This window comes from Rhizorhabdus phycosphaerae, assembly GCF_011044255.1.
In the GTDB taxonomy this organism is placed as follows: Bacteria; Pseudomonadota; Alphaproteobacteria; order Sphingomonadales; family Sphingomonadaceae; genus Rhizorhabdus; species Rhizorhabdus phycosphaerae.
This window is the reverse complement of record NZ_CP049107.1, coordinates 3,035,001-3,090,949: the sequence shown is the minus strand read 5'-3', so window position 1 is coordinate 3,090,949 and position 55,949 is coordinate 3,035,001. Positions and strand designations below refer to the sequence as shown.

Below are 55,949 nucleotides of genomic sequence, written 5' to 3'. Positions count from 1 at the left end.
AGCCGTCGGCGTTCATAACATAGAGCTGCTGGGTGCCCGAACGATCGCTTTCGAACACGATCTTCGATCCGTCGGGCGAGTAGCTGGCGCCGGTATCGATACCGGGCGAGGTCGTCAGCCGCTGGGGCGTGCCGCCTGTGCTGGGCACGCGATAGATGTCGGTGTTGCCGCCGACCGCCATCGAGAAGACGATATAGCGCCCATCGGGCGAGAAGCGCGGCGAAAAGGTCATGTTGGGCTGATCGACCACCAGACGCTGCGAGCCGGAGCCGATGTCGTACACATACACCCGCGCCCGGTTGTTGGTGTAGGACATGTAGGTGATCGTCTGCTGGTTAGGCGCGAAGCGCGGGGTCAGCACGATCGACTGGCCATTGGTCAGGAAGCGATGGTTCGCGCCGTCCTGGTCCATGATCCCAAGCCGCTTGATACGGTTCGTCTTCGGCCCGGTTTCCGAGACATAGACGACGCGGCTGTCGAAATAGGGGCCTTCGCCCGTCAGCCGGGTATAGACCTGATCGGCGCATTTATGCGCGGCCCGGCGCCACTGGCCGGGCTGGACGACGAAGCCCTGCCGGGTCAGCTCGCTGCGCGCCAGCACGTCGTAGAGATAGCAGCCCACCGTGAGCGTGCCGTCGCCATTGGCCTGGACGAAGCCCTGCACCAGCGCCTGCGCGCCGCTCTGGGTCCAGAACATATAGTCGGGCGCGGTCACCTGCGGATGGGTGACTGTCTGCATCGCGCTCTTGGGCAGCGGGCTGAACAGGCCGCTGTTCTTGAGGTCGGCGGTGACCACCTCGGCGACGCGCTGTCCGAGGGCGGCGGTGTCGCCGGCGGGTGTGTTGGCAACGGCCGGAGTGGGCATGCCGGGCACCGCGATCGGCATGGGCTGCGCGATGCCGCCGGTAATGTCGACCTCGAGCTGCGCGGTGGCCGGCGACGCCGCCAGCGTGAAGCTCAACAGGGACAGGGCAAGGCCAAAGCGCATTCTCGTCTCCTTCGCCCCGCTCGGGCCATGCTGCCCAAAGCGGGGGCAATAGTCAAAAATCTGGCTCATCAGTTCATCTGCGCCGGACGGAAGGTGAAGGCCACATCCTCCCAGCCACCCTCGTACAGATCGGGCGGAAGCTTGTACGGGGCGCAACGTTGCAACGCCCGGGTGGCGGCTTCGTTCATCTGCCGCACATAGGGCTGGTTGGTTGGCGTCACGCCCAGATTGCCGATCACCTCGGGCGCGACCGCGATCGAACCGTCGGGCTTGAAGCGCAGCCGTACCCGCGTGATGATGCTTGCCGTGTCGGCGCCGCCGGCAGGTATGGTGTAGCAGGGCTTCACCTGGCTCGCGATCAACGCGACAAGGCCGTTCATTGCGATCGGGCTGATCGATGCGGCGCGGGGTGCGGCGCCCTTGCCGGCGGACTTATCGACCGGAATGCCCTTGAGGAAGTCGGTGCCAAGCGAGGTCGCCTTGGGCTTCGGCTTCGCGGGTGCCGGCGTAACCTTCGCCGCAGGCGCCGGGGCAGCCTTAGCCGGGGTCGGAGGCGTCTTTTCAGCGGGCTTGGGCGTCGGCGCGGGCGCAGGCTTGGGCGGAGCCGGCTTCAGAGCGGGCTTCGGGGTCGGCGCCGGTTTGGGCGGCGTCGGCGGAGCCGGCTCGGGCTTGGCGGGCGCGGGGGTCGGCTCGGGCGGGGTTTCCTCGACCGGACCGAGTTCGGGCGCCTGCGCGGCCTGCGGCGGCTCCTTCGAGATTTCGGGCGCGGCCGAAACGAGCCCGGCCTTATCGACGAGCATCACGTCCATCGGCTCGCTGAGCTTGGGCATCTGCCGGACGCTCATCAGGTTCAGCGACAGCAGGGCGAGCAGGCCGACATGGCCCGCGATCGACAGCCCCAGCCCTGCACCCTCGGACCGCTCCATCCTAGGGCACCGCCGGCTCGGGAACTTCGTCCCCGTCGACGCGGCCGCCAGTCTGCGGGCCCGCCGCCTCGCCCTCGCCCAGCGTGACGAGCGCAACGCGGTTGAGCCCGGCATGGTTGAGCGCGCCCATCACCGCCATGACGCGGCCATAGTCGAGCGCGCGATCGGCGCGCAGGAAGATTTGCGGGCTGTCCTTACCCTTGCCCGATTTGGCCGCGATCTCGGCGAACTGCGCCTCCATCGCGGCGATCTGGATCTCGCGGTCGTCGAGATAGACGCGGCCGTCCTTGTCGATCGACAGCTGGATCGGCTTCTTGTCCTGATCGAGCGCACCGGCCGAGCTTTCGGGCAGGTCGACGGGCACGCCCGCGAGCAGCAGCGGCGCGGTGACCATGAAGATGATCAGCAGCACCAGCATCACGTCGACGAGCGGCGTGACGTTGATCTCCGCCATCGGCGCGCGCCGGCCGCCGCGCCCGGATACGGGGCCGCCCATGCCCATCAGAGGCGCTCCAGTTCCCGGCTGAGGGTCATGTGGATCGCATCGCCGAAGCGGTGGAGCTGGCCCTCGATCTTCGAGACGGTGTGGAGCAGCCGGTTATAGGCGATGACCGCCGGGATCGCGGCGAACAGACCCAGTGCCGTCGCGAACAGCGCCTCGGCGATGCCAGGGGCCACGACGCCGAGCGAGGTGTTCTGCGAGGCGGCGATATCGGTGAAGCTGCGCATGATGCCCCAGACGGTGCCGAACAGGCCGACGAAAGGCGCGACCGAGCCGACCGTGGCGAGGATGTTAAGGCGATCCGACAGCCGGTCGATCTCGCTCCCCGCCGCCGCGCCGAGCGCATTGGCGAGCCGCGCGCGGGTACCATCGCGGTCGATCGCTTGGCCCGAACGCACCGAGCGGCGCCATTCGGCGACGCCGGCCGAGAAGACCTTGGCGGCCGGGATGTCCTGCCGGCCCGGGCCTTCGTAGAATTTGTCGATATCCTCGGACTTCCAGAAATCCGCCTCGAATCCCTTGCTCTCCTTGAGCGCGCGGCCGAGCGACAGGGTTCCGGACAGGATGATCGTCCAGGTCCAGATGCTGGCCGCGAGCAGGCCGATCATCACCGCCTTCACGACGATGTCTGCCTGGAGGAAGAGGGCGATGGGCGAGAGCGCCGAGGTCGATGCGGAGACCGCCATTTCCTGCATCATCAATTCAATCCGTCCCTTTTCAAACTCTCAAACGTCTCGATCCAGTGGCGGGGCTGACGCTTCGGACGGCCGTCCGATCCGATCAGGGCGACCGAGACATCGGCTTCCACCAATGTTTCGGACCCGCGCATGACTCTCTGATGAACGACGCATGAGGCGCCCCGGATATTCCCCATCCGGCTGACCACCAGAAGATTGTCGTCGAGCCGGCCCGGCGCGCGATAGCGCAGACCCATTTCGACGACCACATAATTGCCTTCGCCGCGCTCCATCGCGCCGCGCTGATCGATGCCGGCCAGCAACATCATGTCGCTGCGCGCCCGTTCCATGAACCGCAGATAGCTCGCGTGATAAACGACACCGCCCGCATCGGTATCCTCGAAATAGACGCGCAGCGCGAAAAGATGCGCGCCCGCTTCGAAGCGTCCGGAATAGGGTGTGTCGTGCATTGTCGCCTGTTTAAGCGATCGCGGCCCGAAATGAACGGATATTCGCGGAAAGCGGCTCGGTTCGCCCTATGGGAACGTCGATCCGGCGATGTCGTGACGGCAGCGGATGTCAGACGCCGTCGAACAGGCCGTCCTGTCCCGCCTCGGGCGGCGGTGCGATGCCGAGATGCTTCCAGCCTCTTCCGTTCAGGCAGCGCCCGCGCGCGGTGCGGGCGATCAGGCCGAGCTGGATCAGATAGGGTTCGATCACGTCCTCGATCGTGTCGCGCGGCTCGGACAGGCCGGCGGCGAGTGTCTCCACCCCGACGGGTCCGCCGCGATAGATGTCGGCGATCATGTGGAGATAGCGCCGGTCCATCGCATCGAGGCCAAGGCTGTCGACCTCGAGCCGGTTGAGCGCCTGGTCGGCGACCTTGGCGTCGACGATCTCCGATCCCAGCACATGCGCGAAGTCGCGGACGCGTCGCAGCAGGCGGCCGGCGATGCGCGGCGTTCCCCGCGCCCGGCGCGCGATCTCGACCGCGCCATCGGACGAGATCGGCAGGTCGAGAAGCCGCGAGGCACGCGCCACCACCTTCTCCAGTTCCTCGACCGTGTAGAATTGCAGACGGATCGGAATACCGAAACGATCGCGCAGGGGCGTGGTGATCAGCCCCTGTCGCGTCGTCGCACCAACCAGGGTGAAGCGGGGGAGATCGATCCGCACGCTGCGTGCCGACGGCCCCTCGCCGATCATCAGGTCGAGCGCGCGATCCTCCATCGCCGGATAGAGCACCTCCTCGACCTGCGGCTGGAGGCGGTGGATCTCGTCGATGAAGAGGACGTCGCCATCCTCGAGATTGGTCAGAAGCGCCGCCAGGTCCCCCGACTTGGCGATGACCGGGCCGGAGGTCGCGCGAAACCCCGCGCCCATTTCCTTGGCGATGATCTGCGCCAGCGTGGTCTTGCCCAGACCCGGCGGGCCGAAGAACAGGACGTGGTCCAGCGCATCGCCGCGTTTGCGGGCCGCCTCGATGAACACGCGCAGATTGTCGCGCGCCGCCTTCTGGCCGACGAACTCGTCGAGCGACTTGGGGCGCAGCGCGGCATCGACGTCCTCGGGACGTCGGCCGGCGGAAAGGAGGCGGTCGGGTTCGCTCATGGCTGGTCGTCGTTCCCTAACCGTTCTTGCCCCCCGCTGTCGACCTCGCTCGTCGGAGAGACTGTTCAGCGTCGTGGACAGCTGTTGGCCGCGATGGCACGAGGCAGGCGACACGCTTTCCGCCGGAGCCCGCCTTGACCACAGCCCCCACAAAGCCGCTCGTCCTGCTGCGTCCACACCTGCCGCTGCCGGCGCTTCGCCCGGCGCTGGAGGCGCGGTTCGAGCTGCGATCGGAACCGGCGCCGGGAATCACCGCCATGGTCGCATCGGGGGTGGTCGATGCGGCGCTGATGGACAGCCTGCCCGACCTCGAGCTGATCGCGCTGGGCACGGTCGGCTATGACGGCGTCGACCTCGATCATGCGCGACGGCGCGGGATAAGCGTCACCAACACGCCCGACGTCCTGACCGACGACGTCGCCGACCTGGCCGTGGCGCTGATCCTCGCAGTCCATCGCAAACTGCCGCGCGACGATGCCCATGTCCGCGCGGGACGCTGGCCGGCCGAGGGACAACCATCGCTCACTCGCCGGTTTAGCGGACGCCGGACCGGGATCGTGGGGCTGGGCCGTATCGGCCTCGCGATCGCGAAGCGGCTGGAAGGCTTTGAGGGCGAAATCGCCTATCATGCGCGGCATCCGCGCGAGGACGCCGCCTATCGCTATGCGGAGAGCGCGGAGGCTCTTGCCGCTTCGGTCGACGTACTCGTGGTGGCGACGCCCGGCGGCGCGGAGACGGAGAAGCTCATCGACCGGCGGGTGATCGACGCGCTGGGGCCCGACGGGGTGATCGTCAACATCGCCCGCGGGTCGGTGATCGACGAGGAGGCGCTGGTCTCCGCGCTGGTCGAGGGCCGGCTGGGCGGCGCCGGCCTCGACGTGTTCGCGCAGGAGCCACATGTGCCCGAAGCGCTACGGGCGCTGGAGACTGTCGTACTGCTGCCGCACCAGGGCAGCGGCACCATCGAGACGCGCGCAGCGATGGCCGCGCTCGTCGTCGCGAATCTCGATGCATTCTTCGCGGGCAAGCCGCTGCCGACACCGATTCGCTAAGCGCTATTTTGCAGCCTTGCGCAGCGCCAGCCGGACGACCGCGTCGAGCGTTGCCGTGGGCCCGAGTTCCTCGACCGCCGCGCCGACGGCGTTGCTCGCCTCGGCCGGCTTGAAACCGAGATTGCCGAGCGCCGAGACGGCATCCTCTGCGACGCCGCCCTTGGGCAGAGCTGCCGGCGAAAGCCCTGCTGCCAGCCCGACGACGCCCATCTTGTCCTTGAGCTCATTGACGATCCGCATGGCGAGCTTGGGACCGACGCCATTGGCACGGGCGACCATCGCCTTGTCCCCGGTCGCCACCGCGCGCGACAATTCGCCCGCATCGAGGACCGACAGGATCGACAGCGCGACGCGCCCGCCCACGCCCTGGACACTGGTCAGCAGACGGAATGCATCGCGCTCGCCTGCGGAGCCGAAGCCGTAGAGGGTGATCGCATCCTCGCGCACCTGCATCTCGGTGAACAGCAGCACGTCCCCGCCCACCTCGCCGATCGCCGACAGGGTGCGCGACGAACACCAGACGAGGTAGCCGACACCGCCGACATCAAGCACCGCGTGATCGGCGGTGCTTTCGGCGAGGACCCCGCGCAACCGGGCGATCATGCGATGATCCGGCGCATGGCGCGCGCGCTGGCAAGATGATGGGCGTGGGTGATCGCCACCGCCAGCGCATCAGCCGCATCGGGACCGGCAAGCTTCGCCCCCGGCAGCAAAACCTTGACCATCGCCTGCACCTGCCTCTTCTCCGCCCCGCCGGTTCCCACGACCGCCTTCTTCACGATCGAGGGGTGATACTCACCGACACTGACCTCCGCCAGCGCCGCAGCCAGCAGCACCACGCCCCGCGCCTGGCCGAGCTTGAGCGTCGACTGCGCATTGGAATTGCCGAGCACCTCCTCGACCGCCGCCCCCTCGGGCCGGTAGCTGCGAATAATCTCCGACAGCGCGCCGTGCAGGAGATAAAGCCGGCGCGACAATTCCATCGACGGCTCGGTCTTGATCTGCCCATTGGCGACGTGGCTCAGCCGATTGCCGTCTGCGGCGATGACGCCCCAGCCGGTCGTGCCCAGGCCTGGATCGAAACCGATGAGGATCATGAGGATTCCTACTCCAGATCAGCAAGCCCCTCCCCTTTAGGGGAGGGGTTGGGGTGGGGCCACCGATCCGGGAGCGCGGCCAGGGTTTCTGCGATGAGTCCCAGCACTCCGCCGATGTTGCTCATCACGTCGCTGTTTGTGAACCGGATCGTCCGATAGCCCAGCTTTTCGAGATGAGCATCCCGCAGCGTATCCGCCTCGGCATCATGCGTATCGCCATCAATCTCGATCACGAGCGCCTTGGCGGGGCAAAGGAAGTCGACGATGAACCCGCCGATCACCGACTGTCGCCTGATCTTATAACCTAGCTGGGAGTTGGACAGGCTTCGCCAGAGCCGCTTTTCGGGCTCGGTGGGATTGTTGCGCATTTTTCGCGCCCTATCGCCCAGGCTCTCGATCTGCCCCACCCCTCCCCCTCCCCTAAAGGGGAGGGGTTTCTGTTATCGCCTCACCCCAGCTTCGCCATCACCTCTTCGGGAACGTCGTAATTGCCCCAGACGGTCTGGACGTCGTCATCGTCGTCGAGCGCGTCGATCAGCTTGAGCAGCTTGGCGGCATCTTCCTCGCCGACGCTGACCTGCGTCTGTGGGCGCCAGGCGAGCTTCGCGCCGTCTGCCTCGCCCAGCACCGGCTCAAGCGCCTTGGCGACCTCGTGCAGCGAGTCGATCGCGGTCCAGATCTCATGGCCTTCCTCGGACGAGGTGACGTCCTCGGCGCCGGCTTCGAGCGCGGCCTCGAAAACCTTGTCGGGATCGCCGGCCGAGGCCGGATAGTTGATCAGGCCGAGCCGGTCGAAACCATGACTGACCGAGCCGCCCGCACCGAGATTGCCGCCATTCTTCGACACCGCCGTGCGGACGTTGGTCGCGGTGCGGTTGCGGTTGTCGGTCAGCGCCTCGATGATCAGCGCAACGCCGCCGGGACCGAAGCCCTCGTAGCGGACCTCCTCATAATTGGTGTCGTCGCCGCCGGCTGCCTTGTTGATCGACCGCTCGATATTGTCCTTGGGCAGGCCTTCCTTGCGCGCGGTGATCACGGCCTGGCGCAGGCGCGCATTCATCGCCGGGTCGGGCAGGCCCATGCGCGCTGCCACGGTGATTTCGCGGCTCAGCTTGGAAAAGAGCGCCGAGCGCTTCTTATCCTGCGCACCCTTGCGGTGCATGATGTTCTTGAATTTGCTATGACCGGCCATTGCCGTCCCGTCCTGCTCTGTCCTTGGATGGCCGGCTCTCTAGCCTTGCGGACAGGCGGGTGGCAAGCCGAGTCCGAACTCGCCGTCCCGCCCGATATGCCCTCAGTCCACGAACAGTAGTGCGGGTGTCTCCAGAAGACGCTTGAGGGCCTGGACGAAGCTGGCGGCGTCCCAGCCATCGACGACGCGGTGGTCGCAACTGATCGACAGGTTCATCAGCTTCGCCGCCACCACCTGCCCATCGCGGAACACCGGCCGCTCGACCACCTTGTTCGGGCCGATGATCGCCACTTCGGGCCGGTTGATCACCGGCGTCGTCGCGATGCCGCCGAGCGGCCCCAGCGAGGTGATCGTCAGCGTCGAGCCCGACAGCTCGTCCGACTTCGCCTTGCCGCTGCGCGCGGCATCGGCCAGCCGCACGATCTCCGAAGCCAGCTGCCAGACGTTGCGCGCCTCGGCATTGCGGATCACCGGCACCATCAGCCCGGCATCGGTCTGCGTCGCCATGCCCAGATGCACCGCGCCCGAGCGGGTCACGATCCCCGCCTCGTCGTCATAGCGGGCGTTGATCATCGGGAAGTCGGGCAGCGTCTTGCAGATCGCCGTGATCAGCAGCGGCAGCATCGTCAGCTTGGGCTTGGCGCCCCGCGTCGCGTTGAGGTCGGCGCGCAGTGCCTCCAGCTTAGTGACGTCGATCTCCTCGACATAGGTGAAGTGCGGGATGGCGCGCTTTGCCGCCGCCATATTCTCGGCGATGCGGCGGCGCAGGCCGATCACCTTGACCTGCTCGTCGCCGCGCGCGGCACCCGGTGCGCGATAGCCGCCGCCGGCATTATAGGTCAGGAAGGCATCGAGATCGGCATGGCGCACGCGCCCGTCGGCCGCCGCCTTCACCTGCGCGAGATCGATGCCGAGATCCTTCGCCCGCTGCCGCACCGCCGGCGAGGCGAGCACGCGATGGCGTTCGGTCGGCGCCGGTTCGGGCTCCGCGGCCGCAGCGACGACAGGCGCCGCTCCCGGCTTCGCCTCGACCGGCGTCGGGACCGGGTCGGGCTTCACCACCTGCGCGGCTTCGACCGGAGCGACCTCGACCACTGGCGCGGGAGCTTCCTCCAGGGCCGCCTCGCCCTCGACCTCGAACACCGCCAGGATCGAACCGATCGCCACCTGCTCGCCCACCTCGCCGGTCAGCCGCACCACCCGGCCCGCCACCGGCGCGGTCATCTCGACCGTCGCCTTGTCGGTCATCAGGTCGGCCAGCGGCGCGTCCTCCTCGACCACATCGCCAACCGCCACATGCCAGGCGACGATCTCCGCCTCGGCTATGCCCTCGCCGATGTCCGGCAGCTTGAATTCATAGGTCGCCATGTCGGATCAATCCTGCATCACGCGCTTGAGCGCCTGGGTGAGACGGACGGGGCCAGGAAAATAGGCCCATTCGAGGCTGTGCGGATAAGGCGTGTCCCAGCCGGTCACGCGCTGCACGGGCGCCTCGAGCCAATGGAAGCAATGTTCCTGCACCAACGCCGACAGTTCTGCGCCATAGCCGGCGGTCTTGGTCGCCTCATGCACCACGACGCAGCGGCCGGTCTTCTTCACCGAGGCTGCCACCGTCTCGATGTCGAGCGGGACGAGGGTTCTCAGGTCGACGATCTCGGCGTCGACGCCGCTCTCCTCGACAACGCCCTTCGCCACATGAACCATGGTGCCGTAGCAGAGGATGGTGACGTCGGCCCCTTCACGCACGACCTTCGCCTTGCCGAGTTCGATCCGGTAATGGCCGGTCGGCACCGCGCTTTCGGGGAAGCGGCTCCACGGCGCCACCGGGCGGTCATAATGGCCATCGAAGGGGCCGTTGTAGATCCGCTTCGGCTCGAAGAAGATGACCGGGTCATTATCCTCGATCGCCGCGATCAGCAGGCCCTTGGCGTCATAGGGGTTGGACGGGATCACCGTCTTGAGCCCCGCGACATGGGTGAAGATGCCCTCGGGGCTCTGGCTGTGCGTTTGCCCGCCGAAGATGCCGCCGCCGAAGGGGGTCCGCACCGTGATCGGCGCGGTATATTCGCCCGCCGAGCGGTAGCGCAGCCGTGCTGCCTCCGACACCAGCTGGTCGAGCGCGGGGTAGATATAATCGGCGAACTGGATCTCGGGCACCGGGCGCAAGCCATAGGTCGCCATGCCGACGGCCACGCCGATGATGCCGCATTCGCTGATCGGCGTGTCGAACACGCGGGTCTTGCCATAGCGCTTCTGCAACCCTTCGGTCGCCTTGAAGACGCCGCCGAAATAGCCGACGTCCTCGCCCAGCACGACGATGCCCTCGTCGCGCTCCATCGACACGTCGAGCGCCGAGTTGATCGCCTGGATCATGTTCATGGTGCGGGTCTCGCCCACCGCCTGCTCCGCGCTCATATGCCCGCCGCCTTGCGTTCCTCGAGCATCTGCTCGCGCTGCTCCTCCAGATGCCAGGGCATCGTTTCGAACACGTCCTCGAACATCGGGTCGAAGGACTGCTTGAGCCCGTCGTGCAGCACCCCGTTCTTCTCGGCCTCGCGCTGCGCCGCCTTCACCTGCTCGGCGACCTCGCGGTCCATCGCGGCGTGGCGATCCTCGTCCCAGATGCCGAGCCCGATGACATGCTTCTTCAGCCGCGCGATCGGATCGCCGAGCGGCCATTTCGTACCCTCGTCGGCGGAGCGATATTTGGTCGGGTCGTCCGACGTCGAATGGCCCTCGGCGCGATAGGTGAAATGCTCGATCAGCGTCGGCCCATGGTTGCTGCGCGCCCGGTCGGCCGCCCACTGGGTCGCGGCATAGACCGCCAGCGCGTCATTGCCGTCCACGCGCAGGCCGGCGATGCCATAGCCGATGGCGCGCGCCGCGAAGGTCGTCGCCTCGGCCCCCGCGAAGCCCGAGAAGGACGAGATAGCCCACTGGTTGTTGATCACGTTCAGGATGACCGGTGCACGGTAAACAGCAGCGAAGGTCATCGCCGAATGGAAGTCGCCCTCGGCGGTCGAGCCCTCGCCGCACCAGGCCGCCGCGATGCGCGTGTCGCCGCGCGCCGCGCTGGCCATCGCCCAGCCCACGGCCTGCGGATATTGGGTCGTCAGATTGCCCGAGATCGAGAAGAAATTGGCGTCGCGCACCGAATACATGATCGGCATCTGGCGGCCCTTCAGGCGGTCGGCGCGGTTCGAATAGATCTGGTTGATCATGTCGACGATCGGCCAGTCGCGCGCGATCAGCAGGCCCTGCTGCCGGTAGCTGGGAAAGCACATATCGTCATAGTCGAGCGCATGGGCCGCCGCGATCGAGGTCGCCTCCTCGCCGGTGCACTTCATATAGAAGCTGGTCTTTCCCTGGCGCTGCGCGCGATAGAGGCGCTCGTCGAAGGCCCGCGTCAGCGCCATGCTGCGCAGCATTTTCAACAGCGTCTCGGACGAAAGGCGCGGATCCCACGGGCCCTGGGCTACGCCCTCCGGGTCGAGTACGCGCACCATGTCATAAGCGAGGTCACGCATCTCGGCAGGCGCGGCACCGATTTCCGGCCGGCGAACGGCACCGGCAACGGGCATCGGAAAGCTGCTATAATCGGCCTCGTCCCCCGGTCGGAACGACGGCTCGGGAACGTGCAGCGACAAAGGCGGCAGATTGCGGCCAGTCATGCGCTAACCATCCTCTCATCCATTTCCGTCAGCAATACTGACTGAAATCATCTAATATTATTGTGGAATAAAATTACAAGCCCTCTTTGGAGCTTTCCGTCCTCTTCCTAGCGCAGTTCAAACCTCAGCGCAGCCGATCGTTCCGGCCGGGCTCAGTCGCGGATGGGCACCCGGAACAACGCTTCGAGACCACCGCCCTCGCGGTTGGCTAGGACGAGGCTGCCGCCATGTTCCTGCGCGATGGCGCGCGAGATGCTGAGCCCCAGTCCGATCCCGCCGGTAGACCGATTGCGCGATGGCTCGCCCCGCTCGAACGGGCGGAACATCGCTTCCAGAGCAGCGGGCGGCAGGCCCGGGCCGCGATCGGCCACCCGAAGCGCGGCAAACTCCCCCTCGCGGCGGACCGAAAGCTCGGCCTCGCCGCCATAGACGATGGCGTTGTCGACCAGATTCTGGACGAGGCGGCGCAACGCCATGGCGTCGCCCAACAGAGTGATCGGTTCGGCCTGCACCAGACGAACCGGGCGACCGATCTCGCGCTCGGAGTCGACCAGGTCGGTCACCAGCCGGTCGAGCGAGAGGCTGCGCATCTCCGCACTGCCGCCGGTATCGCGCACGAAGGAGATGGTCGCCGCGATCATCGCGCGCATCTGCTCGATGTCGCCCTGCACCTTCTGCCGCATCTCGTCGGGCGCCGATTCGATCCGGAAGGCGATCCGGGCGAGCGGGGTTCGCAGATCGTGCGCGATCGCCCCGATCATGTTGGTCCGCTCGGTCAGATAGGCGGAAAGCCTTTCCTGCATCCGGTTGAGCGCATGGGCGGTCACGCGAAGCTCGGCCGGGCCTTCCTCGACGATCAGCGGCGCCTGGGGATTGGCACCCATCCGGTCCGCCGCGTCGGCGATCCGCCGGATCGGCTTGGCGAGCGCACGGGCGAACAGCCAGGCGAAGGGAATCACCGCCAGCAGGCTCAGTCCGAAGAGCAGCAGGATGCGCTGCTGCCAGGCCGGGAAGAAAGGCCGGGGCGGCGTGCGAACCACCCGCCATGTGCCGGCGTCGGTGCGATAGCCGGCCAGCACCGTATCGAAGAAGAGGGGTTCGCCCCGCCGCACGATCACGCGCCGTTCGCGCCCGGACCGAAAGGGTATGCCGACGCGCTGGTCCGGACCGAAATAAAGCCGGACCCGGTCGGGCGAAACGCCGATGCGATCGGCCAGCCGGCGCGAGAAGCGGCGCGACTCGATCATCTCGGGATCGGGACGGGGCTCTGCCGCCTGCTCGCGCGTCGCCAGCAGCCGGTCGCGCGGCAAATCGTCGAGCGGCGGCGGCGAGCGGCGGTCGGGCGGCACCGCCGCTTCATGCCGCGCATCCGGCAGATCGACCGCCTGCCAGATGCGCTCTCGCGGCAGGCGCCGCCCGGCCAAAGCCTCTGCGATGTCGGACAGCGAGTTGAAGTCGGGTCGGGGCGGCGGCGCCACAGTGAACAGCAGGATCGTGACGACGAACACCGCCGCGACGCTGGCCAGCAACAGCAGCAGCGTCTGCCAGAAGATCGACAGGCCGGGGCGCGGGCGCGCCGTCATTCGCCCTCGACCTTGAGGGTGAACATATAGCCTTCGTTGCGGATCGTCCGGATGGGGTCGTCGGGCCCGAGCTTCTTGCGCAGCCGGCTGATGGTTACGTCGATCGCGCGATCGAACACGTCGCTGTCCATGCCCTTGCCGGCCTCGATCAGCTTGTCGCGGCTCAGCACGCGTTGCGGGCGATCGAGAAAGGCCGCGAGCACCCGAAACTCGGCGTCGGTCAGCGGCGCCGGCGCCGCACCGATCCGGCGCACCTCGCGCTGGACGATGTCGAGCGTCCACGCCCCGAAGCGGCGCACCGCCCCCTGGGTGGCGGCGGCCGCCTCCTCGCTCTTGCGGCGCAGCACCGCGCGGATGCGGGCCAGCAGTTCGCGTGGGTTGCAGGGCTTGGCCAGATAATCGTCGGCGCCGACCTCCAGACCGATGATGCGGTCGGTGTCCTCGCCCATGGCGGACAGCATGATGATGCCGGGGCTTCCCGGCTTGCGCAGGCGGCGAAGGATCGACAAGCCATCTTCTCCCGGCATCATGAGGTCGAGGACGATCAGATCGGGGCGCTCGGCCGAGATCAGCGCATCCATCTCCGCCGCGTCGGCGGCGCTTTCCACGCGCAGGCCGTTGCCGCGCAGGAAATCGGTCATCAGTGACCGCAGGTCGGCATCGTCGTCGACGACCAGGATCAGGGGATCGGCTGCGCTCACTTGCGTCCTCCCTTCGCGCGCTCCTTCACCCGCTCGACGCACTGGGCATTGGCGACGATCTGGGCCGGCGTTCTGGGCAGGTCGGCGAGCGTCAGAAAGCCGCGCCCATCCTTGTCGAGGTCGCGAAACCGTTCGGCTGCGGCGGCACGATATTCGCGCAGCGATATGGCCCGATCGAAATCGCGATCCGCCGAAGCCACAGGATTGGGGACGTTGAGGAAGGAATAGCGACCGGCGCCCGCAGCACCGCCATAATCGGGCGGCGTCGGCCGCTTGCCGCCGGACTGCGGGGGTTTGCCGCCCGGTAGCGGAGCACTGCCGCCTGCCGGGCCGCCGGGCCCGCCGCGCGGATCGCCCCGGAACTGGTACAACCTGATTTCGGGCGCGACGTTCAGCTCATAGGCCATGAGTTCGTCGGGCAGTATCTCGCCGCTGCCGTCCTTGTCGATCGTCGCGAAGAAGCGATCCGCATCGAGCTGCATCTCCGCCACGGTCAGCCGCCCGTCATGATCGCGGTCGGCCTGCTCGAACCAGCGGCGCATGGGCTGGTCCGCATCGTCCTTCGTGCGGAAGGGCTCACCGATCGGTGAGATGAACAGCGGCTGGCGGAAGGGCTCCGAGCAGGGCGACGGCGGCGCATCCTTGCGCGCCGCAACCGGGCTGGCGAAGCTGGCGAGCAGCAGCAGGGGAAGGAGCGTTCTCATTCGTGCCGCAGCGCCTCGATCGGGTTGAGCGATGCCGCCCGCCGTGCCGGAAAATAGCCGAACACCACCCCGATCAGCGCCGAGAAGACGAAGGCGATCAGGTTGATCTGCGCATCGAAGATAAAGGGCACCTTCAGTACCGGGGCGAGCGCGAGGGTGGAGATCAGCGCGAGCAGCAGGCCGAGCAGGCCGCCGAGACAGGCCAGCGTCACCGCCTCGACGAGGAACTGCAGCAGCACCTCCCGGGCGACCGCGCCGATGGCGAGCCGGATGCCGATTTCGCGGGTCCGCTCGGTCACCGAGACGAGCATGATGTTCATGATGCCGATGCCACCGACAAGCAGGCTGACCGCCGCGACGGCGCCGAGCAGCGAGGTGAGGATCTGGGTCGTACCCTGCAGCGTCTCCGAGATCTGGCGCGTGTCGAAGATGTTGAAGTCGTCCTCCGCACTCGCGCTGAGGTGGCGGCGCTGGCGCAGCAGGTCGCGCAGCGACGACTGGATCGCCTGGCTGTCATAATTGGCATCGACCGACACCATGATCGTCCGGACATCGCGGCTGCCGGTCATCCGCCGCTGGACCGCCTTGTACGGCATCAGGACGATATCGTCCTGGTCATTGCCGAAACCGCCCTGCCCCTTTGAGGCCAGCGTGCCGATGATCTCGCAGGAGATATTCTTGATGCGGAAACGCTTGCCGACCGGGTCCTCGTCGCGGAACAGCCGCGTGCGCACGGTATTGCCGATGATGCAGACGGCCTTGCCGGCCTGCTCCTCGGCTTCGCTGAAAATGCGTCCCCCTGTAAAGGTCCAAGGCTGCGCCACGAAATATTCGCGATTGGTACCGTTGATCGTCGTCGACCAGTTCGCCGCATTATAGACAGCCGTCCCGCTCGACTGGACCAGCGGCGCCACGGCGGTCACCCCGACGATCTGGGTGCGGATCGCATCGATATCCTCGATCTTGAAGTCGGGCGGCTGGGGGCCGCCGCCGCCGCGACCGAATCCCTGGCCGGGACGAACCTGAAGCACATTGGCGCCGAGGCTGGATATCTGTTCCTTTACCGCCGCCGTCGCGCCGTTGCCGAGCGTGACCATCGTCACCACGGCCCAGACCCCGATGACGATGCCGAGGATGGTCAGGAAGGAGCGCAGCAGATGGCGCCGGATCTCGCGGACGGCGAGCAGGAAGGTCGTGGCCCACATCAGCGGTGCGCCTCCGACAGCAGCGGGTTTAGGCGGGTCATGCCTTTTCTCCCGTCTCGATCCGTTCGACCAGGCCGTCGCGGAAATGGATGATGGTGCGCGCATAGGCTGCCATCTCGGCCTCGTGCGTGACCATGAGGACGGTGATGTCGCTGTTCCGATTGAGGTCGGTCAGCAACTCCATGATCTCGATCGAGCGCTCCGTATCGAGATTGCCGGTGGGTTCGTCAGCCAGCAACACGTCGGGCCGGGTAACGATCGCCCGCGCGATCGCGACGCGCTGTTGCTGCCCGCCCGACAGTTCCGCCGGCGTATGATGCCACCAGTCGGCAAGGCCGACCTTGTCCAGCGCCGCCATCGCCGCTTCGCGACGGGCGGTCTTTTCCTCGCCGCGATAGACCAGCGGCAGTTCGACATTCTCCAGCGCGGAGGTGCGCGCCAGCAGGTTGAAACCCTGGAAGACGAAGCCGAGGTAGCGGCGCCGGAGCAGAGCCCGCTGATCGCGGTCGAGCCGTTCGACATGATAGCCACGGAACAGATATTCGCCCTCGGTGGGGACGTCGAGGCAGCCGAGGATGTTCATCGTGGTCGACTTGCCCGAGCCCGACGGCCCCATCACCGCAACGAAATCGCCCCTGGCGATGTCGACGTCGACGCCCTTGAGCGCGGCGAAGGCGGTCGGGCCCTCGCCGAAGATCTTGCGCACCCCGCGCAGCGAGATCAGCGTCTCGCCCGACGCGATTTCGCCCGGCATCAGCTCTGCGGCCCACCCGAGGCCGGTCGGCCAGCGCCACCGGCAAACTGGCCGATGACGACCTGCATGCCCGGCTTCAGATCGCCACCGACGACTTCGGCCTGGGAGCCGTTGCTTTCGCCGATCACCACCTCGACAGGCTTGGGTGCAGCACCGCTGTCCGTCACGACATAGACGGTCTGCTTGCTGCCACGGCCGATCGTCGCCTCACGCGAGCCCCCGCCCCCGCGCCGCATCGGGCGGGGCGCCAGCACGCTCGCCAGGCCCCCGCCGCCCGAGCCGCCAGCCTTGGCGTCGGGCGTGAAGCGCAGCGCGGCGACCGGAATCAGCAGGGCGCCCTTCTTCTCGCTGGTGACGATATCGGCGGTCGCGGTCATCCCGGGCCGCAGGAGCCCGCCCGCATTGTTCACGGTCAGACGCGCGGTGTAGGACACCACGCCGGTGGTTGTCGTCGTCGTGCTGGTAGAGGACGAACTCGAGCCGGTGCTCGTAGCGTTTGCACCGACGTCGACCCGCTCGATGATCGCAGGGAAGGTACGGCCCGGGAAGGCATCGACGGTGAAGGTTGCCTTCTGGCCCTTCTTGACCTGGCCGACATCGGCTTCGTCGACCTTCACCTCGAGCCGCATCTGGCTCAGATCCTGGGCAATGGTGAAGAGGACCGGAGCATTGAACGAGGCTGCGACGGTCTGGCCCGGCTCGATCGAGCGCGAGAGAACCTGACCGTTGACCGGCGAACGGATATAGGCGCGCGACAAGGCGACCTCGGCCGAAGACAGGCTTGCGCGGGCCTGTTCGACCGAGGCGCGCGCGGTCGCGACACCAGCGGTGGCGCGGGCCAGATCGGCGCGCGCCACGTCGAGTTCGGTTGCCGACGGCACCTTGCCGCCCGACAATTTCCAGACCTGCTCCTGTCGTCGCAGCGTCGCGCGGGACTGCTGCTCGGTCGCCTCCGCCTGCTGCACGCTGGCCTCCGCAGAGGCCAGGGCGGCACGCGCCTGGACCACCGCATCCTCGAGCCGCTGCGGATCGATCTTCGCGAGCAGCTGCCCGTTCTTTACGACATCGTTATTGTCGACATAGACGTCCATGACGGTCCCCGACTGCTCGGAGCCGACCTCGACCTGGTTGGTCGGTGCGAGATTGCCGGTGGCCGACACGACGACGGTGAGGTCGCCCCGCTCGACCGGACGCGTCGCATAGGCGACCTTGTCATCACCGCCCATGAACAACCGCCACAGGATGACCAGCACGACCAGAACGGCGAGGCCGATGCCGATCCGACGGAAGAGGATCGCGCGCGGCGAGGTCTGCTCAACCCCCAGAAACGCGTCGAGATCATGATCGGGCTTCTTGTCGGCGTCGCTCATCGGGATGCGGTTCCAGTGGATGCGATATGGCCGGCCTCATAGGGTCCGGGACCGGGGATGGGGGCGTTCTGCCAGCCGCCGCCCAGCGCCTTGTAGAGCTGGATCGCGGCGGTGGCGCGGGTGGCACGGGCAGTGGCCGAGGCGTCCTGGCTCGACAGCAGCGTGCGCTGCGCGTCGAGCAGAGACTGGAAGTCGACCAGACCCGAGCGATATTGCAGGCGGGCCAGCGAGGCCGCGCTGTTCGCCGCCTCGTAGCTGACCGACAGATCGGCCTCACGTCGTTCGGCGACCTCGCGGCCCTTCAGGGCATTCTCGACCTCCTCGAGCGCGGTCAGCACCGTCTGGCGATAGCTGTCGAAGGCGGCATCGGCCGAGGCGCGCTGGCCAAGGATGGCGGCACGGATCTGGCCGCCCTGGAAGATCGGCGCGGTGATGCCGGCGACGAGATTGCCGAGGCCGTCGCTTATGACGTTGCCGATCGAGGTCGACGATCCCGAAAAGGAACCCGACAGCCGCAGCGCCGGATAGAGCTGCGCTTTCTGCACGCCAATGCGCGCGACTTCGGCGGCGAGCGTCCGCTCGGCCACGGCGACGTCGGGGCGGCGTTCGATCACCTGCGCAGGGATGGGAGCGTCCACACCGGGTGCGAGAGGAATCGACGAGGGCGGGTCGATCAGCGGAGTGATGCTCCCCGGCGCCTCGCCGAGCAGCACCGCAATGCGGTTGACGGCTGTACTATAGTCATTCTCGATCGTCGGGATCGACGCCGCCGTCTGCGCGCGCAGCTGGCGCGCCTGTTCATAATCGAGGCTCGAAACCAGCCCGGCTTGTCGACGCCAGCCGGCCAGTTCGAGCGTCTCATCCTGCGCGGAGAGATTCTCGCGCGCGATACGGAGGCGTATCTGCGCGAGCCGTGCCTGAACATAGTTGAGCGCGACCTCCGAAGCGATGCTCGCCTGGGTGAAGCGCAGATTGGCCTCGCTCGATTCCGCCGATGCGCGTGCCGCCTCGATCGAGCGGCGGATGCCGCCGAACAGGTCGGTTTCCCAGGCCACGTCGAACCCGCCGCGATACACGGTCGTGTCGCCACCGCTGCTGAGGGTCTGACCTGTGGTGGGATCGACGATCGACCGGGCATCCGCCCCCACACTGCGCGTGACCGACCCGCTGACGCCGGCGGTGGGCAGCGCCTGGCCCTGCGTTCCCCGCAAGGTCGCGCGGGCCTGCCGGAGCCGCGCGGCGGCCGCACCGATGTCGAGATTCGCCGCAAAGGCGCGATTGACCAGCTGGGTGAGAACGGGATCCTCGAAGCTCTCCCACCAGCGCGCGAGATCGACCATGTCCTGATCGGCGGCAATCGTCCCCGAGGAGCCGAACTGATCGGGAATCTTGAGCGCGGACACGGCCGGCGGCCGATAGTCGGGCCCGACGCTACAGGCCGACAGTAACAGCGGCCCCACGAGAAGGGGCAGGCGCAGCGACGGCAGAAGGCGGGCGCGGTTGATCATGGGGGTGCTTCTACTGGGCATTTTTGACCGGGGATTTCATCGCTGAAATGCGAATGTCGTTTCGCACACAAAAGCTGTCCTTGCGTGGTCGGAACAAGCGATGGCAGCGATGGTTCCGCAGAAGGAACGAACGGGTAGCACGGATATCACGCGCCAGCCTTGCCGAAAAAGCGAAACCCGCGAAAGCGGGAATCCTCGCCCGACGCCGGGCCGAAGCCCTTTTGCGCCTGACGGGATCCCCGCTTTCGCGGGCCTCAGCGTGAGGGGGCCGGTTACCCGGCCCCCGCCGGATCAACGCAGGGCAGCGAAAGACGCCGCCTGCTGACCCACCAGCGTCACCTCGACGCGTCGGTTCTGCTGGCGACCTGCAACGTCCTTATTATCGGCGACCGGCTCGCTTTCGCCATGGCCCAGCGCCGTGATGCGGTCGCCCGCGACACCCATAGACGCGAGCGCGGTACGCACCGACTGGGCGCGCGCCTCCGACAGCTGCTGGTTATAGGCATCGCTGCCCTGCGAGTCGGTATGGCCGTCGATACGGACCTTTACCTCTGGATTAGCCTGAAGATATTGCGCCAGCGGCTGCAGGCGCTGTGCCGCACCCGGCTTCAGGTCGGCCTTGCCGGTCTCGAAGACGACGTCTTGCAGGACAAGCGTTGCCCCAAGCTGGGTCTGGCGGAGCTGATACTCCTTCATCTGATCGCGAAGACGCGCGGCTTCCGCCTGCGCTGCCGCGGCATCGGCCTGGGCGTTGGCAGCCGCTGCCTGTGCGGCTGCGACTTCGGCGGTGGTGCGGGCGGCCGAATCCGCCTTCGCCACCTCGAGATCCTTCTTCATCATCGCGATCTTGGCGCGCGTCCGCGCCGTTTCGATCAGCGCGTCGATCTCGCCGGCAACGGCCTTGGCCTGACCGGCCTTGTCGTTATCGAGCTTCTTGTCGAGCTTGGCGATGCGATCGGTGGCGCGATCAAGATAGGCGCCGCCGAACTCGGCAACACCGGGCTCGGCGCGGGCGACCGCGATCTTCTCACGATATTGATCGGTGACCAGCTTGTCGGTCTTGTCGGCCAGCGCCGGGGTGGCGAGGCCCGCCAGCGCGGTCGCGCCGGCGAGCGTCAGCATGAACTTGTTCATCAGATATCTCCCTGAGGGCGGATTCAGTTCGCAGCGAGCTTCGCGCGCTCGGTTTCGAGCTGGCGCATCTCGGCGGTCGCGGTCGCGAGGTCGGCCAGCGCCTCGGCCTCGTTGGCCAGCGCGCGCGCCGCGCGATCCTCGTCCTTCTTGAACTGGACATTGGCTTCGTCGAGCGACGCGCGGCTGCGGCTCAGCACGTCGGCGGCATTGCCACCTACGCCGGCCTTGTCGGCGGCGTCGATCTTGGCGCGCGCGGCAGCAATTGCCACTCGGGCCTCGTCTTCGTCACCTGCAAATGCGGCGGTCGGGGCGACCACGGCCGTCATCGCTGCGGCGGCGACGGCGGTCAGAACCAGTTTCCTCATCCTTCGCTACTCCACTGTTAACTACCGGGGCCAGAACCCTGAAATACAGGCGCCGGTTCCCGGCCAGCGATTGTGCGGCGTGCCGGAAAGGCCTATTCTGCGGCTCATAACAGGAGAGGGGCCACGCCATGCGACAGCTTGCCCGCAAAAGATTCCTAGCCGTTACAATCGCTTGTGCCATGCCCTTTGCAGCCTCGGCGCAGCCCCGGGACATGGGCACGATCGAGCAGGTGCAGGGCGGAAAAGATTTGAGTCAAAGGCTCACCGTGCCAGTCACGATCGGCGGATCAGGTCCCTATGCCTTCGTCGTCGACACCGGAGCCGAGCGCACGGTGATCTCGCGCGAACTGGCCGACAGGCTTACGCTCGCCCCATCCGAAAGCGTGACGCTGCTCAGCATCGCCGGCGAAGATCGGGTCGAGACGGCGGTCGTTCCGGGCCTCGCGCTCGCTTCCGCCCGCACCCGCATGGGCCGCTTCGATGCGCCGCTGCTGTCGCAGCAGCATCTGGGCGCCGTCGGCATGCTCGGCATTGACAGCCTGCAGACGAAGAAGGTCGTGCTCGATTTCCGCAGGATGCGGATGACGATCGCCGACGCTCCCCGCCGCCCCCAGACGGACAGCGACGAAATCGTCGTGACGGCGCGCCGCCGCCTCGGACAGCTGATTCTGGTCGATTCCGAAATCGATGGGCAGAAGGTCAACGTCATCATCGACACGGGAACGGCGGTGTCGATCGGCAATCCCGCCCTCCGCACGCGGCTTGAGCGGCAGGGCAGAATGATGCCTCTGGTGCCGATCAGCATCACCAGCGTGACGGGTGCGCAGACGCCGGCCGACTATGGCGCGATCAGGACGATCCGGCTGGGCGGGGTGACGCTCAACAACATGCCCATCGCCTTCGCCGACGCCCGCATCTTCCACAGGCTCGGTCTCGACCGGCGCCCGTCGCTGCTACTGGGCATGGACGCGCTGAAACTGTTCGACCGGGTGTCGATCGACTTTCTGAACCGCAGCGTGCGCTTCGTGATGCCAGGGGACGCCTTCTTCACCCCGGCACCGCGTCTCGCGGCGCTTTTGCCGGGACAGGGCTGAACGCCTGTCCGAACGAACATGCTGGACGCCCGGCGGCAAGAGGCTAGTCTCTGCGCTTTCCTGGGAGATCTCTATGCGTGCTTTGCTCCAATCGCTGGCCGGCGTTGCCTTGGCCTTCACCGTCGCCGCACCCGCGACCGCTGCCCTCAAGGTCGGGGCGCAGGCGCCGATGTTCGATACGCGCGCGTCGCTTGGCGGCAAGGACTTCGACTTCGCTCTGGCGCAGGCCCTGAAGAAGGGACCGGTCGTCCTCTATTTCTTCCCTGCCGCCTTCACCTCGGGCTGCACGGTCGAGGCGCATGAGTTCGCCGAGGCGACCGACGACTTCGCCAAGATGGGCGCGACGGTCATCGGCATGGCCGCCGACCCGATCGAGAAGCTTAATAAATTCTCGGTCGAGGAATGCCGCAACAAATTCGCGGTCGGGGTCGCCACAAAGCCGATGATCAAGGGCTATGACGTCGCGCTCGAGTCCGGCCTTCTCCCCAATGTGACCGGGCGGACCAACCGCACCTCCTATGTCATCGCGCCGAACGGCAAGGTGATCTTCGTCCATTCGGCGATGGGCGTCGCCGGCCATGTCAGCGGCACGATGGCAGCGGTGAAGGCCTGGAAAGCCAAGCACTGAGGCGGAAGGCCGGGCGGTTGGAAGCAGCCGTCCGGCACCCTATCTCCTGTCGATGAGCAGCCCAGCCCCCTTTCGCCTTTCGGTTCTCGACCAGTCCCCGGTGCCTGAGGGCAGCGACGCAGCGCAGACCGTGCGCGACACGATCGAACTCGCGCAACTGTGCGACGCGCTAGGCTATGATCGCTACTGGCTGGCCGAGCATCATGCCTCGCTGAGCATCATCGGCGTCGCACCCGAGGTCCTGATCGGTCCGGTGGCGCTCGCCACCGAAAGGATCAGGGTCGGCTCGGGCGGGATCATGCTGCCGCATTTCTCCCCGTTCAAAGTCGCCGAGACCTTCCGCCTGCTGGGAGCGATCGCGCCGGGGCGTATCGACCTGGGCCTCGGCCGCGCTCCCGGTTCGGACCAGCGCACCGCCTATGCACTCCAGCGCGACCGCACGCGGCGTATCCCGTCGGACGACTTTCCGCAGAGCGTGGCCGAACTGCTCGCCTATCTGTCGGACAGCCTGCCCGACGATCACCCCTTCGCCCCGCTCGCCGGATCGCTGCCCGACGGCACCAAAGGGTCGCCTGACCCCTGGATGCTCGGCTCCTCGCCCGACAGCGCGCAATGGGCGGGCGAACTGGGCCTGCCCTATTGCATCGCCGACTTCATCAATCCGCACGCCGTCCCGCTTGCTGACCTCTATCGCAAGGCCTTCCGCCCCTCACGCTGGGCAGCCGGACCCCGTGTGATGGTCGCCAGCTGGGCGATCGCCGCAGAGGATCGTGCGGAAGCGGAGGAGCTGGCGCTGCCGTTCGGCATGATGTTCGCGCATCTGATGCGCGGCCAGACGATCCGCGTTCCCTCGGTCGAGACGGCCCGCAAATGGGCCGCCGAGAATCCGGGCGTCTCACGGCGTGATCGGCGCATGCTGCTCGGCGACGGGCCGGCTGTCAGGGCAGCGATCGAGGAGGTCGCGGAGCTCTACGGCGCGCAGGAGATGATGCTGGTCAACATCATGTCCGACCATGCCAAGCGCCTGCGCTCCTACCGCATCGTGGCGGAGGCCTTCGACATGGTCGGCGCGATGGAGCCCGCCTGACCGGTCGGGCTCAGCCCAGCCGCCCGATCAGAGCCTCGGCCGCCGCCGGGTTGCGCTCCTTGGCACCCGAAATCACGAACAGATATAGATCGCGCGGCGTGCCTGTTCCGGCGGATGGCTCGCCGGCATAGGAAAGCCCGTCGGGCGCCGCTCCGGCTGACCAGCCACGCGCGACCTGGGCCCAATGGTCGAGCCGATCCGACGGATAGCCCGCCGCCGCCTCCGCTGCGGTCTTCTGCAGCCGCGCGTAGACGAACGGCGCGGTAAGGTCAGCGATCTCCGGATAGTCCGGATGGTCGGCGAACACGATCGCACAGCTCCGCTCGCGCGCCAGATCGACGAAGGCCGGGCAGGCAAAGCTCGGATGCCGGACTTCCAGTGCGTGTCCGAGCGGCACATCTTCCTGGCTCTGCGGCAGCAGATCGAGGAAGCGGGCGAAGTCATCGGCGTCGAACGCCTTGGTCGGTGCGAACTGCCAGAGGATCGGTCCCAGCTTCGGCCCGAGTTCGGCCAGGCCCTGCCCGAGGAATTTCGCGATCGACTCCCCCGCCTCGGCGAGGACGCGGCGGTTGGTACAATAGCGCGAGGCCTTGGCCGTGAAGCGGAAGCCGTCGGGGACCGTATCGGCCCATTTGCGCCAGCTTTCCCGCTTCTGGGTACCGTAATAGGTGCCGTTGATCTCGATCGCGGTGACATGCCGGCTGGCATATTCGAGCTCGCGCGACTGGACGAGGCCCTTGGGATAGAAATTGTCGCGCCACGGCTCATAGGTCCAACCGCCCACCCCGATATGGATCGAGCCCGCCATCAGAAGCTCGCCCCGTCGACCTTCTGCACCTCGAGGCCATCGGGATCGATCGCCTCGACGCACCGCAGATTGATCGCGGCCATGGCGCTTCCATCGGGCATCTTGCCCAGCGCGAAGGGCTGCGTGCCGCAATCGGTGCAGAAGCGGTGCTCGATCGAATGCCGGTTGAAGAGGTAGCTTTTCAGCGCATCCTCACCGCGCAGCAGCGTGAACTGCGCCGCCGGCACGAAGCTCAGGAGGAAGCCCTTGCGCCGACAGTGCGAGCAGTTGCACGCGATCGCCTGCGTCGGGGCGTCCCCCTCGACCGAGAAAGCGACCTTGCCGCAATGGCAGCTGCCTTCGTAGCTCATGCCGTCTTCCTCCTTCAGCTGCTGACGATGGTCCGGAAACCGCCATAGATCATGCGCTTCCCGTCGAACGGCATGCTCTCCATATCCTGCTTGAGGCGCGGGTCCTCCATCACCTTCTTCATGATCGCGTCGCGGTCCTCGCGCGAGGCATAGGTAATCCAGGAAAATACGACCGTCTCATTTTCCTTCAGATGCACGGCGCGCGGGAAGCTGGTCAGTTCGCCGACCGGGGTGTCGTCCCCCAGCGCCTCGACATAGGACAGGGCGCCATGCTCCATCCAGACATCGCGCGCCCGCTCGGCCATTGCCTTGTACGCATCGATATGATCGTTCGGTACGGCCAGCACGAAACCGTCGACATAGGTCATTTCTTCTCTCCTCTTCGCTCTGCGGGTTCTTCGGACCCGCGAGTCGCGCCGGCACAGCATCGCATCTTCGGAGTGTCAGTACGAAGCCTCCGCTACGGATTCTAAACCGGCCGACGCAGAAATGGCTCTTCCGATCGGCCTTCGACCTGCGCCGCAAGCAGCCGGACCGAAGGCCGGTCGCGCATCGCCGCATCGACATGGCCGCCGAACAGCAGGCCGAGATCGCGAACATGGGGGAAATCGGCCAGCCGGGGGCGCACGACGCCGGGTGCCCGGAAACTGTCGGGCATCACCGTCACGCCGAGGCCGGCCCGAACCAGCCGCAGCGCCCGGTCGTCGCTGGTCACGCGGGCCGGAAAGAAGGGCCGCACGCCGCGCGCGGTGAAATGACGGCTGGTGTCGGGCAGCAATTCGCAATGCCGCCGCACGATCATCGGCTCCCCCGCCAGCTCGGCACCCTCGATCAGGTCGCGGTCGGCGAAGCGATGGCTGCTCGACATGGCCAGCGAATAGCCCTCGCGCAGCAGGCGCTCCGCCGGGAAACGCGCATCGTCGCGGATGATGGTCAGCGCCAGGTCGAGACTGCCGCGCGCGAGGCGTTCGGTCAGTTCGCGCTCGCGCCCCTCGATGAACTCGACGCGTTCGCCCCCGCCAGCCTCGCGCAATCCCGCCGCATAATCCTCGATCCAGGCTGCGGGAATCGACGCCAATATGCCGAGGCGCAGGGTCGCAGGCGCCGTCTCCTCCTGCACCGCGCGCTCGGCGGCGCTGAACTCGGCCTCGATCCGCCGGGCATGCCCCGCCAGATGCACAGCCGCCGGGGTGAGCTCGATGCGCCGGTTGCTGCGAATGAACAGCGGACGGCCCAACAGCGTTTCCAGCTTGGCGATCCCGGCGGACAGCGTAGGCTGCGACACGTTGCACGAAACCGCAGCCTTGGAGAAATTGCCCTGGTCTATGACCGCCAGGAAATAACGAAGCAGATAGCGATCGATCATAGATATGGTCTATGCTGTTCCCTACGATCTTTCAATTTTTCTAATGATGAAGGCTGATTTACATAGGCCCCATATCCCTCTGGAGAGGCAGCCATGGCAGATTTCGACTTCGCGCTCGGCGAGATGGCCGACGCCATCCGCGACACCACCGCCCGCTTCGCGGCAGACCGCATCGCCCCCCTCGCCGCCCGCATCGACGCCGAAGACTGGTTCCCGAAGGAGCTGTGGCCCGAAATGGGCGCGCTAGGGCTGCACGGCATCACCGTCGAGCAGGAGGATGGCGGCCTCGGCCTCGGCTACCTCGAGCATGTCGTCGCGCAGGAGGAGGTCGCCCGGGCCTCGGCCTCGATCGGGCTCAGCTATGGCGCGCACTCCAATCTGTGCGTCAATCAGATCCGCCGCTGGGGCAACGCCGAGCAGAAGCAGCGCTATCTGCCCAAGCTGATCTCGGGCGAGCATGTCGGCAGCCTCGCCATGTCCGAGGCCGGCGCCGGTTCCGACGTCGTCTCGATGAAGCTGCGCGCCGAGAAGAAGGGCGACCGCTACATCCTCAACGGCACCAAATTCTGGATCACCAACGCGACCTATGCCGACACGCTGGTCGTCTATGCCAAGACCGGCGACGGATCGCGCGGGATCACGACCTTTCTGATCGAAAAGGACTTCGCCGGCTTCTCTATCGGGCAGAAGATCGACAAGGTCGGCATGCGCGGATCGCCGACTGCAGAACTCGTCTTCCAGGACTGCGAAGTGCCGGAAGAGAATGTCATGGGCCCGGTCGGTGGCGGCGTCGGCGTGCTGATGTCGGGGCTCGACTATGAGCGCACCGTTCTGGCGGGCATCCAGCTCGGCATCATGCAGGCCTGCCTCGACACGGTCCTGCCCTATCTGCGCGAGCGCAAGCAGTTCGGCCAGCCGATCGGCGCCTTCCAGCTGATGCAGGCCAAGGTCGCCGACATGTATGTCGCGCTCAACTCGGCGCGCGCCTATGTCTATGCCGTGGCGCGCAACTGCGACGCCGGGCGCACGACCCGCTTCGATGCGGCCGGCGCGATCCTGCTCGCCAGCGAGAATGCGGTGCGCGTCGCCAATGAGGCCGTCCAGGCGCTGGGCGGCGCGGGCTATACCAAGGACTGGCCGGTCGAACGCTATATGCGCGACGCCAAGCTGCTCGACATCGGCGCGGGCACCAACGAGATACGCCGCATGCTGATCGGCCGCGAGGTGATCGGGGCATGATCGGCAATAGCCATTTTTCTCCCTCCCCTTCAGGGGAGGGATGCAAGGGTGGGGTATGCCATGCAGGGGCTCAACGCCCCTTCTTGGCATTCAGCATGACGAACAAAGCAGGCTCGCTGCGCTCGCCACCCACCCCTTCCCCCTCCCTTGAAAGGGCGGGGCTATGACGCGCCTCAGCTCCAACATCGTCCCAACCTCGGACGACTTCGCCGCTAATGCCGCGCATAATGGCGCGCTGGTCGAGCAGTTGCGCGCACATGTCTCCAAGGCGGCGCTGGGCGGATCGGAGGCCCATCGCGAGCGGCACGTCGCGCGCGGCAAGCTGCTGCCGCGCGATCGGGTACACCGGCTGCTCGACGCGGGTTCGCCCTTCCTCGAAATCGGCCAGCTCGCCGCCAACGGCATGTACGACAAGGACGGAGGTCCAGCCGGCGCCGGTATGATCGCCGGCATCGGCATGGTGCAGGGCCGCCAGTGCATGATCGTGGCGAACGACCCGACCGTGAAGGGCGGCGCCTATTTCCCGATGACGGTGAAGAAGCATCTCCGCGCGCAGGAAATCGCCCGCGAAAACCGCCTGCCCTGCATCTATCTGGTCGACAGCGGCGGCGCCAACCTGCCGCACCAGGCCGAGGTCTTCCCCGATCGCGACCATTTCGGCCGCATCTTCTTCAACCAGGCGCAGATGTCGTCGGAAGGGATCCCGCAGATCGCCTGCGTGATGGGAAGCTGCACGGCTGGAGGCGCCTATGTGCCGGCGATGTCGGATGAGACCGTCATCGTCCGCAACCAGGGGACCATCTTCCTCGCCGGGCCGCCGCTAGTGAAGGCGGCGACGGGCGAGGTGATCAGCGCCGAAGATCTGGGCGGCGGCGACCTGCACACCCGCAAGTCGGGGGTTGCCGACCATCTGGCGGACAATGACGAACATGCGCTGCTGATCGTGCGCGACATCGTTGCGACGCTGCCGCCGCCGTCGCATGCGCCGGTCAACATGGCCGAGGTCCGCCCGCCGCTTTACGATCCGGCCGAACTGCTCGGCATCGTGCCGCAGGACGTCCGCGCGCCCTATGACGTCCACGAGGTGATCGCCCGGCTGGTCGACGGGTCGGAGTTTCACGAGTTCAAGCCGCTCTACGGCACCACGCTCGTCTGCGGCTTCGCCCATATCTGGGGCCAGCCGGTCGCGGTCCTCGCCAATAATGGCGTGCTCTTCTCCGAGAGCGCGCTGAAGGGTGCGCATTTCATCGAGCTCGCCTGCCAGCGCAAGGTGCCGTTGCTGTTCCTGCAGAACATCTCGGGCTTCATGGTCGGCGGCAAATATGAAGGCGAGGGCATCGCCAAGAACGGCGCCAAGCTGGTGACCGCCGTCGCGACGGCGAGCGTACCCAAGATCACCATCCTGATCGGGGGCAGCTTCGGCGCGGGCAATTACGGCATGTGCGGTCGTGCCTATCAGCCGCGCTTCCTGTTCAGCTGGCCCAACAGCCGGATCAGCGTGATGGGCGGCGAGCAGGCCGCCGCGGTGCTGGCGACCGTCCACCGCGACGCCGAACGCTGGACGCCCGAAGAGGCCGAGGCCTTCAAGGCGCCGATCCGCCAGAAATATGAGGACGAGGGCAATCCCTATTACGCGACGGCGCGGATGTGGGACGACGGCATCATCGACCCGACCCAGACCCGCGACGTCCTGGGCCTCGCCCTAGCCGCCACGCTGAACGCCCCGATCCCCGATCGCGCGCAGTTCGGCATCTTCCGGATGTGATGGGGGTGGGCGCCTTCCCCTCCACCAGGTTCCGCCTGGTCCCCCTCCCCGTTCCGGGGAGGATCTGGTCCCACTCAATCCTCCCCGGTACGGGGAGGGGGACCGTCCGCAGGACGGTGGAGGGGGCTGCGCGCCTCGCAGACACCGACGATCTGTTCGACCGCCGCGCCAACGTCCCGAAGCACGTCAGCCGCCGGAATCCGCAACGCCAAAACGCCTTTGTCTGCAAGCCACGCATCTCGAACAGTATCCCGCTCAGGCCGGTCACCCATGTCGTGGGCGATGCCGTCGACTTCGATCGCCAGCCGCGCACCGGAACAGTAGAAATCGAGCACATAGGAACCGGCCGGATGCTGTCGCCGAAACTTCCAGCCGCCGGGACGATCACGCAGCGCTCTCCACAACAGGACCTCGGGAAGGCTGAGCGCCCGGCGCAGCTTGCGAGCGCGTTCGACCGTGCGTTTCGGGCCCCTCAGCACCGGCGCTTCCCCTCCACCATGCTCTGCATGGTCCCCCTCCCCGTTCCGGGGAGGAATTACCAGCGCGACCGACAAAAGTCCTCCCCGGAACGGGGAGGGGGACCGTCCGAAGGACGGTGGAGGGGATTCTCCGCCGGCCCACACCGCCTGAACCCCACCCCCGACAGCCAGGTGACCGCATGATCCGATCGCTCCTTATCGCCAATCGGGGCGAGATTGCCCGTCGCATCATCCGGACCGCGCGGAAAATGGGGGTCCGGACGATAGCGGTCCATTCCGACGTCGACGCCGGCATGCCGTTCGTCCGCGAGGCGGATGAGGCGGTCTGCATCGGGCCAGCTGCAGCGCGCGAATCCTATCTCGTCCAGGCGAAGATCCTAGACGCGGCGCGGGCCACGGGCGCGGAGGCGATCCATCCGGGCTATGGCTTCCTGTCGGAAAATGCCGAGTTCGCCGAGGCGGTCGAGGCGGCCGGCCTGATCTGGGTCGGCGCGCCGCCACACTCGATCCGCGCCATGGGCCTGAAGGATGCCGCCAAGGCGCTAATGATCGAGGCCGGGGTCCCGGTGACGCCCGGCTATCTGGGCGAGGACCAGGATCCGGCGCGGTTGAAAGCAGAAGCCGACCGGATCGGCTATCCGGTGCTGATCAAGGCGGTCGCGGGCGGCGGCGGCAAGGGCATGCGCAAGGTCGATGCAGCCGAGCAGTTCGTCGATGCGCTGCAATCGTGTCAGCGCGAGGCGGCCTCCTCCTTCGGCGACGACCGCGTCCTGATCGAGAAATATATCCTCGGCCCCCGTCATATCGAGGTGCAGGTCTTCGGCGACCGCCACGGCAATGTCGTCCACCTGTTCGAGCGCGACTGTTCGCTACAGCGTCGCCATCAGAAGGTGATCGAGGAGGCCCCTGCCCCCGGCATGGACGAGGCCACGCGCGCAGCCGTCTGCGAGGCGGCGGTCAAGGCGGCGAAGGCGGTCGACTATGTCGGCGCGGGCACGATCGAGTTCATCGCCGACGCCTCCGAAGGGCTGCGCGCCGACCGCATCTGGTTCATGGAGATGAACACCCGCCTGCAAGTCGAGCATCCGGTGACCGAGGCGATCACCGGGCAGGATCTGGTCGAATGGCAACTGAGCGTGGCCTCGGGCGAGCCCTTGCCCAAGCGGCAGGACCAGCTGGCGATCAGCGGCTGGGCGATGGAGGCGCGCCTCTACGCCGAAAATCCATCGAACGGGTTCCTGCCGTCGATCGGCCCGCTGACTCGACTGCGCCTGCCCCGTGGCATTCGCGTCGACAGCGGCGTCGAGGAGGGTGGCGAGGTGTCGCCCCATTACGACCCGATGATCGCCAAGCTGATCGTCTCTGCCCCCAGCCGTCCAGCAGCGGCGGAAAAGCTTGCCCGCGCAGCCGCCAAGGTCGAGGTCTGGCCGGTCCGCACCAATGCCGCCTTCCTTGCGCGCGCGGCGGCGCATCCCGCGTTCATGGCCGGGCATATCGACACGGGCTTCATCGAACGCCATGCGGCGGATCTTGTCCCGGCTGCCGAGCCTACCGGGTCCGTCGTGGCCGTTGCAGCCCGCGCGCTGCTGCCCGAGGCGTCGGGACCGTGGAGCAGCCTGACCGGTTTCCGCGCGAACGCTCCGGCCGACCGGCGCGTAGCGGTCGAAATTGGCGGTCAGGTCCATCTTGCGACGCTCGACCGGGGCGAGACCGCCGGGCGCAACCGGCGCGTCGGCCATGAGCATATCCTGTTCGTCGACGGCGAAGCCTGGCCCTTCGGACCGCCCCGCGCGGATCAGGCCGGCGGCGGCGCGGGCCTGTCGGACGGCTCGCTGGTCGCGCCCATGCCGGGCAAGGTCATCTCGGTCGAGGTGACCGAGGGCCAGAGCGTGACCAAGGGGCAGAAGCTGCTCGTGCTCGAGGCAATGAAGATGGAGCAGGCAATGCTCGCGCCCTTCGATGGCATCGTCTACGACCTCAAGGCCAGCGTCGGCGCCCAGGTGACCGAAGGCACTGTGCTTGTACGGGTGGAGCAGGCTGCAAGCTGAGGCGGCGCTGCCCGCTCGCGGCGGAGGCTACCAGTCGCCGAAACGGTCGATCCCCGCCAGATAGTCCGTGATCCGAAGTTGCGTCGCCGGGGATAGCGCCTCGGGCAGGTCGTCCGGCGCGAACCACGCGGCTTCGGCAATCTCGAATGGATCGGCGGTGCGAAGCCGCTCGGGGACGACGCCCATCGCGCGCACGAGGAACAGGACGACATGATCGTCGCGGCCATGGCTGCGGTGATGGAAGATGCCGATCACCCGTTCGGGCGTGAGCATGTCAAACCCGAGTTCCTCGCGCACTTCGCGGTGGACGGCGGCGGCGATCGCCTCGCCTGGGTTCACCCCGCCGCCAGGAAGATACCAGCGCGCGTCATAGGTGTGGCGGACCAGTGCGATGCGTCCGGCAGGATCGACGACCACGGCGCGCACGCCGATCGTCAGGGGTGGCAGAAGTCTGCCCCGCAGCCTGACGAGCGCGCCCAACAGTCGGTGACGGAGCGCCACGCTTTTCTCCTCGCGGGCCGCCGAAAAGGGCCATGCCAAGGACTTCATAGACGGTTCATCCGATCGCAGGCTAGCATGGGTATGCAGAAAGCGGGGATGGATGATGCGAAATCTTGTGATGATCGGCAGCCTGATGGCGCTGCCGGGATGCGTCAGCGCGGCGAAGACGGTGGTCACCGCTCCGTTCAAAGTTGTTGGAAAAGGCGTCGACTGGGCCACGACCAGTCAGGACGAGGCAGACCGCAACCGCGGGCGCGAGATGCGCAAGCAGGAGGAACGCGACCGCAAGGAGCGCAAGCGCATGGAGCGCGAGCGAGCGCGCCAGGACCGGGACGACTGACGCCGCCCGGCCGGCGCGCATCGATTCAGACGCTGGCGGGCGCCTGTGCCTTGCGAGCGGCCATGCTGCCAGCGAGCAACAGGGCGCCAAGCAAGGCGGCAGCGAGCAGGACCGAGCAGGCCATGCCGAGGAAGGCCGCCTCTGCCTTGACCGCCGGAATGGTGGCGATCGTCAGCATCAGCATGAAGGCATAGTTCACCAGCACTGGTACCCAGCCCATCAGCAGCGCGTAGATCGCCAGCAGGATGCCGATCAGGGCCACCACCATGCCCGCCGTGCCATAGAGTTCGGGCAGCATGTGGAGCGCGGCCGCCAGGCCGATTCCACCAAGCGAACCGACCAGCGCCGCCGGGAATTCCTTCGGATCGCTATGCTTGAGCCCCCCGAAATACAGCGAGAACGCGAAGCCCGCATAAAGCGGCGTGATGCCGAGCGCGCCGCCGATGGCGAGATAGGCGGCGACGCCGATCACGACCCCGAGCAGGACAAGCAATCCCTTGGCCGGCGTCAGGCCGGGCGTTTCGGTCGACTTTTCCATATGATCCTCTCATCATCTGTTTGCGTAGATGATGACAGGCTTTCACATCGCTTTCCAGACGATATGGTCGGAACCATATCCCCTTTGCGCAGAACCGAACCGCGTCAGCCCGTCAGTCCTTCAAGGCCAGCGAGAGCAGGTGGTAATCGTCGTCGAGCGCGGAGCTCCCTCCGCCGAGGGGCACCCGCCCCGAAAGCGCTGCTGTGCGCGGCAGGCCCCACAGGCAGGCCAGATAGCCGAGAATCGCACTACCGCCATAGCCCACCAGCGGCGTTGGGTAGTTGCCGAGCGCAGCTGCCCCGACGATCGCTGCCCAGGTGGCGACGAACACGGCCCCCAGCGGACGACCGTCAATGGGTCCGGACAGGGCCCGCAGCCCCGGCACGACCAGCAGAAGCGCGCCCCCAACCACAGCCACGCCGGCCATCGGGTGCACCTGGAAAGCGGTCGACAATATGCGATCGACAAAGGGCATCGCCGGCTGGACGTCGGGCTGGGCGAGCGTCGCCACGAAACCCATGGTCGCGACGGACAGCGCAAGGAACGTGACCCGGCCGGGGCGCAGCAGGGCGAGGCCCAGCAGACCGGCGGCGAGTGCGCCCGCCATCGCGCGGTCGGGTTGCAGCGCGAACGTGACGGTCGAGACAAGGATGGCGAGAAGCGATGCGGGCGACGGGCTTCGCGCGAAGCAGAGCAGAATCAGCGGCAAGAGGATCAGGCTCGGCTGGATGGAAAGGCCGCCCAGCCTGATCCAGCGCGTGGCCCCGTCGACCGTCACCCCGCCCAGAGTGGCGGCCAGCAACAGCAGTGCGAGCAGCAGCGACAGCGTCCGGGGATCGGGCGCCGGCAGCATCGCGCGCAGCATGGTGGCCGTCGAGATGAGCAGCAATCCCAGCGCGAGAGCGATGAGGTTCATCAGCATCATCGTGGCCGGGGCGCCCCCCACACTCATATGGCCGAGGCCGAGCAGGACCGCTGCCGCGGCACAGGCGACAAGCAGCGGTCGCGGCGCGGCGGGTGCCGGGTCGGCCGGCACGTCCCGCTCGCCCCCGCCGTCGAGGTCCGCCCCAGCCGGCGCGCCTGCGAAAGCGCCGAACGCTTCGCGCACGGCGCACAGAAGACAGCCCAGGGCAAAGCGCAGCGCCTCTCCAGCCCGCGCCATTCGGCCGACCTCGTCCGCCATCGCCCGCCCCCAGTCGGCAGCCGAGGCGGGCAGGATGAAGCCGGCGAGTCCCACGATCAGCCGGGCGAGACCATGAACGCAGCGGGCGATCATGCGATCGTCTCCCGCAGGTCGCCCGCCAACGCAGAGCAGCGCTCTGACGCATGGGCCAGGGCGAGCCTGCGCCCGGCCTCGGTCAGCCTGTAGGCATGGCGCGGCGGCCGGCCCGGCTCCGCCGAGGGGCGCCATTCGGCCTCAAGATATCCCTGGCCCTCGAGCCGGATGAGAAGCGGGTACAGCGTGCCGGACTTTATCCCCGCGCTGCGTGAAAGCTCATAGCCATGCGTCCAGCCGGGGCCGGCATCGAGAAGGGCCGCCAGCAGCAGCCGGGCGGCGGGCGATAAGGCACGTTGTCTAACCATCGGACAATAACTCTACATATATAGATTTATTGTCAAGCCATGATGTCAGGCCGTGGCGGGGCTCCGCCCGAGAATCATGTCCGACGCCTTTTCGGCGATCATGATGACGGGGGCATTGGTGTTGCCGGACACGACCTTGGGCATGATCGAGGCGTCGACCACGCGCAGTCCCTCTACGCCATGCACGCGCAGCCGCGCGTCGACCACCGAATCCGGCCCCTTCCCCATCGCGCAGGTTCCGGCGGCATGATGGTCATTGGTCAGCGTCGCCCGCACGAAGGCGTCGAGCGCGTCATCGTCGTCCATATCCGCCACCGGCAGCAGCGGCTCGACGCCGAACGGTGCAAAGGCGGGCTGGCGGAAAATCTCGATCGCTTCACGGATCGCGAAGCGCAGCTTGGCGCGGTCGGCCGGCTCGGCCAGATAATTGGGGTCGATCAGGGGAGCAACAAAGGGATCGGACGAAGCGAGGCGCAGCGTCCCCCGGCTTTCGGGAACGGTTAGTTCCATGCGGTTGATCATGCCATGGCTGCGGATCGGCAGGCCGCTGACGGGATCGAGCGGGATTGGCACGAACTGGCACTTGATGTCGGGCACTGCGGCGCCGGGCGTGCGCATCGTCCCCGACGCCTCGATCGAACATTCGCCCATCACCCCGTCCTTGCGCACCATGTAGCGGAGGAAGGCGCCGGCGGCGTGCACCGGGTTGAGCAGCTTCGCCAGCGTCCCGCTATAGGTGCAGCTCGCATGGGCGGTGACGCTGGCATGATCGTGCAGGTTGGAGCCGACACCGGGCAGATCGACAAGCGGCGACACCCCATTTTGCCGGAGATGGTCCGCCGCGCCGATGCCCGACAACATCAGAAGATGCGGCGACTGGAGCGCACCTGCGGCAAGAATCACCTCGGCACCCATGCGGCGCAGCCGGTCGCCCTTGTGCGCCAGTTCGACACCGACCGCCCGCGATCCATCGAGCAGGATGCGTGTCGCCTGAGCGCCGGTCAGAATCTCGAGGTTCGGCCGCGCCATCGCCGGGCGAAGATAGGCCTGCGCCGCGCTCCAGCGCTTGCCGCCGGCGATGGTGGAGTCGGCCGGACCGAAGCCCTGCCGGTCGGCGCCATTGATGTCGGCACTATAAGGGTGGCCCGCCTCGACCGCCGCCGCCACGAAAGCGCGCGCGAGCGGGTGATTCATCGGGCTGCGCTGCACCTTGAGCGGACCGCCGACCCCATGGAAAGCATCGGCGCCGTCGGCATGGTCCTCGGCGCGACGAAAATAGGGCAGTATGTCCGCATAGGACCAGCCGGCATTGCCCATCGCCGCCCAGCCGTCATAGTCGGCCGCCGCGCCGCGGCAGTAGAGCATGCCATTGGTGGAACTCGACCCGCCCAGGACCTTGCCGCGCACGTCGCGCATGACGCGACCGTCGACATGGCGTTGAGGCACGGTGCGATATTCCCAGGCGAAACGACCCTGGCGGTAGAGGGTGGAGAAGAGCCCTGGTATGTGGATCAGCGCGCTGCGGTCGGCCGGCCCGGCCTCGACCAGCAACACGCTGGCCCCATCGGCCGATAGACGGTTGGCCAGCACGCAGCCCGCCGATCCGGCGCCGATGATGATGAAGTCATGATGGGTCGCCATCGGTTCGCTGCCTTTGTCTCGAAGAGACGATGCTAGCGGCTGGCCGGCGCGAATGCCCTATCCCAATCCGGCGCGCCTGTATCGATCGCGCTTCAACCGCTTTCCGGCAGCGGCGCGCGCAGACCGGGGGTTTGCGGATGCCGGCTCCCCGAAGAGACGAATAGCATGATGATTGATTCGACTCCTGTTTCCTGCGAGCCATGGGGGTCATGAGCCAGGCCAGTCTCCAACATGGCGATATGGTTCTCGAGACCCTCCGGTCGCCGAGCAGTGCCGCCACGTCTACCGTCGCGGCGTCCTGGTGCCGGTCGGCTTTTGCGCACGGTCTCACTCCCGACGACGTTCCTCTCCGCGATCGGCTGGACCAGGCGGCGCTGTCGGCCGCGCGTGCCGAGCATGAGACGATGCTGCAGGTCGCAGCGCCCATATTGGACAATATCTACCGATCGGTCGGACGATCGGGGTGCGCGGTGATCCTGAGCGACGCGAAAGGCGTGATCCTCGAGCAGCGATCGGGCGATGGCGACGTTGCAGCTTTCACCGCCGCCGGGCTGGTCGAAGGCGCGATCTGGAGCGAGGCGGAGCAAGGCACCAACGGCATCGGCACCTGCCTGTTCGAGGGGAAGCCGGTCGTCATCCACCGTGACCAGCATTTTGCCAGCCGCAACGTCGATATGAGCTGCATGGATGCGCCGGTCCATGATCCACAGGGCAGGCTTGCGGGAGCGCTCGACATATCCAGTTGTCGCGACGATCATGGTCCGGCGATGGCGGAGATGATGGCCGCTCTGGTGCGCGATGCGGCACTCAAGATCGAACGCGATTACTTCTGCCGCCATTATGCCGGTCGTCGCATCATCCTCCTGTCAGACGATGCCGCGACGGGCAGCGCTTTGCTGGCCGTGGATCGGGACGATCTGGTGGTCGGTGCCAGTCGCGCAGCACGGGTTCGCTTGCGCCTCACCGACGATGCATTGTCGAAGCCGCACCCGCTGAGCCAGCTTCTCGGAGAAGATGTCCGGCCATCGTTCGACGATGCCGACCGGACGGTGCTGCGGCAGGCATTGGCGCAGGCCGGTGGCAATGCCAGCCGGGCTGCGCGGCTGCTCGGTATCGGGCGAGCGACGCTATACCGACGTCTGGCGCGCGCCGGCCTGTCGAGCTGACCGAAAAGAGTGCGATTACAGTTCTCGCCTGTCTCATCTGCGAGACAGAATGACGGATCTGCCTGGTTCCCTCTCTTACGCTGCGCCTCTGGCGGTCGATAGGATGCGATCAGACGCCAGCCAAATGGCGCCGGACAGCCTGAGAAGAGGATCAGCCATGAACACCACAGTTTTGGACCGGCCGGACAGCAAGCTGCGGTCGCCCTTCGCGCAGCGCTATGACAATTTCATCGGCGGGCAGTGGGTCGCCCCGAAGGCGGGACGCTATTTCGACAACATCACACCGGTCACGGGACAGGTGGTCGGTCAGATCGCCCGCTCGCAGGCGGAGGACATCGACGCAGCCCTCGATGCCGCCCATGCAGCAAAGGACGCCTGGGGCCGTACGGCGGTCGCAGAGCGCGCGCGCATCCTCAACCGTATAGCCGATCGGATGGAGCAGCATCTCGAGAAGCTCGCCATCGCCGAGACCTGGGACAACGGCAAGCCGATCCGCGAGACCATGGCCGCGGACGTGCCGCTCGCCATCGATCATTTCCGCTATTTCGCCGGTATCGTCAGGGCGCAGGAAGGCTCGATCGGCGAAATCGACCACGACACCGTCGCCTATCATTTCCACGAACCGCTCGGCGTTGTGGGCCAGATCATCCCGTGGAACTTTCCGCTGCTCATGGCCGCCTGGAAGCTCGCGCCGGCTCTGGCCGCAGGCAATTGCGTAGTGCTCAAGCCGGCCGAGCAGACCCCTGCGTCGATCATGTTGTGGGTCGACCTGATCGGCGACCTGTTGCCGCCAGGCGTGCTCAATATCGTCAACGGCTTCGGCCTCGAGGCCGGCAAACCGCTCGCCACGTCGCGCCGCGTCGCCAAGATCGCCTTTACCGGCGAGACGTCGACCGGACGCCTCATCATGCAATATGCCAGCCAGAACCTGATCCCGGTGACGCTCGAGCTCGGCGGAAAATCGCCCAACATCTTCTTCGAGGATGTCGCGCGGGAGGATGACGACTTCCTCGACAAGGCGATTGAGGGCTTCACCATGTTCGCACTGAACCAAGGCGAAGTGTGCACCTGTCCCAGCCGCGCCCTGGTGCATGAGAAGATCTACGACCGCTTCATGGAACGGGCTCTTAAGCGCGTGGCTGCGATCGTGCAGGGCAATCCGCTGGACGAAGCGACCATGATCGGAGCACAGGCTTCCTCGGAGCAGCGTGACAAGATCATGTCCTATATCGATATCGGCAGGCAGGAGGGCGCCGAACTGCTGATCGGCGGCGAGGCGGCCAAGCTTGGGGGCGATCTCTCCGATGGCTTCTACGTTCAGCCGACGGTCTTTCGCGGCGACAACAAGATGCGCATTTTCCAAGAGGAGATCTTCGGACCGGTGCTCTCGGTGACGACCTTCCGCGACGAGGAAGAGGCGTTGTCGATTGCCAACGACACGCCCTATGGACTTGGCGCGGGCATATGGAGCCGGGAGGCGGACACCTGCTATCGCTTCGGCCGCGCAATCCAGGCCGGACGCGTCTGGACCAACTGCTACCACGCCTATCCGGCGCACGCGGCGTTCGGCGGCTACAAGCAATCGGGCGTGGGTCGCGAGACGCACAAGATGATGCTCGATCATTATCAGCAGACCAAGAATCTGCTGGTGAGCTACAGCCCAAAGAAGCTCGGCTTCTTCTGATCCTGCAGCGCCCCGACCGATAAGGGCGGGGCGCCCCTTTTCCCTGCAAAGGCAGCCGACCGGTCAGAGCGGAAGCGGCCTTCGTCCTCTGGCGGCTCGGTTGCCGCCCGACCGCTCGTGCAACTCCCTCGCTTGACGCCTGCCTGCGGCGCCGCGACAGAGAATCGCTCTTCCGACACGCAGGAACCGAGCTTTTGGACTCCATCACGATCATTCTTCTGCTTCTCCTGGCGGTGGTGCTCAGCGGCATCTTGTCGCGCGCCGTTCCGCTGCCCTTGCCGCGCCCGCTGTTCCAGATCGCACTCGGCGCCGCGATCGGGCTCGTCGCGGACTGGCGGGTCGAGCTCGATCCGGAAATCTTCTTCCTGCTGTTCCTGCCGCCTTTGCTGTTCCTCGACGGGTGGCGCATTCCGCGCGAGGAACTGTTCCGGGACGCCCAGACCGTCCTCGAGCTCGCGCTGGGTCTGGTGCTGTTCACCGTCCTCGGCATGGGGCTGTTCATCCACTGGATGATCCCATCCATGCCGCTGGCGGTCGCCTTCGCGCTGGCGGCGGTGATCTCGCCGACCGATCCGATCGCGGTGTCGGCGATCGCACAGCGCGTGCCCATCCCCAAGCGGATGATGCACATATTGGAGGGCGAGTCGCTGCTCAACGACGCCTCCGGCCTGGTCTGCCTGCGCTTCGCGGTCGCTGCGGCGCTGACCGGGACCTTCTCGATCCAGCAGGCCGCGCTCAGCTTCCTCTGGGTGGCGCTCGGCGGCATTGCGGTCGGCGTCGGCGTGACCTGGGGCGTCGCCCGTGCCAAGGCATTCGTCAGCCGACGCTATGGCGAAGAGGGCGGCGCGCAGATCGTCATCAGCCTGCTGATCCCCTTCGGCTCCTATCTGTTCGCAGAACAGATCCACTGCTCCGGCATCCTGGCCGCCGTCGCGGCGGGCCTGACCATGGGCTTCGTCGAAAGCCGGGGCGAGGTCGCCGCCGCCACGCGCATCCGCCGCAACTCGATCTGGGACGTGATCCAGTTCGTCGCCAACGGCATCATCTTCGTGCTTCTGGGCGAACAGTTGCCGGGCATCGTCGAGGGCGCCGCCGACATTGTCCGGGCGACGGGGCACCGGGAGATCTGGTGGCTTGCCATCTATGTGCTGGCCCTCAACGTCGGCCTGGCCTCCCTGCGCTTCCTGTGGGTTTGGGTTTCCCTGCGCTGGACGTTCTTTCGCGCCGGCGAATGGAAGCGGGCGCCCAACTGGCGCGCCGTGGCAGCGACCTCCTTCGCCGGCGTGCGTGGGGCAATCACGCTGGCGGGCGTGCTGACGCTCCCGCTGGCGATGCCCGATGGCTCGCCCTTCCCGGCACGGGACCTCGCCATCTTCCTGGCGATGGGCGTCATCATCGTCTCGCTGCTGACCGCCAGCGTCACCCTTCCCTGGCTGCTGCACGACCTGAAGCTGCCCGAGGAACCCTCGCATCTGGCCGAGGAGAATCGCGCACGCGTGGCTGCGGCGCAGGCCGCGATCGCCGCGGTCGAGCGGCTGGAGCATGAGATGGCAGCCGGCCGCGACGATGCCGACATCTATGTCGCCGCCGCGTCGCGGATCATGGACGGCTATCGCATGCGGATGGAGACGCATCGCGGCGCCGCGGAGGAACAGGCGCTGGCGCGCAGTCTGGAGAAGATCGAGCGCGAATTGCGCCTCGCCGCACTCAAGGCCGAACGCCGCGAAATCTTCCGCCGCGTCCGCAAGCGCGAGCTGGGCAGCGAAACCGCGCGCAAGCTCGTGCGCGAACTCGACCTGCAGGAAGTCCGCTACGTCACGGCAGGCGGCTGACGGCGTTCAGCGAAACGCCCGGACAAAGCAAAGCGCATCCAGAGCGGTCCGGATTATTACGCTGGAAGCAATAGTGAGGTTTGGAGAACGCGGCTTCTCGAAAGCACTGCGTGCGCGCAGCCTTGGCACATGGATCGGGCAGCTCCGGTCCCCAGCAGAGGCCGAATCCATGAAGCTCTATCATCACCCGCTTTCGGGCCATGCCCACCGCGCTATTCTGTTCGCATCGCTTTTGGGCGTTGCGCATGAACGCGTCGAAGTCGATCTGGCGGCAGGCGCGCACAAGCGCCCCGACTTCCTGAAACTCAATCCTTTCGGACAGGTGCCGGTGCTCATCGACGGCGATGTCGTGATCTCCGATTCCAATGCGATCCTCGTCTATCTGGCGCGCAAGGCCGGGCCCACCCACTGGCTGCCCGAGGATGCCGAGGGCGAGGCGGCGGTACAGCGCTGGCTCTCGGTCGCGGCGGGCGAGCTCGCTTACGGTCCGGCCGCCGCACGCTTGATCACCGTCTTCGGCGCCGCGTTCGACGCCGATGAGGTCATCGCTCGCTCGCACCGCCTGCTCGGGCTTCTGGAGGCGCGACTTGCGGAGAGCGCATGGCTGGCCGGGTCGGCCCCGACGATCGCCGACATCGCGCTCTACAGCTATGTCGCGCGCGCGCCGGAGGGCAATGTCGATCTCTCGGCCTATCCAGCCGTGAACGACTTCCTCGCCCGGATCGAAGCCTTGCCGGGCTTCGTGCCCTTTGCGCGGACGCCGGTCGGGCTCGCCGCCTGAACGAAAGGACGCGCGCGGCCATGCGCGCGCCTTGCCCCGGAACGGCACGAAAGGACCCGGCAATGTCAGGACAGCCCAACAAACTCCCGGTGTGGCACGAAGGCGAGCGGCTTATCCAGGAACGGCTTGGCGTTGCCGGGCGGATGGCCGAGGTGGGCGCCCGCGTGATCAGGGATCATATGCCCGACCAGCATCGCGCCTTCTATGCCCAGCTGCCGTTCATCGTGGTCGGAAGCGTCGACGATGGGGGCGATGCCTGGGCAACGATCCTCGAAGGGCAACCCGGCTTCATGGCGTCCCCGACACCGAAAAGGCTCGACATCGCCGCGCGCCCGCAGGCAGGCGATCCGGCCGCGCCGGGCATCGGCACCGGTCGGCCGCTGGGCTTGTTGGGCATCGAGATGCACAGCCGCCGGCGCAACCGCATGAACGGAACGCTGACGGACGCGGGCAGCGTCCTGCGCGTCGATGTCGACCAGAGCTTCGGCAATTGCCCCCGCTACATCCAGCTGCGCGATGCCGGCTTTGCCCGCGACGTGACCCTGCCCCATGATGGTCCGGTGGAGAGCCTCGCGGCGCTCGATCAGGCGACGCGCACCATGATCGCAACTGCGGACAGCTTCTTCGTGGCCTCCTACGCCGATCGCGACGGGCAGCGGCAGGTCGACGTGTCGCATCGCGGCGGCAAGGCAGGCTTCGTGCGCGCGGATGCCGACGGCGTTCTGACCATCCCCGACTTCGACGGAAACCTGTTCTTCAACACGCTGGGCAACATCCTGCTCAACGGCAAGGCGGGCCTGCTGTTCGTCGACCATGCCAGCGGCGACATGCTGCAGATGATCGGAGATGCCGAGATATTATTCGACTCGCCCGAAATCGAAGCCTTTCAGGGCGCGGAGCGGCTATGGACCTTCCGTCCCCGCCGGATCGTACTGCGCCGTGGTGCGCTCGCTCTGCGCTGGGCCTTCCGCGGCGAGGAGAGCTGGTCGCCCCATGCCCTTATGACCGGCGATTGGACCCAGGCCGCCGAAAGGCTTCGCGCCGCCGCGCTCTCGAACAGCTGGCTCCCGCTGCGCGTCGCCAGGATCGTCGACGAAAGCAGCAGCATTCGCTCTTTCCATCTGCTGGCAGACGACGGAGCCGGCCTGCTGCCGCATCGCGCCGGCCAGCATCTTCCGATACGGGTAACCCTGCCCGGTTCCGACAGGCCCCTGATACGGACCTACACGATTTCGACCGCCCCCTCGGACGAGGGCTATCGGATCAGCGTGAAGCGCGACGGCGCGGTTTCGCGCTATCTGCACGATCGGATCGCGGTCGGCGACATGATCGAGGCGCGCCGGCCCTCTGGCGACTTCACCATCGACGCCCGGGGCTTGCGACCGGCGGTGCTGCTGGCGGGTGGCGTCGGCATTACCCCGATGATGGCCATGGCCCGGCACGTGGTCTTCGAAGGGGTGCGCAGGCAGGCGATCCGACCGATCTTCCTGTTCCATGCGGCCCGATCGCTCGCCGAGCGGCCCTTCGACCGCGAGCTCGACGCGCTGGTCGATGCGTCCTACGGCAGCCTGAAGCTGATCCGCATCCTCAGCCGCACCGATGGTGCGAGGGAAGGCGTCGATTACGACGCTGCAGGGCGGATCGACATGGCGCTGCTGTCGCGCTTCCTGCCCTTCGGCGACTATGATTTCCATCTCTGCGGGCCATCCGCCTTCACCCAGGGGCTCTACGACGGATTGCGGCAGCTCAACATCGCCGACGACCAGATCCACGCCGAGACATTCGGCCCTTCGTCCCTGCAGCGCACGGTCGACCCAGCAGCATCCGCCGCCGCGCCGGCCAGCCCACCATCGACGAAGCAGGTGGCCGTGGCCTTCATGGATTCGCTGAAGGAGGCGCGCTGGACACCCGGTACGGGTACGCTGCTGGACTTGGCGGAAGCGCGCGGCCTGACCCCGGAATTCGGCTGCCGCGAAGGATCGTGCGGAACCTGCAAGACCCGGCTTCTGCGCGGCGCCGTCACCCATATCCGCACGCCCGGTATCGTGCTTGCGGACGATGAGCTTCTGCTCTGCAGCGCCGTCCCCGCCGAAGCGGAAGGCGATACCGAGCCCTCCATCCAGCTGGCCCTGTGACGGCAGTAGCGACAATCCGTCTCCCACCATCGACGAAGGAAACAGATATGACCAGACCTCCCCTCCCCCCGTTCACCCGCGAAAGCGCGGTCGAGAAGGTTCGCCTTGCCGAAGATGGCTGGAACAGCCGCGACGCAGCCAAGGTCGCGCTTGCCTATACGCCGGACACGCGCTGGCGGAACCGCGTCGACTTCGCCGAGAACCGCGATCAGGCGCAGGCGTTCCTGACCCGCAAGTGGAAGACCGAGCTCGACTATCGCCTGATCAAGGAACTGTGGGCCTTTACCGGCAACCGCATCGCCGTCCGCTATGCCTATGAATATCGCAACGACAGCGGCCAGTGGTTCCGCGCCTATGGCAATGAGAATTGGGAGTTCGCCGAGGACGGCCTGATGGCGCATCGCCATGCGAGCATCAACGAGATGCCGATCCGCGAGGAAGACCGCAAATTCCGCTGGCCGCTGGGCCGGCGCCCGGACGATCACCCGGGCCTGAGCGATCTCGGCCTCTGACCGCCGGCCAGGGCGCGCGACCGGGCCGGCCTGATCGACGCGCCCTTCCCCGTCGACTATGCAACGCCTGTGAAGGGGGGACTGGAATGGACCGGTGGCAGGCGATGCGAATCTTCGTGAAAGTGGCCGAGACCGGCGGTTTTGCGGAAACGGCGCGGATCCTGCACATGAGTGCTCCGGCCGTGACCCGTGCCGTTGCCGCGCTGGAGGAGCTGATCGGCGCGCAGCTGTTCGTGCGCACCACCAGATCGGTCCGGATGACCGAGGCCGGCGCGCGCTACCTGGAAGACTGCCGGCGGATCCTGGCCGACATCGCCGAGGCCGAAGCCGCCGCGGCAGGCTCTTATGCGACGCCCAGCGGCACCCTGGCCGTCACCGCCTCGGTGATGTTCGGGCATATGTACGTCTTGCCCATCATGACCGAATATCTCGCGCAACACCCCTCCGCAGGCGGGCGGACCTTGTTCGTCGATCGACCGGTCAACCTCATCGACGAGGGGGTCGACGTCGCCATAAGGATCGGCCATCTGGCCGACTCCGGCTTTACCGCGATCAAGGTCGGTTCGGTACGAAGGGTCGTCTGCGGGTCCCCGGATTATTTCGACAGACATGGCGTGCCGACCTCGCCCGCCGATCTGAGGCAGCATCGGATCGCCGCATCGACCAGTGCCTGGGCATCGCCCGAATGGCGGTTCGCCGACGACCAGCGCGTGACGATCGACGCCGCCCTGCAATGCAACACCAACGAGGCCGTCATCGCGGCCGCCCGGTCGGGGCATGCGCTGACGCGGGTACTTCATTACCAGATCGGGCCGGCCCTGCGCGCGGGCGAGTTGCGGATCGTGCTTACCGACCATGAGGAGCCCCCGCTTCCGGTCCACATCCTCTATCCGCAAGGCCGCAACGCCCCCGCCAAGGTCCGCGCTTTCGTAACCCTCGCCACGGCGAGATTGCGCGAAAACCCGTTGTTCAACTGATGGAGACTGGCACCGATCGGCAAGGCCAAATGGGCGCTGTTGTCGAAGATGCTGTGTGCTGGAGCGGGTGAAGGGAATCGAACCCTCCTAGCCAGCTTGGAAGGCTGGAGCATTACCACTATGCTACACCCGCTCACCGGGTTCTCGGTCTCGTCTGCCGAGGGCGCCCCAATGCCATCATGTCGGTAGCATCGTCAACCGCGCATCGTCCTGAAGAATCGCCGCGGCGGCGTCCGGCTCCGCTTTCGCGCGATCGCGGTTGCCTCCCTTCCCTCATGCGATACAGGCAGCGCCGGGCAAGCTGGAAACGCAAAGGGTAACACTGCATGACGGGCATCTGCGGCAGCTGGCATTTCGATGGCGCGCCGGGCGCGGCAGACGAATGTGCGCGGATGCAGGCGGCGCTTGCCGTTTATGGGCGCGATCGCAGCGGCCGCGCGGATCTTGGCGAATTCGCCCTGGGAATCCAGCTTGCCCGGATGCTGCCGGAGGACCGCTATGATCGGCAGCCTCTCACCGGAGCGGACGGGGGGCTTTTCCTTGTCGCCGATGCCCGGATAGACAATCGGCCCGAGCTCGCCGAAGCCCTGGGCCTCGACGCGGAGCGGACGCGCATGATGTGCGACGCCGATTATATCCTCGCGGCCTGGGAGCGCTGGGGCGAGGATGCGCTGGAGCGACTCAAGGGCAGCTATGCCTTCGCGCTGTGGGATGCGCGAACGCGGATCCTGCGGCTGATACGCGATCCTCTCGGCCAGCGCCCGCTGTTCGTTCACCGAAGCCATGGGCGTGTCCTGTTCGCCAGCATGGCCAAGGGGCTGCACGCCCTACCCGACGTGCCACTGGCCCCCGATGCGGAGCGGGTGCGGGACCATCTGGCCCTGTTGCCCCATGTCGGCCCGCGCAGTTTCTTCGCTGGCATCGACCGTGTCGAACCGGGCGGGATGCTTCGCCTTCACGCGAATGGCCAGGTCGAGATCATCACCTGGTACGAACGCGAGCGCGATCGCTCCCCGCGCTTCTCGCGGCTCGAGGACTATGTCGACGCCTTCAGGGCGCTGTTCGATCGCGCGGTAGCCGATTCCCTGCGTACCACCGGCGGCGTCGCGGCGCATCTGAGCGCCGGACGCGACAGCGGTCTTGTCGCCGTAACCACAGCGGCACAGCTTGCGAAGAGCGGCCAGAGGCTGGCTGCCTATACCCATGTCCCGCTGCCCGGCGCACCGCTTTTCCCTGCGGCGGGGCGTTTCGGCAATGAGGGGCCCGCGGCGGCCAAAACGGCAGCGCTGCACGCAAATATCGATCACATCCTCATCGACTGCGTCCACCGCCAGGTCGGCGACGATTTCGACAGCAACTTTCATCACCACGAATATCCGCTGCTCAACCCCACGAACAGCCTGTGGGAAAGCGAGATCGCCCGAACGGCGGCCGCCCGGGGGGCGTCGCTGCTTCTGACCGGCCAGCATGGGAACATGACGGTCAGCACGCTTGGAACGCAGCGACTTGCCGAACTTCTGGGCCGAGGCCAACTTTTCGCCTGGGGACGCGAGATTCTGGCGATGCGGCGCAAGGGGCATGACAGCCTGCGCGGCCTGCTATCGGTCAGCATCGTGCCGCACCTGCCGCAAGCCGTGGTCATAATGCTCCGCCGCCTGTTCGGGCGGGCCGACTATGTCCTCAGCGAATATACCGCTTTGAGAGAAGAAATAGCCGCCTCCCCCGCGTTCAGGAATCATGTCTCAGACATCGGATTCGACACGCGCTATCAGGCTTGGGGCGATGTCCACGCGATGCGGCGGATGGTGTTGTGGCGGATCGACTATCTGGCCATGCACATGAAGGGTATCCTGGCGTCGACGGGGCTCGACGTGCGCGATCCCACGGGCGACATCCGATTGGTCGAGTTTCTGTCGGCCGTGCCGACCGAGCTCTTCCTGCACGACGGTGAAACAGCCTGGCTGTTCAAGGCGGCGTTTGGCGACCGGCTGCCGCAGGAAGCGGTTCAAGCCCGCCAGAAGGGCCTGCAATCGGCCGATTGGGCAACCCGAATGCGGCAGGCTTTCCCCGCATTGGCCATCGAGCTGGAACGGGCGCGGCATAGCCCGACCGCCGCCGCCCTGATGGATCTGGACGCCCTGATCGCCGATGCGGCGGGCTTCCCGCAGATGGAGGGCGAGCCCGAAACCCAAGCCATGGCGACGCGTTATCATCTTCGGATCACGCGGGCACTGTCGGCTGCGCATTTTCTGCGCAAGCTCGAAGCCGGCAATCACTGAACAGATATCACGGCCGCAGATCGATCCGAGGGCATGGCGGCTCTCATGCCGTGCAACCGGCCTGATCCGATCGCTCGCGCAACCGTGATCCCGCACTGTCGAGATGCGCGGACATGGCGGCGCTCAGGCGATAACGGGCGACGTAGCCGACATGATCCGACAGCATTTCGCCGGCGGCATCGTGGCCGAAGGGCACGCTGATCCCCGCGACATCCATCGCCAGGCGGGATCCGGGCATCACGATCTCCCAGTCGCGCGCGCGTTTCAGCGAATAGGCTGCGTCTGCCGGCAAGCTGCCCCCGCAACGACCCGGTGCCGTCTCGCAGGTCCGCAGGGCATCATGGACACCGCCGCCGACATGCCCGCTTATCGCGCGGAGGTGGGACAGAAAATAGGATAAGCGGGAAGGGCGGGGTCCGACATTGAAGTCGCCGGCCAGGATGAGAGGCGTATCAGGCCGAAGATTAGCGGTCAGGAAGGCAGCGAGCGCATCGATCTGGCGACGATAGGCGTAAAGCGATCGATCGTCGTCGACATGGGATGCCCGCCGCGAGTTCAGATGAGCGTCGACGACCGCAACGGGAGCCGGGCTTCCGGGGACATCGATCATGGCGAGCAAGGCGCCCTTGTTGGCCAGGCAGTCGAACCCGGCGCAGGCGAAATCGGGGAAGGCCATGCGGCGCACCGACCGGATCGGATAGTCGGACAGGATCTGGAGACCGCTACCGAGCAGCTTCCCGCTGCGTTCTCCGGCAAAGAAGCTCGCATTGCGCAGAAAGGCCGTATCGGCCGGCGTCGGCGCGGCCGTGCTGCGCAGGTCGGAGCCAGGCCCATCGGCGGTGAAGGCGTAGCCGGCCTGCCGCCCGATGCTTTTCGCGTCCTCGGTGAAGGCCTCCTGCAGCAGGACGATATGCGGCTGCCGTCCCTCCCGCCGCAGCGCTGCGAGCCGATCGCCCATCTGTCGGAAGGCAGCCTGACGCCCGAACCTTATCGGCCAGGGCAGCCCTTCGACATTGTAGGTCATGACGGTCAAGGCGCCGCTGTCGGCCATGCGAGCCGCAGAAGGTTTGGGGCCAGCCGGCACACCGCTCCGCGTCGGCATCGAAACGAGCCCCGCCGTTAGCAGGGCAAGCGTGGCAATCCGTTTCCCATAGTCGAAAAGGCTCATCCCGTCGGTCCTCGCATTTTGCGGCGAGACGATCCGGAGGGCCGCCCACCACAGTTGGACCGAAATTTTTTCTGGCCAGGCTGCGGCGCCCCGTCGCGGGCGGCGTCGTGGCGCGCATGAGGATCGGCTTTCTCTTCAACCACGACCAGGTTCACCAGGTCGCCCACGCCCTGCCCATAGCGCTTGCCATGCGGCGGCTGTCGCCCACGACGCATGTGGTGGTCGCAACGACCAACCCCGCGCTGACCGCGGAGGTACATCGGCTGGCTGGCCCGGCGGTCGACGAGATCGAAATCGTCGAACTCTCGCTGCGCCGCGTCTCGACCCGTCTGCTGGCACGCGGGCTCGAATGGGCGCTGCCGATACGCAAGATCGGCATGTATCGCGACAATCTCGACCTGTTCGGGACGCTCGACGCGCTGGTGGTAACCGAGAAGACGTCGTTGATTTTGAAGACCCGCTATGGGCTGAACCTGCCGATCATCCATACGCGTCATGGCGCGGGTGACCGGGCAATCGGCTTCAACAAGGCCAGCGCAGGGTTCGACCATGTCCTCGTGTCGGGACCGAAGATACGACGCCGGCTGATCGACGAAGCGGGCGTGGCCCCCGACAGGATCAGCATGGTCGGATATGCGAAATTCGACTTGCTTGGGCAAAGTCGCCCACGCCTGCCGATGCAGGACAATGGCAAGCCGACCGTGCTCTACAATCCGCACCCCTCGCCACACCTGTCCTCCTGGTATGTCCATGGCCGGGCGGTGCTCGAGCATTTTCTGCGCGACGACCGGTTCAACCTCATCTTCGCGCCCCATGTGATGCTTTTCCACCGACCTTTCGTGGTCACCATCGACAAGCTTCGCATCGACCGGCCGGGCAGGATCGCTACCCGCTTCAGCGAGGCGCCCAATATTCATATCGACCTGGGCAGTGCGGCATCGACCGACATGAGCTATACGCTCACGGCGGACATCTACCTCGGCGACGTCAGCAGCCAGATCTACGAGTTCCTCTATCGCCCCCGCCCCTGCCTGTTCCTGAACAGCCACGGTGTCGACTGGCGAAGCGATCCCAACTATGCGCACTGGGCCGCCGGCCCGGTGATCGGCGACCCTGCGCATCTCGAGGCCGCGCTCGACTGGGCAATGATCTCGCACAGCCGCTATGCCGCCATTCAGCGGCGCCTGTTCGACGACAGCGTGGACCTGACGCCCGAACCATCCGCCGTCCGCGCTGCCCTTGCGATACTCGACCGGCTTGGCGCGGCGGTGACGGTTCCGGAGACACATGTGCCGATCGCGGTCTGATCATGCCTCTTCGCAAGGACATCTGGCGGCCGGCCATCGTCGACCGTCCGCTCGCCGATATCGTGGCGGCCGGAGGCATAGGCGATGCGGCGCTCCATTGGTTGCCTGAGGAAAGGCCCTATGCCTTTCTGGCCGACCCGTTCGGCCTATGGCGTGACGGCATGCTCAACCTGTTCGTCGAGCATTTCGACTATCGCGATCGGCGCGGAACGATCGAGGTGCTGATCTATGATCGGGATTTCAGGCTGGTCGATCGGCGGCGTGTGCTGGCCGAGCCATGGCACCTTTCCTATCCGTTCGTCTTCGAGGCGGAGGGAGAGACGTGGATGCTGCCCGAAGCCCATCGCTCGGGACAACTGACGCTGTATCGAGCGACCGACTTTCCGTTCGGCTGGCAGCGCGCGGCGGTGTTGTCGCTGGACTGCGTCCCGGTCGATGCGACGCCCGTTCGCTGCGGAGGCCTGTGGTGGCTCTTCTACACCGCGGCCAAGGATCGACACAGCAAAGTGACGAACCTGCACGTCGCCTATTCCGAGAGCCTGACCACGGGTTGGCGCCCCCATCCCGCAAATCCGGTGCAGAACAACGCCCTGAGCGCGCGACCGGGAGGTACCCCCCTCCTGGATGGGGGCACTCTCCGGATGCCCGTCCAGAATTGCCTGCACACTTATGGAGGAGGAATCGGGATGATCGAGGTCGGAACCCTGACCCCCGAGTGCTTTTCCGCGCGCTACGCCGGGCCTGTTGCAATGCCTGATGCTGTGCGCGGAACAGCCGAAGGGATGCACACTCTCTCGGGGGCGGGCGCGGTTACGCTGATCGACGTCAAGCGGACGACATTGTCGCTTCGGGGACTGGGAATAGAGGCGCAGCGCGAACTCCGCCGGCTGCCGGCAAGACTCCGAGGCTGAACAACCGTTCCAGAACAGCACCGCCGGCGGCCTCGAACCTGTCGGGGCCAAAGCGCGCGAGCGTCTGCCGGCGCGCTTCCGATCCCAGCCGTGCCAGCCGGGCCGGGTCGTCCAGCAGCAATCCCAGCTTTATGACCAATATGTCGGGTTGGCCGGGCGGGACAAGCTCGCCGGTGATCCCGGGCTGTACCGATCGTGCCAGTTCGCCGACGGCAGAAGCGATCACGGGCAGCCCGGCCTGCATCGCCTCGTGCGCCGCGATGCAGAAGCCTTCGGACCGCGACGGCTGAACATAGATATCCAGCCCGGCGAGAAAAGTCTGGGGATCGGCGTGGAAGCCCGAGAAACGCACCATGTCGAGGCCGAGTGCCGAGGCCTGCGCCTGCAGGGCGATACGCTCCTGGCCTTCGCCCGCTATCTCGATCTCGAAATCGATGTCGAGCGCGCGCAGCGAAGAGGCCGCAAGCAGCAGCGTGTCATAGCCTTTGACCATGTGAAGTCGCCCCAGGCTACCGATCCTCAGTCGGCCCTGTCTCGTGCCCGGCGAGGCCGGCGCGGCGGAGGCGTCGGCGCGGAAGATCGGCCAGCTGATCAGGCGGTCCGGCGTCACACCGAGTTTCTCTGCGGTAAAATCCGCCACGGCATCGGAGTCCGCCACCCACAGCGCCGACAAGCCATGCGATGCACGGAGCAGATGACGATTGGCAGGCTTCAGATAGGCCGCGTGCTGCCAGCTGACGACGGGCAGGCCGAGCCGGCGACCCGCGAGTTGGCCCAGTAAAGTGGCACGCGTCAGCGAGGTCCAGATCAGCGCCGGACGAATGGCACGCAGACGCGCCAACAGCCATTTCAGGGCCGAGCCATGATCCGCTTCGGCTCCGTCCCGGACTTCGACCGGAATTCCCGCTGCGTGGAGGGCGGGAATACCGCGCCCGTCCCGCCAGCAAAGCGCGAGCACCTGGATCTCGGCGCCGCATCGTCGCAGCACCTCTGCGATCGCGGCGATCGGCGCCGATGCGCCTCCACCTTCCATCGAATTGATCACATAGGCGATTCGCAGCGGGGCGGGCGGTGGCGAGGACGGACGCATGACCGGTCGACGCCGCAGCGGCGGCGTGACCGCAGTCCACAAGGTGGTGAGTATAAAAAAACACGACGCGCACCGGCACGAGGTTGCAGGCGACTGCGGATCGGTGGCGTAGGCGGCGTCCCTGCGCGGAGCACTGCGGGATGGAGATGCCATGCGACATGAACATATTGAGGCGGAAGCTCCGGTCCCCGCCGGACGGCCGCACGCCGGTGGGCCGATCGCTGCGCATATCGCTATCGTGATGCACGACTTCTCCACGGGCGGAAGCGAACGGATCGCCATCCGGCTGGCAAACCGCTGGGCGGCAGCCGGGCGGCGCGTCACCATCTTCGCTGGCGTGACCGAAGGCCCGGCACGGGCACTGGTCGCACCCTCCGTTACGATCATGGGCATGACTCCCGAGCTCCCCCGCAGCCGCCTGTCCCGTCTCAGGCTGGGCCTGGGGCTGGCAGACTTCGTCCGCAGCGTGCAGCCCGACCTGCTGTTCGTGCCCGGCAATTTCCACATCCCCGTCGCCGCCATCACGGACATCATGCTGGGTGACCAGCGACCGGTGATATTCTGCAAGCTCAGCAATCCCCTATGCCGGCCTGGTCGGGGGCGGATCGCCCAGACGCTCCACGGAGCGCTGCTGCGGTGGCAGGCCCGACATATCGACCGGATCATAGCCATGTCGCCCGCCCTCGCCCGAGAGGCGCGGCTCGTGCTCCTCCGTGACGGGATCACGACGATCGCTGAACCGAATGCGGACGAGCAGGACAGGGCGTGTCGCCCCGCTTATGGCCCCGGCCGGAACATCATCCTCTGTGCCGGACGGCTGGTCACGCAGAAGAACGTCCAGCTGGCAATCCGGGCGGTCGCGCAGGTCGATCGCAGCCTCCAGGCCGAGCTTCTGATCCTCGGCGAAGGCCCGTTACGAGCTCCGCTTGAGGCGCTGGCCGCGGATCTGGGGATCGGCGATCAGGTCAGGTTCGGCGGCTACGTGCGCGACCTGAAGCCGGCGTTGCGGCGGGCGAAGCTGTTCCTGCTGACGTCGCTCTATGAAGGCTATCCGGCGGTTGTCGTCGAAGCGCTCGTCGCCGGTGTGCCGGTCATCAGCACGGCCTGCTCGCCTGCGATCCAGGAGATAATTCAATGCCCCCAGGACGGCGCGATCGTCGCAGCCGACGTGGAGACGATAGCCCGGACGATAGAGAAGCGGTTGCGGAGCGCGACGGATGTCGTGAGTGGGCCGCTGCTCGTAGAGCGGCACCGGATCGACCGGATCGCGAAGCGCTATCTGGATCTGTTCGACCAGCAAATCGCGGTCCGCCAGAAATAGCACACAAACAGAGGCCCGACGCGCGTCAGGGAAGATGCCCGGAAACGAGCGGAGCCCCGGTGTGCTTGAGCTACCGGGGGTGAATGCTGGGGGGTGTATGTTTGATTTGGTTGCGGGGGCAGGATTTGAACCTGCGGCCTTCAGGTTATGAGCCTGACGAGCTACCGGGCTGCTCCACCCCGCGCCAAGGATGTTGACCTGGGATGTTTGTCCCCGGAGCGTTAGCTCCGCAAGGCCGGATGGCCGTTGCGCGGTTAGCGCGGAGCCAAGGTAGCGGATGCTGCCGCCGGCGTTTGAGGTCTGCTGACAAGTGAATGGGTATGGATACGCGGTCGACAAAGCCTGGCGACGCCCTACTCTTCCACCGCTTAAGCGCTAGTACCATCGGCGCAGTCTGGTTTCACGTCCGAGTTCGGGATGGGATCGGGTGGGTCACAGACGCTATGGCCACCAAGCTATGTGGACCGCGTATCATTGTTCTAGAAACCGTGCAGATATTTGATGCTGTATGTAGATCCGCCACCATTGGACATCAGGATTGATGTTGATGGTGGGGTTCTCGAAGCGCGAATAGAGCAATTAGTATCGGTTAGCTCCATGGGTTACCCCACTTCCACATCCGATCTATCAAGGTCGTGGTCTTCGACCGCTCTAAGATATCTTATCTTGAGGGAGGCTTCCCGCTTAGATGCTTTCAGCGGTTATCCCGTCCATACATAGCTACCCTGCTGCGCGGCTGGCGCCACGACAGGTCCACCAGAGGTATGTTCAACCCGGTCCTCTCGTACTAGGGTCAACTCCTCTCAAATATCGACGCCCACGGCAGATAGGGACCAAACTGTCTCGCGACGTTCTGAACCCAGCTCACGTACCACTTTAATTGGCGAACAGCCAAACCCTTGGGACCTGCTCCAGCCCCAGGATGTGATGAGCCGACATCGAGGTGCCAAACAACCCCGTCGATATGAGCTCTTGGGGGTTATCAGCCTGTTATCCCCGGCGTACCTTTTATCCGTTGAGCGATGGCCCTTCCACGAGGGACCACCGGATCACTATGACCGACTTTCGTCTCTGCTCGACTTGTCAGTCTCGCAGTCAGGCTGGCTTATGCCATTGCACTCTAACAGCCGGTTTCCAACCGGCCTGAGCCAACCTTCGCGCGCCTCCGTTACTCTTTGGGAGGCGACCGCCCCAGTCAAACTACCCGCCACAGAGGGTCCCTGAACCAGTTTCATGGTTCGAGGTTAGACATCAGAAAACAACAGGGTGGTATTTCACCTATGGCTCCACCTGGGCTGGCGCCCTGGCTTCAAAGCCTCCCACCTATGCTACACAATTCTTTCCTAATGCCACTCTGAAGCTGCAGTAAAGGTGCACGGGGTCTTTCCGTCTAACCGCGGGTACTCCGCATCTTCACGGAGAATTCAATTTCGCTGAGCATGTGCTGGAGACAGTGGGGAAGTCGTTACGCCATTCGTGCAGGTCGGAACTTACCCGACAAGGAATTTCGCTACCTTAGGACCGTTATAGTTACGGCCGCCGTTTACCTGGGCTTCATTTCGGAGCTTGCACCCCTCCACTTAACCTTCAGGCACCGGGCAGGCGTCAGACCCTATACGTCGTCTTGAAGCCGACTTAGCAGAGCCCTGTGTTTTTGCTAAACAGTCGCTACCCCCTGGCCTGTGCCCCCCATAAGTGCTTGCGCATATATGGGGCCTCCTTCTTCCGAAGGTACGGAGGCAATTTGCCGAGTTCCTTCAGCACACTTCTCTCAAGCGCCTTGGTATACTCTACCTGACCACCTGTGTCGGTTTCGGGTACGGTCTATACGGTGGGGCTATTTCCTGGAACCATTTCGAAGCACGTCCAATCCGTTAAGGACGTACAACACACATGATCCGTCACACACCACCAGGCCCACGAATATTAACGTGGTTCCCATCGACTACCCCCTTCGGGCTCGTCTTAGGGGCCGGCTCACCCTGCGCGGATTAGCCTTGCGCAGGAACCCTTGGTCTTTCGGCGACAGGGCATCTCACCCTGTTTATCGCTACTCATGTCTGCATTCGCACTTCCGATACCTCCACGACCCATTACCAGATCGCTTCACAGGCTTACGGAACGCTCCGCTACCGCGTGGATAAATCCACACCCTAAGCTTCGGTGCGTGTCTTGAGCCCCGTTACATCTTCGCCGCAGGAACCCTTATTTAGACCAGTGAGCTGTTACGCTTTCTTTAAAGGATGGCTGCTTCTAAGCCAACCTCCTGGTTGTTTTG

The 55,949-nt window shown here is 66.2% G+C and carries 53 protein-coding genes, 2 tRNA genes and 2 rRNA genes (2 of these 57 cut by a window edge); 19 read left to right on the top strand and 38 right to left on the bottom strand.

Annotation, left to right across the window (positions count from 1 at the left end; genetic code table 11):
* From tolB to ruvB, 6 genes are all read right to left on the bottom strand, one after another.
* Window positions 1-988: the 5' portion of a Tol-Pal system beta propeller repeat protein TolB gene (tolB, locus tag G6P88_RS14385; protein ID WP_165323781.1), read on the bottom strand. The gene continues 332 nt to the left of window position 1, outside the view; the window shows 988 of its 1,320 coding nt (coding positions 1-988); it begins with the start codon at window positions 986-988; its stop codon lies off the left edge, out of view.
* A gap of 68 nt (window positions 989-1,056) precedes the next feature.
* On the bottom strand, window positions 1,057-1,914 hold the full coding sequence (locus G6P88_RS14380) for a hypothetical protein (RefSeq protein ID WP_165323780.1): 858 nt from the start codon (window positions 1,912-1,914) through the stop codon (window positions 1,057-1,059).
* 1 nt (window position 1,915) lies between these two features.
* Complete coding sequence (gene tolR, locus G6P88_RS14375; protein ID WP_165323779.1) at window positions 1,916-2,416, bottom strand: protein TolR; 501 nt, start codon at window positions 2,414-2,416, stop codon at window positions 1,916-1,918.
* Window positions 2,416-3,114 carry a protein TolQ gene (gene tolQ, locus G6P88_RS14370; protein WP_165323778.1) on the bottom strand — a complete coding sequence of 233 codons (699 nt, stop codon included), beginning with the start codon at window positions 3,112-3,114 and terminating at the stop codon, window positions 2,416-2,418. Before tolQ ends, tolR begins: the two co-directional genes overlap by 1 nt.
* Window positions 3,114-3,563 carry a YbgC/FadM family acyl-CoA thioesterase gene (locus tag G6P88_RS14365; protein WP_165323777.1) on the bottom strand — a complete coding sequence of 150 codons (450 nt, stop codon included), beginning with the start codon at window positions 3,561-3,563 and terminating at the stop codon, window positions 3,114-3,116. The genes tolQ and G6P88_RS14365 overlap by 1 nt, the downstream gene beginning before the upstream one ends.
* A 109-nt stretch (window positions 3,564-3,672) precedes the next feature.
* Entirely contained in the window at window positions 3,673-4,704 is a 1,032-nt protein-coding gene (gene ruvB, locus G6P88_RS14360) for a Holliday junction branch migration DNA helicase RuvB (RefSeq protein WP_165323776.1), read from the bottom strand.
* A 134-nt stretch (window positions 4,705-4,838) separates the two neighbouring features.
* Between ruvB and G6P88_RS14355 the strand changes: the two genes are divergently transcribed.
* Entirely contained in the window at window positions 4,839-5,756 is a 918-nt protein-coding gene (locus G6P88_RS14355; RefSeq protein WP_425594454.1) for a 2-hydroxyacid dehydrogenase, read from the top strand.
* 3 nt (window positions 5,757-5,759) lie between these two features.
* Here the strand turns inward: G6P88_RS14355 and ruvA are convergent, their stop codons facing one another.
* From ruvA to G6P88_RS14275, 16 genes are all read right to left on the bottom strand, one after another.
* Entirely contained in the window at window positions 5,760-6,359 is a 600-nt protein-coding gene (gene ruvA, locus G6P88_RS14350) for a Holliday junction branch migration protein RuvA (RefSeq protein ID WP_165323775.1), read from the bottom strand.
* Complete coding sequence (gene ruvC / locus G6P88_RS14345; RefSeq protein WP_165323774.1) at window positions 6,356-6,853, bottom strand: crossover junction endodeoxyribonuclease RuvC; 498 nt, start codon at window positions 6,851-6,853, stop codon at window positions 6,356-6,358. The genes ruvA and ruvC overlap by 4 nt, the downstream gene beginning before the upstream one ends.
* Window positions 6,854-6,861: 8 nt before the next feature.
* The gene (locus G6P88_RS14340; RefSeq protein ID WP_345719164.1) at window positions 6,862-7,260 is read right to left on the bottom strand and encodes an endonuclease domain-containing protein; all 399 of its coding nucleotides are present in this window, start codon (window positions 7,258-7,260) and stop codon (window positions 6,862-6,864) included.
* A 41-nt stretch (window positions 7,261-7,301) separates the two neighbouring features.
* The gene (locus G6P88_RS14335) at window positions 7,302-8,045 is read right to left on the bottom strand and encodes a YebC/PmpR family DNA-binding transcriptional regulator (RefSeq protein WP_165323773.1); all 744 of its coding nucleotides are present in this window, start codon (window positions 8,043-8,045) and stop codon (window positions 7,302-7,304) included.
* Between the two features lie 102 nt (window positions 8,046-8,147).
* Complete coding sequence (locus tag G6P88_RS14330; RefSeq protein WP_165323772.1) at window positions 8,148-9,413, bottom strand: dihydrolipoamide acetyltransferase family protein; 1,266 nt, start codon at window positions 9,411-9,413, stop codon at window positions 8,148-8,150.
* Between the two features lie 6 nt (window positions 9,414-9,419).
* On the bottom strand, window positions 9,420-10,424 hold the full coding sequence (locus G6P88_RS14325; RefSeq protein ID WP_165325202.1) for an alpha-ketoacid dehydrogenase subunit beta: 1,005 nt from the start codon (window positions 10,422-10,424) through the stop codon (window positions 9,420-9,422).
* 32 nt (window positions 10,425-10,456) lie between these two features.
* On the bottom strand, window positions 10,457-11,716 hold the full coding sequence (locus G6P88_RS14320) for a 3-methyl-2-oxobutanoate dehydrogenase (2-methylpropanoyl-transferring) subunit alpha (protein WP_165323771.1): 1,260 nt from the start codon (window positions 11,714-11,716) through the stop codon (window positions 10,457-10,459).
* Window positions 11,717-11,868: 152 nt separating this feature from the next.
* A complete protein-coding gene (locus G6P88_RS14315) occupies window positions 11,869-13,299 on the bottom strand; it encodes an ATP-binding protein (RefSeq protein ID WP_165323770.1) in 1,431 nt (476 codons plus the stop codon).
* Window positions 13,296-14,000: a response regulator gene (locus G6P88_RS14310; protein ID WP_165323769.1), complete on the bottom strand. Its 705-nt coding sequence runs from the start codon at window positions 13,998-14,000 to the stop codon at window positions 13,296-13,298. Before G6P88_RS14310 ends, G6P88_RS14315 begins: the two co-directional genes overlap by 4 nt.
* Complete coding sequence (locus G6P88_RS14305; RefSeq protein ID WP_165323768.1) at window positions 13,997-14,704, bottom strand: EF-hand domain-containing protein; 708 nt, start codon at window positions 14,702-14,704, stop codon at window positions 13,997-13,999. The genes G6P88_RS14310 and G6P88_RS14305 overlap by 4 nt, the downstream gene beginning before the upstream one ends.
* A complete protein-coding gene (locus G6P88_RS14300) occupies window positions 14,701-15,909 on the bottom strand; it encodes an ABC transporter permease (RefSeq protein ID WP_165323767.1) in 1,209 nt (402 codons plus the stop codon). The genes G6P88_RS14305 and G6P88_RS14300 overlap by 4 nt, the downstream gene beginning before the upstream one ends.
* Window positions 15,910-15,946: 37 nt before the next feature.
* Window positions 15,947-16,663, bottom strand: coding sequence for an ABC transporter ATP-binding protein (locus G6P88_RS14295; RefSeq protein ID WP_165323766.1), 717 nt, complete (start codon window positions 16,661-16,663; stop codon window positions 15,947-15,949).
* The gene (locus G6P88_RS14290) at window positions 16,663-18,033 is read right to left on the bottom strand and encodes an efflux RND transporter periplasmic adaptor subunit (RefSeq protein ID WP_165323765.1); all 1,371 of its coding nucleotides are present in this window, start codon (window positions 18,031-18,033) and stop codon (window positions 16,663-16,665) included. The genes G6P88_RS14295 and G6P88_RS14290 overlap by 1 nt, the downstream gene beginning before the upstream one ends.
* On the bottom strand, window positions 18,030-19,541 hold the full coding sequence (locus tag G6P88_RS14285; protein ID WP_165323764.1) for an efflux transporter outer membrane subunit: 1,512 nt from the start codon (window positions 19,539-19,541) through the stop codon (window positions 18,030-18,032). Before G6P88_RS14285 ends, G6P88_RS14290 begins: the two co-directional genes overlap by 4 nt.
* A 291-nt stretch (window positions 19,542-19,832) precedes the next feature.
* Window positions 19,833-20,675: an OmpA family protein gene (locus G6P88_RS20450; RefSeq protein WP_165323763.1), complete on the bottom strand. Its 843-nt coding sequence runs from the start codon at window positions 20,673-20,675 to the stop codon at window positions 19,833-19,835.
* A gap of 23 nt (window positions 20,676-20,698) precedes the next feature.
* On the bottom strand, window positions 20,699-21,040 hold the full coding sequence (locus G6P88_RS14275; RefSeq protein WP_165323762.1) for a DUF4398 domain-containing protein: 342 nt from the start codon (window positions 21,038-21,040) through the stop codon (window positions 20,699-20,701).
* 179 nt (window positions 21,041-21,219) lie between these two features.
* Between G6P88_RS14275 and G6P88_RS14270 the strand changes: the two genes are divergently transcribed.
* The 3 genes from G6P88_RS14270 to G6P88_RS14260 all read left to right on the top strand — a co-directional run bounded on the left by G6P88_RS14270 (window position 21,220) and on the right by G6P88_RS14260 (window position 23,849).
* On the top strand, window positions 21,220-22,134 hold the full coding sequence (locus tag G6P88_RS14270; RefSeq protein WP_226946572.1) for a retroviral-like aspartic protease family protein: 915 nt from the start codon (window positions 21,220-21,222) through the stop codon (window positions 22,132-22,134).
* Between the two features lie 73 nt (window positions 22,135-22,207).
* Window positions 22,208-22,762, top strand: a complete 555-nt coding sequence (locus G6P88_RS14265) for a peroxiredoxin (protein ID WP_165323760.1) — start codon at window positions 22,208-22,210, stop codon at window positions 22,760-22,762.
* Window positions 22,763-22,814: 52 nt separating this feature from the next.
* Complete coding sequence (locus G6P88_RS14260; protein ID WP_165323759.1) at window positions 22,815-23,849, top strand: LLM class flavin-dependent oxidoreductase; 1,035 nt, start codon at window positions 22,815-22,817, stop codon at window positions 23,847-23,849.
* Between the two features lie 10 nt (window positions 23,850-23,859).
* Here the strand turns inward: G6P88_RS14260 and G6P88_RS14255 are convergent, their stop codons facing one another.
* The 4 genes from G6P88_RS14255 to G6P88_RS14240 form a co-directional block, all read right to left on the bottom strand.
* Window positions 23,860-24,657: a DUF72 domain-containing protein gene (locus G6P88_RS14255; RefSeq protein WP_165323758.1), complete on the bottom strand. Its 798-nt coding sequence runs from the start codon at window positions 24,655-24,657 to the stop codon at window positions 23,860-23,862.
* Window positions 24,657-25,007, bottom strand: a complete 351-nt coding sequence (locus tag G6P88_RS14250; protein ID WP_165323757.1) for a GFA family protein — start codon at window positions 25,005-25,007, stop codon at window positions 24,657-24,659. Before G6P88_RS14250 ends, G6P88_RS14255 begins: the two co-directional genes overlap by 1 nt.
* Window positions 25,008-25,021: 14 nt before the next feature.
* Window positions 25,022-25,375 (bottom strand): DUF1428 domain-containing protein, encoded by a 354-nt coding sequence (locus G6P88_RS14245; RefSeq protein WP_165323756.1) that lies wholly within the window; start codon window positions 25,373-25,375, stop codon window positions 25,022-25,024.
* 101 nt (window positions 25,376-25,476) lie between these two features.
* Window positions 25,477-26,373 (bottom strand): LysR family transcriptional regulator, encoded by an 897-nt coding sequence (locus tag G6P88_RS14240; protein ID WP_165323755.1) that lies wholly within the window; start codon window positions 26,371-26,373, stop codon window positions 25,477-25,479.
* A gap of 93 nt (window positions 26,374-26,466) precedes the next feature.
* Between G6P88_RS14240 and G6P88_RS14235 the strand changes: the two genes are divergently transcribed.
* Window positions 26,467-27,612, top strand: a complete 1,146-nt coding sequence (locus G6P88_RS14235) for an acyl-CoA dehydrogenase family protein (RefSeq protein ID WP_165323754.1) — start codon at window positions 26,467-26,469, stop codon at window positions 27,610-27,612.
* 163 nt (window positions 27,613-27,775) lie between these two features.
* Entirely contained in the window at window positions 27,776-29,377 is a 1,602-nt protein-coding gene (locus G6P88_RS14230; RefSeq protein WP_165323753.1) for a carboxyl transferase domain-containing protein, read from the top strand.
* A 74-nt stretch (window positions 29,378-29,451) separates the two neighbouring features.
* Here the strand turns inward: G6P88_RS14230 and G6P88_RS14225 are convergent, their stop codons facing one another.
* Complete coding sequence (locus tag G6P88_RS14225; protein WP_165323752.1) at window positions 29,452-29,856, bottom strand: endonuclease domain-containing protein; 405 nt, start codon at window positions 29,854-29,856, stop codon at window positions 29,452-29,454.
* Window positions 29,857-30,035: 179 nt separating this feature from the next.
* Here G6P88_RS14225 and G6P88_RS14220 point away from each other — a divergent pair, with 179 nt between their 5' ends.
* A complete protein-coding gene (locus tag G6P88_RS14220; RefSeq protein WP_165323751.1) occupies window positions 30,036-31,904 on the top strand; it encodes an acetyl/propionyl/methylcrotonyl-CoA carboxylase subunit alpha in 1,869 nt (622 codons plus the stop codon).
* Window positions 31,905-31,931: 27 nt separating this feature from the next.
* On the opposite strand, the gene G6P88_RS14215 is transcribed toward G6P88_RS14220, so the two are convergent.
* Window positions 31,932-32,453 carry an NUDIX domain-containing protein gene (locus G6P88_RS14215; RefSeq protein ID WP_165323750.1) on the bottom strand — a complete coding sequence of 174 codons (522 nt, stop codon included), beginning with the start codon at window positions 32,451-32,453 and terminating at the stop codon, window positions 31,932-31,934.
* A gap of 70 nt (window positions 32,454-32,523) precedes the next feature.
* On the opposite strand from G6P88_RS14215, the gene G6P88_RS14210 reads away from it, so the two are divergent.
* Window positions 32,524-32,745 (top strand): hypothetical protein, encoded by a 222-nt coding sequence (locus G6P88_RS14210; protein ID WP_345719163.1) that lies wholly within the window; start codon window positions 32,524-32,526, stop codon window positions 32,743-32,745.
* Window positions 32,746-32,770: 25 nt separating this feature from the next.
* Here the strand turns inward: G6P88_RS14210 and G6P88_RS14205 are convergent, their stop codons facing one another.
* The 4 genes from G6P88_RS14205 to G6P88_RS14190 all read right to left on the bottom strand — a co-directional run bounded on the left by G6P88_RS14205 (window position 32,771) and on the right by G6P88_RS14190 (window position 36,508).
* Complete coding sequence (locus tag G6P88_RS14205) at window positions 32,771-33,283, bottom strand: hypothetical protein (protein ID WP_165323748.1); 513 nt, start codon at window positions 33,281-33,283, stop codon at window positions 32,771-32,773.
* 112 nt (window positions 33,284-33,395) lie between these two features.
* A complete protein-coding gene (locus G6P88_RS14200; protein WP_165323747.1) occupies window positions 33,396-34,559 on the bottom strand; it encodes an FtsW/RodA/SpoVE family cell cycle protein in 1,164 nt (387 codons plus the stop codon).
* Entirely contained in the window at window positions 34,556-34,867 is a 312-nt protein-coding gene (locus G6P88_RS14195; protein WP_165323746.1) for a PadR family transcriptional regulator, read from the bottom strand. Before G6P88_RS14195 ends, G6P88_RS14200 begins: the two co-directional genes overlap by 4 nt.
* Before the next feature lie 45 nt (window positions 34,868-34,912).
* Entirely contained in the window at window positions 34,913-36,508 is a 1,596-nt protein-coding gene (locus tag G6P88_RS14190; RefSeq protein WP_165323745.1) for a GMC family oxidoreductase, read from the bottom strand.
* Between the two features lie 239 nt (window positions 36,509-36,747).
* Here G6P88_RS14190 and G6P88_RS14185 point away from each other — a divergent pair, with 239 nt between their 5' ends.
* The 7 genes from G6P88_RS14185 to G6P88_RS14155 all read left to right on the top strand — a co-directional run bounded on the left by G6P88_RS14185 (window position 36,748) and on the right by G6P88_RS14155 (window position 45,595).
* The gene (locus tag G6P88_RS14185; protein WP_226946571.1) at window positions 36,748-37,674 is read left to right on the top strand and encodes a GAF domain-containing protein; all 927 of its coding nucleotides are present in this window, start codon (window positions 36,748-36,750) and stop codon (window positions 37,672-37,674) included.
* 157 nt (window positions 37,675-37,831) lie between these two features.
* Window positions 37,832-39,358 (top strand): aldehyde dehydrogenase, encoded by a 1,527-nt coding sequence (gene adh, locus G6P88_RS14180; RefSeq protein ID WP_165323743.1) that lies wholly within the window; start codon window positions 37,832-37,834, stop codon window positions 39,356-39,358.
* A 194-nt stretch (window positions 39,359-39,552) separates the two neighbouring features.
* Window positions 39,553-41,190 carry a Na+/H+ antiporter gene (locus G6P88_RS14175; protein WP_165323742.1) on the top strand — a complete coding sequence of 546 codons (1,638 nt, stop codon included), beginning with the start codon at window positions 39,553-39,555 and terminating at the stop codon, window positions 41,188-41,190.
* 169 nt (window positions 41,191-41,359) lie between these two features.
* On the top strand, window positions 41,360-41,971 hold the full coding sequence (locus G6P88_RS14170) for a glutathione S-transferase family protein (RefSeq protein ID WP_165323741.1): 612 nt from the start codon (window positions 41,360-41,362) through the stop codon (window positions 41,969-41,971).
* 62 nt (window positions 41,972-42,033) lie between these two features.
* Window positions 42,034-44,106, top strand: a complete 2,073-nt coding sequence (locus G6P88_RS14165; protein WP_165323740.1) for a 2Fe-2S iron-sulfur cluster-binding protein — start codon at window positions 42,034-42,036, stop codon at window positions 44,104-44,106.
* Between the two features lie 47 nt (window positions 44,107-44,153).
* Window positions 44,154-44,618 (top strand): nuclear transport factor 2 family protein, encoded by a 465-nt coding sequence (locus G6P88_RS14160; RefSeq protein WP_165323739.1) that lies wholly within the window; start codon window positions 44,154-44,156, stop codon window positions 44,616-44,618.
* A gap of 86 nt (window positions 44,619-44,704) precedes the next feature.
* Window positions 44,705-45,595 (top strand): LysR family transcriptional regulator, encoded by an 891-nt coding sequence (locus G6P88_RS14155; RefSeq protein ID WP_165323738.1) that lies wholly within the window; start codon window positions 44,705-44,707, stop codon window positions 45,593-45,595.
* A gap of 59 nt (window positions 45,596-45,654) precedes the next feature.
* Here the strand turns inward: G6P88_RS14155 and G6P88_RS14150 are convergent.
* Window positions 45,655-45,728: transfer RNA gene (locus tag G6P88_RS14150), tRNA-Gly, on the bottom strand.
* Between the two features lie 193 nt (window positions 45,729-45,921).
* On the opposite strand from G6P88_RS14150, the gene G6P88_RS14145 reads away from it, so the two are divergent.
* Window positions 45,922-47,874, top strand: a complete 1,953-nt coding sequence (locus G6P88_RS14145; RefSeq protein WP_165323737.1) for an asparagine synthetase B family protein — start codon at window positions 45,922-45,924, stop codon at window positions 47,872-47,874.
* Window positions 47,875-47,917: 43 nt separating this feature from the next.
* Here the strand turns inward: G6P88_RS14145 and G6P88_RS14140 are convergent, their stop codons facing one another.
* Complete coding sequence (locus tag G6P88_RS14140; protein WP_165323736.1) at window positions 47,918-49,042, bottom strand: sphingomyelin phosphodiesterase; 1,125 nt, start codon at window positions 49,040-49,042, stop codon at window positions 47,918-47,920.
* Window positions 49,043-49,158: 116 nt separating this feature from the next.
* Here G6P88_RS14140 and G6P88_RS14135 point away from each other — a divergent pair, with 116 nt between their 5' ends.
* Complete coding sequence (locus G6P88_RS14135) at window positions 49,159-50,349, top strand: hypothetical protein (RefSeq protein WP_165325201.1); 1,191 nt, start codon at window positions 49,159-49,161, stop codon at window positions 50,347-50,349.
* 2 nt (window positions 50,350-50,351) lie between these two features.
* On the top strand, window positions 50,352-51,260 hold the full coding sequence (locus G6P88_RS14130) for a glucosamine inositolphosphorylceramide transferase family protein (protein WP_165323735.1): 909 nt from the start codon (window positions 50,352-50,354) through the stop codon (window positions 51,258-51,260).
* Here the strand turns inward: G6P88_RS14130 and G6P88_RS14125 are convergent.
* Window positions 51,175-52,305 (bottom strand): glycosyltransferase family 4 protein, encoded by a 1,131-nt coding sequence (locus G6P88_RS14125; RefSeq protein ID WP_226946570.1) that lies wholly within the window; start codon window positions 52,303-52,305, stop codon window positions 51,175-51,177. The genes G6P88_RS14130 and G6P88_RS14125 overlap by 86 nt on opposite strands.
* A 196-nt stretch (window positions 52,306-52,501) precedes the next feature.
* Between G6P88_RS14125 and G6P88_RS14120 the strand changes: the two genes are divergently transcribed.
* Window positions 52,502-53,671, top strand: a complete 1,170-nt coding sequence (locus G6P88_RS14120; RefSeq protein ID WP_165323733.1) for a glycosyltransferase — start codon at window positions 52,502-52,504, stop codon at window positions 53,669-53,671.
* Window positions 53,672-53,778: 107 nt separating this feature from the next.
* Here the strand turns inward: G6P88_RS14120 and G6P88_RS14115 are convergent.
* The 3 genes from G6P88_RS14115 to G6P88_RS14105 all read right to left on the bottom strand — a co-directional run.
* Window positions 53,779-53,855, bottom strand: a tRNA-Met gene (locus G6P88_RS14115).
* Window positions 53,856-54,011: 156 nt separating this feature from the next.
* A 5S ribosomal RNA gene (gene rrf, locus G6P88_RS14110) occupies window positions 54,012-54,126 on the bottom strand.
* Between the two features lie 105 nt (window positions 54,127-54,231).
* A 23S ribosomal RNA gene (locus G6P88_RS14105) occupies window positions 54,232-55,949 on the bottom strand; it runs 1,071 nt beyond the window's last position.

Bases quoted from the DNA above. Each gene is read 5' to 3' on its own strand.
- G6P88_RS14265 (WP_165323760.1), top strand. From the start codon at position 22,208: ATGCGTGCTTTGCTCCAATCGCTGGCCGGCGTTGCCTTGGCCTTCACC.
- G6P88_RS14285 (WP_165323764.1), bottom strand. From the start codon at position 19,541: ATGATCAACCGCGCCCGCCTTCTGCCGTCGCTGCGCCTGCCCCTTCTC.
- ruvB (WP_165323776.1), bottom strand. From the start codon at position 4,704: ATGAGCGAACCCGACCGCCTCCTTTCCGCCGGCCGACGTCCCGAGGAC.
- G6P88_RS14275 (WP_165323762.1), bottom strand. From the start codon at position 21,040: ATGAGGAAACTGGTTCTGACCGCCGTCGCCGCCGCAGCGATGACGGCC.
- ruvA (WP_165323775.1), bottom strand. From the start codon at position 6,359: ATGATCGCCCGGTTGCGCGGGGTCCTCGCCGAAAGCACCGCCGATCAC.
- ruvC (WP_165323774.1), bottom strand. From the start codon at position 6,853: ATGATCCTCATCGGTTTCGATCCAGGCCTGGGCACGACCGGCTGGGGC.
- G6P88_RS14170 (WP_165323741.1), top strand. From the start codon at position 41,360: ATGAAGCTCTATCATCACCCGCTTTCGGGCCATGCCCACCGCGCTATT.
- G6P88_RS14295 (WP_165323766.1), bottom strand. From the start codon at position 16,663: ATGCCGGGCGAAATCGCGTCGGGCGAGACGCTGATCTCGCTGCGCGGG.
- G6P88_RS14235 (WP_165323754.1), top strand. From the start codon at position 26,467: ATGGCAGATTTCGACTTCGCGCTCGGCGAGATGGCCGACGCCATCCGC.
- G6P88_RS14335 (WP_165323773.1), bottom strand. From the start codon at position 8,045: ATGGCCGGTCATAGCAAATTCAAGAACATCATGCACCGCAAGGGTGCG.
- tolQ (WP_165323778.1), bottom strand. From the start codon at position 3,114: ATGATGCAGGAAATGGCGGTCTCCGCATCGACCTCGGCGCTCTCGCCC.
- G6P88_RS14260 (WP_165323759.1), top strand. From the start codon at position 22,815: ATGAGCAGCCCAGCCCCCTTTCGCCTTTCGGTTCTCGACCAGTCCCCG.
- G6P88_RS14240 (WP_165323755.1), bottom strand. From the start codon at position 26,373: ATGATCGATCGCTATCTGCTTCGTTATTTCCTGGCGGTCATAGACCAG.
- G6P88_RS14210 (WP_345719163.1), top strand. From the start codon at position 32,524: ATGATCGGCAGCCTGATGGCGCTGCCGGGATGCGTCAGCGCGGCGAAG.
- G6P88_RS14230 (WP_165323753.1), top strand. From the start codon at position 27,776: ATGACGCGCCTCAGCTCCAACATCGTCCCAACCTCGGACGACTTCGCC.
- G6P88_RS14215 (WP_165323750.1), bottom strand. From the start codon at position 32,453: ATGAAGTCCTTGGCATGGCCCTTTTCGGCGGCCCGCGAGGAGAAAAGC.
- G6P88_RS14325 (WP_165325202.1), bottom strand. From the start codon at position 10,424: ATGAACATGATCCAGGCGATCAACTCGGCGCTCGACGTGTCGATGGAG.
- G6P88_RS14155 (WP_165323738.1), top strand. From the start codon at position 44,705: ATGGACCGGTGGCAGGCGATGCGAATCTTCGTGAAAGTGGCCGAGACC.
- G6P88_RS20450 (WP_165323763.1), bottom strand. From the start codon at position 20,675: ATGAACAAGTTCATGCTGACGCTCGCCGGCGCGACCGCGCTGGCGGGC.
- G6P88_RS14120 (WP_165323733.1), top strand. From the start codon at position 52,502: ATGCGACATGAACATATTGAGGCGGAAGCTCCGGTCCCCGCCGGACGG.
- G6P88_RS14270 (WP_226946572.1), top strand. From the start codon at position 21,220: ATGCCCTTTGCAGCCTCGGCGCAGCCCCGGGACATGGGCACGATCGAG.
- G6P88_RS14245 (WP_165323756.1), bottom strand. From the start codon at position 25,375: ATGACCTATGTCGACGGTTTCGTGCTGGCCGTACCGAACGATCATATC.
- adh (WP_165323743.1), top strand. From the start codon at position 37,832: ATGAACACCACAGTTTTGGACCGGCCGGACAGCAAGCTGCGGTCGCCC.
- G6P88_RS14290 (WP_165323765.1), bottom strand. From the start codon at position 18,033: ATGAGCGACGCCGACAAGAAGCCCGATCATGATCTCGACGCGTTTCTG.
- G6P88_RS14145 (WP_165323737.1), top strand. From the start codon at position 45,922: ATGACGGGCATCTGCGGCAGCTGGCATTTCGATGGCGCGCCGGGCGCG.
- G6P88_RS14185 (WP_226946571.1), top strand. From the start codon at position 36,748: ATGGTTCTCGAGACCCTCCGGTCGCCGAGCAGTGCCGCCACGTCTACC.
- G6P88_RS14190 (WP_165323745.1), bottom strand. From the start codon at position 36,508: ATGGCGACCCATCATGACTTCATCATCATCGGCGCCGGATCGGCGGGC.
- G6P88_RS14250 (WP_165323757.1), bottom strand. From the start codon at position 25,007: ATGAGCTACGAAGGCAGCTGCCATTGCGGCAAGGTCGCTTTCTCGGTC.
- G6P88_RS14135 (WP_165325201.1), top strand. From the start codon at position 49,159: ATGAGGATCGGCTTTCTCTTCAACCACGACCAGGTTCACCAGGTCGCC.
- G6P88_RS14130 (WP_165323735.1), top strand. From the start codon at position 50,352: ATGCCTCTTCGCAAGGACATCTGGCGGCCGGCCATCGTCGACCGTCCG.
- G6P88_RS14380 (WP_165323780.1), bottom strand. From the start codon at position 1,914: ATGGAGCGGTCCGAGGGTGCAGGGCTGGGGCTGTCGATCGCGGGCCAT.
- G6P88_RS14300 (WP_165323767.1), bottom strand. From the start codon at position 15,909: ATGTGGGCCACGACCTTCCTGCTCGCCGTCCGCGAGATCCGGCGCCAT.
- G6P88_RS14305 (WP_165323768.1), bottom strand. From the start codon at position 14,704: ATGAGAACGCTCCTTCCCCTGCTGCTGCTCGCCAGCTTCGCCAGCCCG.
- tolR (WP_165323779.1), bottom strand. From the start codon at position 2,416: ATGGGCATGGGCGGCCCCGTATCCGGGCGCGGCGGCCGGCGCGCGCCG.
- G6P88_RS14220 (WP_165323751.1), top strand. From the start codon at position 30,036: ATGATCCGATCGCTCCTTATCGCCAATCGGGGCGAGATTGCCCGTCGC.
- G6P88_RS14255 (WP_165323758.1), bottom strand. From the start codon at position 24,657: ATGGCGGGCTCGATCCATATCGGGGTGGGCGGTTGGACCTATGAGCCG.
- G6P88_RS14205 (WP_165323748.1), bottom strand. From the start codon at position 33,283: ATGGAAAAGTCGACCGAAACGCCCGGCCTGACGCCGGCCAAGGGATTG.
- G6P88_RS14330 (WP_165323772.1), bottom strand. From the start codon at position 9,413: ATGGCGACCTATGAATTCAAGCTGCCGGACATCGGCGAGGGCATAGCC.
- G6P88_RS14365 (WP_165323777.1), bottom strand. From the start codon at position 3,563: ATGCACGACACACCCTATTCCGGACGCTTCGAAGCGGGCGCGCATCTT.
- G6P88_RS14315 (WP_165323770.1), bottom strand. From the start codon at position 13,299: ATGACGGCGCGCCCGCGCCCCGGCCTGTCGATCTTCTGGCAGACGCTG.
- G6P88_RS14195 (WP_165323746.1), bottom strand. From the start codon at position 34,867: ATGGTTAGACAACGTGCCTTATCGCCCGCCGCCCGGCTGCTGCTGGCG.
- G6P88_RS14140 (WP_165323736.1), bottom strand. From the start codon at position 49,042: ATGAGCCTTTTCGACTATGGGAAACGGATTGCCACGCTTGCCCTGCTA.
- G6P88_RS14200 (WP_165323747.1), bottom strand. From the start codon at position 34,559: ATGATCGCCCGCTGCGTTCATGGTCTCGCCCGGCTGATCGTGGGACTC.
- G6P88_RS14165 (WP_165323740.1), top strand. From the start codon at position 42,034: ATGTCAGGACAGCCCAACAAACTCCCGGTGTGGCACGAAGGCGAGCGG.
- G6P88_RS14320 (WP_165323771.1), bottom strand. From the start codon at position 11,716: ATGACTGGCCGCAATCTGCCGCCTTTGTCGCTGCACGTTCCCGAGCCG.
- G6P88_RS14160 (WP_165323739.1), top strand. From the start codon at position 44,154: ATGACCAGACCTCCCCTCCCCCCGTTCACCCGCGAAAGCGCGGTCGAG.